Here is a 57,671-nt window from a genome sequence, read left to right on the forward strand (position 1 = left end):
GGCGTCCCCTATGACGAGTTCGCCGACCGGCCGTGGGCGCTCGCCGAGGTCACCCGGCTGTGCGAGCTGCGGATGACCGCCGTCGAACGCCGGGCCGAGACGCTGATCGACCTGGGCCGTCCCCATCTCGTGATCGGCGGGTTGGAGGCGGAGACGTTCGAGCACCCGCTGCGCGAGCGGCTGTGGAGTCTGCTGGCCCTGGCGCTGTACCGCACCGGGCGGCAGGCCGATGCGCTGGCCGTGCTGCGCCGGGCGAAGGAGCGGCTCGCCGAAGAGCTCGGGCTCGACCCCGGACCGGAGCTGCGGGCACTGGAGGAGGACATCCTCCGGCAGGTGGACTCCCTGGACCCCGTACGCGCCGCCGCGGTGCTGTCGGCGGCGGCCCCGTCCGAGCGGCGCCGGCCCGTACCCGGCCGGGAGCGGCAGCTCGCGGCCCTTCGGGAGCTGCTGGACGAGGGCGGTGTGGCCGTGGCCGCGGTGACCGGCGAGCCGGGCATCGGCAAGACCTTCCTGCTGGAGGCGTTCGGCGAGCACTGCGCCGGCCTCGGCCACCTCGTGCTGTGGGGCGACTGCCTCGATCTGCGGGGGGCGCCTCCGCTGTGGCCGTGGCTGCGGGTGCTGAACACGCTCGCCCGCCATCACCCGCCCGCCGACCGGGCAGCGCTGGCCGGTCTCCTTGACGACGAGCAGCCCGCGGGCCCGACCTCCGCCGCGCTGCTGCGCCGCAACCAGGCCGTCGCGGACTGGCTGCTGGCGGCGGCGCGTAACCAGCCGATGATCGTCGTTCTGGACGACCTGCACTGGGCCGACCCGGCCTCGCTCGAACTGCTCAAAGACCTGATCATGCTGACGAGCAGGCCGGCGGCGAAGACGCCCCTCAAGATCGTGGCGGCCTTCCGCGACCGGGACGAGTCACGGGCCGCCGGCGCCGGGCTGCCCGTGGACGAGCTGCTGACCCGCCTCGTCCGCTACGACCTGCGGCGCGTCCACCTGGACGGTCTCGACACGGACGCCGTGCGGGTCATCGCGGCGGGCATGAAGGCGACGGTGGACGAGGTCACCGCCAGGCGGCTGGCCGACCGTACCGGAGGGAACCCGTTCTTCGTCAGGGAAAGCGTCCGGTTGCTCGCCCAGGGCCGCCCGCTCGACGCGGTGCCCGACGCGGTCGCCACCGTGGTCCGCCAGCGGATCGGCGCGCTCGGGCGGCGGGCGGGCGAGGTGCTCGGCGTCGCGGCGGTACTCGGCCGTGACTTCGACCCCGCGGCGGTCGCCGAGATCTGCGGCGCACAAGCCGCTCCCCGTCGCGAGGGATCCGAGGTATCCGACGATCAGGAAATCTGCGACCTGCTGGACCAGGCGGTCCGGGCCGGGCTGGTCGTCCCGCGCGACGGCCGGATGGCCTTCGCACACGACCTGGTCCGGGACACCCTGGTGCACGACCTCCCGCCCCTGCGCAAGGCGGCGATCCACCGCGGCGTGATGGTCTCCCTGTCCTCACGGCCGAACGCCGACGTGGCCGTCATCGCGCACCACGCGGTCGAGGCCGGTCCCGCAGCCTACGGCGAGGCGGTGCGATGGGCGCGCGCGGCGGCTGAGCAGGCCGGCCTGCGCCTGGCCTACGAGGAAGCCGCGATGTGGTGGAAGCGGGCGATCACCGCGCACGGCGCCCGCGCCGGCGACCCGCTCGACCATCTGGAGCTGCTGCTCGGTCAGGTACGGGCGCTGCTGGACTCCGGGGACGCGGTCGGCGCGCGGCAGGCCAGGGCCCGGGCCATCCACGCCGCCGACAGGGCGGCGGCGGGGCCGGAGCCGACCGCCCGGGCTCTCACCGCTCTCGACGCGCCCGCGATCTGGACGCTGCGCGACCCGTACGAGGCGGTGGACCTGCGGCTCGTGCACCGGCTGGAGTCCGCGCTGCGCGACCTGCCCGCGACCGACAGCCCCACGCGGGCCCGTCTGCTCGGCGTCCTGGCCGAGGAGCTGTACGACGCGACCGACGACCCGCGCCGCGACGCCCTGGCCATCGAAGCGGTCGAGATGGCCCGCCGGCTGGGCGATCCGCGCCTGCTGGTGCGGATGCTCAACGCCCGCTACCTGTCGCTGCCCGCGCTGCCCGCCCACGCCCCCGAACCGGTGGAGATCGCCGCCGACCTGCTCGACGCGGCCGTACGGGCCGGGGAACCGGACTTCGAGCTGCTCGCGCACATGATCTTCAGTCACCACCGGCTGGAGGCGTTCGACGTGGCGGGCGCGGACGACGCCGCGGCCCGCTGCGACACGCTGCTGGAGCGGCTGCCGCTACCCTGGCCGCGCTTCCAGCACACGCTGTGGCGGGCCAACCGGCTCGTCCTGGCCGGCCGGTTCGACGACGCCGAGGCCCAGTACCGCGAGGCAGGCCGGCTGGCCGGCCGGCTGGGCGTGTGGCACGGCGAAGCGGTGGTGACCGCCGGGCGGCTCATCCTGCACTACCACCGGGGCACCCTGGCCGAGGCCGGGCCGCTCGTCGAGGCGATCGCGGGCATTCATCCCTCTGCCGACCACGACCTGCGGGTCCTGCTGCTGATCCGGCAGGGGCGGGCCGCCGAGGCGCGCCGGCTGGCGGCGGGCGGCTGGCCCGAACGGGTGCGGGACTGGTCGTGGCTCACCATGACCTGCCTCCAGGGCGCGGCGCAGGCTGCGGTCGGAGACGTCCGCGCCTGCCGGGCGACCTACGCCGAACTGCTGCCCTACAGCGGCACCATCGCGGTCAGCTCCGCCGTGGTCACGCTGGGGCCCGTCGACTTCTTCCTGGCCCGGCTGGCCGAGGCCGTGGGTGACCGCGACGCGGCCGCCCGGCATCTGGCCACGCTGGCCGGCCTTGCCGCCCGCAACGGGCTCACCTGGTGGAGCACGCGGGCGAGAGAGACGGCACTCCTGCTCGGCGAGCCGGTCGCGGTGCCGTCGGCGGCATCCCGGTAGCGGTCCTCACCTGGCCGAGGATCGGACCTGCTGCCCCGCCGTTCTGTGCTGGTAGCGCACCAGGCCGGCATAGTAGCCGCCGTACGCCATGAGCCGGTCGTGGGTGCCGGCCTCGACCAGACGGCCCCGGTCCAGCACGACGATGAGATCGGCGTCCCGGATGGTGGACAGGCGGTGGGCGATGACGATCTGCGTCTGGCCCAGGTGCAGGAGATTGCGGCGGATGCGTTCCTCCGTGACGCCGTCCAGGCTGGCGGTCGGCTCGTCGAGCAGCAGGATCCTGGGCCGGCCGGCGAGCGCGCGGGCCAGCGCGATCCGCTGACGCTGCCCGCCGGACAGACGCGCACCGCCCTCTCCGATGTCGGTGTCGTAGCCCTGCGGCAGCCGGACGATCTCGTCGTGGATCTCGGCCAGGCGGGCGGCCTCCTCGACGGCCTGCCGGCTCATCTCAGCGAAACCGGCGATATTGGCCCGGATCGTGCCGGCGAACAGGTGCGGCTGCTGGGTGACGACTCCCACTTGCCTCCGCAGCCAGCGCAGGTCGATCTCCTCCAGCGGGATCCCGTCGAACCGGATCTGCCCGGCGGCGGGCTCCACCAGCCCGACCAGCGCCCGGCCGAGCGTCGTCTTGCCGGATCCCGACGCGCCGACGATCGCGACCCGCGCGCCCGGCGGGACGTGCAGCGAGATGTCCCGCAGCACCGGGGCGCGGGAGTCGTAGCCGGAGGACAGACCGGAGACGGCCACGCCGCCGCGCAGCCCGCCCGCCGGCCGGGTCCCGCCCACGCGTTCCGGCGTCGCGCTCATCAGGTCGGCGATCCGCCCGACGTGGGCGCCGGCGAGCTGGAGCTGGTAGGTGATGCCGAGCAACGAGCTCAGCGGCGTGATCGCGGCGGCCGCCAGCGTCACCAGGGCGAGCTGGTCGCCCAGCGACGCCCCCTGCCCGGCGGTGGCGAACACGGCCACCAGCAACCCCAGGTCGAGCGCCATCCCCAGCGCGTTGCTCGCGGCCTGCACCCCGGCCACGTGCCGGTTGCGGGCCGCACTCGTGGTCAGCTCCTCGTCGTGCTGCTCACGCCAGCGGCTGACGGCGGCGGCCTCCCCACCCGTGGCCTTGATCGCCTCGATGCCCGCGAGGCTGTCCACCAGGGCGGCCTGGGTGGCGGCACTGCTGTGCACGGCGGCCAGGGCCAGATGCCGCCCGCGACGGGCCGTGCCCAGCACGACGGCGGCCTGGGCGAGAGCCGTCACCAGCGTCAGCAGCCCGAGCCAGGGCGCGGCCACGAACAGCAGCGTCAGGTACGACACCGCGGTCAGCAGGTCGAACAGGAAGGCCAGTGACTGATCGGTGAGCAGGTCGCGCAGCACCGTCACGCCGCCCAGCCGGCTCAGCAGGTCGCCTTTGGACCTGCTCTGGAAGAAGCGGTACGGCAGGGCCAGCGTGTGACCGACGAGCTCGCGCATGACCTCCGCGGCCACCGACGTCTGCAACGCGATCAGTATCCGGGCGCGTACCCATGCGATCAGCGCATGCGTGACGACGACGCAGCAGGCCGCCGCCGCGAGCGCCGTGACGTCGACAGTCAGCGGCCGGTCCACCACCAGCTTGGTGAACACCGGCACCGCCAGGCCGAGGGCCTGCGCCGCCAGCGAGGACAGCAGCACGGCGGCGACCAGTTTGCGGCTCGTCAGCACCGGGGTCAGCAGCGGGCGCAGCACGGTCCAGGGACGCGAGGGCGCGGCGGCGGGCGCGAGCCCGGCAGGGGCGTCGGCGAGCAGCACGGTGCCGGAGTAACCGGCCTCGAACCGCTGGTGCGGCAGCCGGCGCCGGCCGCGGGCCGGGTCGAGCACGGTGACGCCGCGCGCCGTCACGCGCTCGACCACGACGAAGTGGTTGTCGTTCCACAGCGCGATGAACGGCGCGGGCAGCCGCGCGACGGCGTCCAGCGGGGCGCGGCAGGCGCGCAGCCGCAGCCCGAACCGGGCGCCGGCCTGGATCATCTCCCGCAGGCTGACCCCGTCCACGCTCTCGGCGAGGTGTTCGCGCATCTCGGTGAGACCGGTGCGACGGCCCAGCGCGCTGAGCACCATGGCCAGGCAGGCCGCGCCGCACTCGCTGCGGGTCAGTTGCATCCGCAGCGGCACCCGCCGGCTCACAGCCAGAACCACCTGATGTCCGCGGAGCGCCGCCGCTCGTCCAGCCACGCCTGGTAGGCCGCGTCCCGCGCCGCGTCGAGCACCTCCGGGTCGCCGGGCGAGGGCGGGACGACCTCGTACACGACGCCGGCCAGGTAGCCGCCCTCGACCGGAACCGGCCCCACCGCCTGCCCGGCCGGCAGCTCGCGTATCGGCTGGGGCAGCCGCGGGGTGAGGGCCGTGCACGCCTCCAGGCGCACCCGTGCGGAGCGCACCGCCGCGGCGGCCCGATCCAGGAACCCGTCCACCGGGCCGTCGGCGAGCTCGCCGACCACCTCCGGCCGCACCCCGGTCACCCACGCGGCACGCCGCAGCGTGAACTCCTCGGGGTGCTCGGCCAGGTGACGCCGGGCGGGCTCGCCCGCGAAGCGATCGCGGACGCGTGCGACGTAGGCCTGCGCCCTGACGTGATGCCAGAACGCCTCCTCGGACAGGCCGGCCTCGGCCAGCCAGGTCAGTGTCCGCTCCCGGGTGTCGAGCCCGCGACGCCGGCGGAACTCATCGGCCGCCCGCTGCGTCTCGGCGTCCGTGAGCGGCCCCTCGCCGCTCCTCATCTCCCCGAGCAGGATGCAATGGTCCACCAGCCGCTCGTGGATCTGCCGGTCGCGGGCGCCGAAGGCGCGGATGGTGGACAGCGCGGCGGCGATCGACAGGTCGTGCCCGTCGACGCGGAGGACCTGCCCCGCCGCCCAGTGCGTGGAGTGGTCGACCAGCCAGGGGATGCCGTCGTCCACCTCGGTCGACAGGGCGACCGTACCGCCGGCGGGGTGCTCCAGGAGCAGGTCGTAGCCGGCTCTGGTGGACCCCGGCGGCTGATCGACCACGAGCTCGGCGCTCAGCCACGGCCGCTCCTCCGACCAGGTGCGTACGCGTCGCCGCGCCTCGTCGGGCAGGTTCTTCGGCAGCTGACGCAACAGCGCCACCGCTTCGGCGAGTTCCGTCGCGAAGGCGGCGCGGGTCTCGGAGGAGGGCGTGATCTGCTCAGTGGACATCGGTGGGTTCCTCGTAGCCGGTCGGGGTGGTGAGCCAGCCGGCGATGGCGTCAGCGATGGGCAGGCCGGTCAACGTCTCGATGAAGGCCCACTGCCCGTCGACGTTGAGCTCCAGGAAGACGTACCGGCCGTCCGGGGTCACGATGAGGTCCAGCGCGCCGAAGCTCAGGCCGAGCTCCGCGACCAGGCGGACGCACCGCTCCGCGACCTCCGCCGGGAGATCGTAGGCCGAGTAGCCCACCTTGGGATCGCCGTAGTGCCGCCAGTCGACGGTCGTCAGCCGCGAGGCCTGGGAGTCGATGCGCGCGGCGAAGACCCGCTCGCCGACGACGGTCACCCGCAGCTCGTACGCCTTGGGCACATTGGGCTGCAGCATCGACGCCGCGTAACGCAACCGGTGCCGGCCGGACAGCCGCCGGCGCGGCACCGGGGTGGTGTAGAGGTGACCGTACTCTCCGTCGAGCGTGAACGTCCGGAAGCTCAGCGCCTTGGTGATGAGCCGGCCACCGGCCCTGGTCCAGGCCGGGACGAGCTCGGCCGGGTCGTTCGTCACCACCGTGTCCACCACGGTGAAGCCGAGCTGAACGGCCCGGTACAGGTGCAGCAGCTTGTTGTCGATCGCCTGGAGGTGCGCCGGCCGGGCGGGCATCCACCGCGCTCGCGTCATCAGGTCGTACGCGCCGGCGAGGGCGTGCCCGGCCACGTGCTCGGCGAACTCGCGCTGCGACGGGTCCCGCACGGCCGGGGCCGACGGCCGGCCGGGGCGGCGATGCCAGACCGCTGTCACCCGCGACAGGTCGTGTTCCTCGCCCCGGTACGTCAGCGTCTGCCGCCAGCGGCCGTCGCGGTAGCTGGTGGTGAGGGTCGAGGCTTCCGGGTAGTCCGCCTCGTCCCACCACAGCGTCGGCACGCCGCGCTCACGCAGCTTGGACAGGACGGCGTGGACCGAGTCGTCGCCGTGGTCGCTAATGATCAGTAACACAGTCTGAAGTGCTCCTTCGTCGTCACGCGGGGAAGCCGGCGTCCGTGGACGCCGGCTTCCCCGCGACTTTCACGACGGTCAGCTCTGCTTGCAGTCCCCGCTCTTGCCGTTGCGCAACGCCGTGCAGGTGAAGCCCGTCCCCGGCTCCATGCCGGCCGTGATCACGGAGCCGTCGTCGAGCACGATGTCGATCCCCGCGACGGTGTCAAGGTCCGAGCCGGAGAGCTCGGAAACACCCGCAGGAAGGTCGTCAATCTTGAGAATGCCACGCACGGCATTTCCCCCTTCTGGTTGCACAGGCCATGCCTTATGGCCTGCCGACAGTCTCGCGGGCGCCGCTTGTGCTTCTCTTCAGCCCTTTGTCACCCCTTGCGCCCGCTTGAACGACCTGCTCCACCTGATGGTGTGAGCAGTCAGCGGCGGCCCTTGTACGTGCGCCGCAGATCCTCGACGCCAGGCTCTGCTACGCGAGCGCGCCGCCGACGACTGGTCCCTGCGCGAGGCTCGGCGCCGCGCTGCACGGGGGCCGGCCCAGGGCGAAGGCGTCGAGTTCCATGCGGACGACTGTTCAGCATCGGCTTTGCGGCTCACATGTGGCCACAGCGTCTTCTCGGCGATGAGGACATCGAGGCCGGTGGCGGTCCGCTTGTGAGTTCTTGCTTCGCGCACGCCGGTGGGGTCCCCGGTCACAAGCCGGCCACAAGCGGGCCCCCCTACCTTCGCCCCTGGCGGTCCGCGCGGCGCGGCTGCGCCCCTCCCCTCAGGGTCGACACCGGGCGCCACCCGTCATGCCCGAGATCGACCACGCCTGGTGAGCCGGAAGCACAGGAAGGCACGTATGAAGGAGAGCGCGCTCGGCCGCTGCCTGAGCGAGGGCGTCGCCAAGTTACGCCGTGACGACCCCCTGCTGTTCGATCTGCTCGAAAGCGAGCACCGCCGCCAGACGGAGTCGCTGTCCCTGGTCGCCTCCAGCGGGGGCACCGACACCAGTGTGCTGGCCGTGACGGGGTCCAGCATCGTCAACGTCACCGCCGAGGGATACCCGGGCAGGCGCTACCACGCGGGATGTCGTCACGTCGACCAGGTCGAAGAGCTGGCGATCGAGCGGGCCAAACAGGTCTTCGGCGCTCGGTACGTCAACGTCCAGCCCCATTGCGCCAGCTTCGCCAACCACAGCGTGATGCAGTCGGTGCTCCGGCCGGGCGAGACCATCCTCGGCATGTCCCTGGACCAGGGCGGCCACCTCACCCACGGGGCGGAGGTCAACCTGAGCGGCAGACTCTTCAAGGCGCACACGTACGGAGTCGACGACGAGGGCGTGATCGACTACCGGCAGCTCGGCGATCTCGCCCGCGCGCACCGGCCCCGGCTGATCGTCTGCGGCACCACCTCCTACACCCGCTTGATCGACTTCGACCGTGTCCGCGCCATCGCTGATGACGTGGGCGCCTACGTTCTGGCCGATGTCACCCACATCGCCGGACTGGTGGCCGCCGGTCTGCACCCGAGCCCCATCGACGCCGCGCACTTCACGACGACATGCACGTTCAAGCAGTTGTACGGTCCGCGCGGCGGGCTGATCATGATGGGCCGCGACGCGGACGTGCTCAGCGACGACGGCGTACGAACCCTGGCCCAGCGCGTCCAGAGCGCGGTGTTCCCGCTGCTGCAGGGCTCTCCCGAGGTGCACACCATCGCCGCGAAGGCCCGCGCGCTCGGCCGGCTGCTGGACCCGGCCTTCCGCGACCTGGCCCGGCGGATCCGCGCCAACGCCGACGCGCTCGCCCGGTCGCTGGCCGGCCGCGGGTACGAGGTGGTGGGCGGCGGGACCGACAACCACATCGTGCTGTTCCGCGTGCCGGGCGGCCTCACCGGCGCCGATGCCGAACGGGCCCTGGAGCTCTGCGACATTCTGGTCAACAAGGACAAGATTCCGGGCGACACCCGTGGGGCCACGACGACGAGCGGGGTCCGTCTGGGCAGCAACAGCGTCTCGCTCCGCGGGATGGGCCCGTCGGAGATGGAGCGCTTTGCCGAACTGATCGACACGGTGCTCGCCCACGTCGTCCTGCTGCCCGGCGGTGGGATCACCCTGCCGGACCCGGTGCGCGAGCGGGTGACCGCCTCCGTCCGGGAGCTGTGCCGCGCCTTCCCGCTGCCTAACGAGGCCGAGCCGGCGGCGTCCACGGGAACGAGGGCGGGTTGATCGACGAGTGGCCCCTTTCTTCCGCCTCTCACCACCTCCAAGCGCTACCGGAAGGACCGCAGAAATGGATGACAGCAGGGAATTGACGGCACAGTGGATGACCTGGGACGAAGCCGCGGATGGGATGCTCGCCCTGCGCAGGCGTGTGTTCATGGAGGAGATGAGCTGGCCGGAGAAGAGAATCCATCGCGACCGCGATCCGGACGGCCTCCACCTCTGCGCCGTGTCCGGCGGAGAGATCGTCGCGGCCATTTCCGCGTACGTCTACGAGCCGGGCGCCCCTGAACTGGACGCGCTGGCACTGTCCAGGGTGGAGGGGCCGAGCGTCGGAATAGGCATGCGGGTGGAACTCCCGGAATACCGGGGCCGGTTGCTCACCGCGGAGATCGGGACCTCCATGCTGCGGCAGATCAGCGAGTCACTGCTGCCGGCCCGGTTCTTCGTCTACGTGCACGCCGACTCGCTCCTGCACCTCGTCGACCGCTACGCGAGAAGGAACTTCAGCTATCACGCCCAGGTCGGCGCGGGCGCGGACACGCTCGTGGTGATGAAGGTCGAAGGCGAAGAGGAACTGGAGAGGTTCTACCTGCAACATCGGGATCTCACCAGGAAGTACTCCGCCGCCGGCGGCATTCCCGTGCCCTCCCTGGTCCGCTTTCTCGCCGAGAACAAGCGCGCGGACCTCTTGGCGGTGACCGGTCTGGGGGCGGAGAACCATTATCTGCGAGAACTACGCCTTGAGACCGAGGCGCCCCGCCTGGCCTCCCAAGGCCAGGTGATGCTCGCCGAGCAGCGACAGCGCCTGTCCATGACGCCCTTCCCGCCCGCACCCGCGTCACTGCTGGACATCGGAAGCGGGCCGGGAGACTACCTGGCCGCGGTCGCCGAGGAGGCGCCCTTTGCCGGCTATCGGGTACGCGGCGTCGAACCCGCCGCCGAGCTGCTCTCGAGGGCCCGGGAGGCATACCCGGAACTCGACTTCCGCGAAGGCAGCGCGTACGCCACCGACGAGCCGGACTCGTCACGGGACGTGATCACCGCGAGCTTCGTGTTCATCCATCTCCGCAGCCCCGACCTCGCACTTCTGGAGATGCGACGGATTCTCCGGCCCGGCGGCCTGCTGTACGTCGTGGACGCCAACGACGCCACCTTCGCCGGCCCGGAGGTCGTCCGGCGGATGATGCAGGCCTACAACCGGGCATACGCCGGCGACCGGCTGATCCTGAACGACCTGCCGAGGCGGGCCCAGGAATTCGGCTTCGAGCTCGTCCGGCAGTTCTCGACGACGGTTCGCGACGGCGGAGGCGCCCGACCGGTTTTCGGCGAGGACGAGATCCGGCTCGGAAAAGCGGACGCATGGAGTCTGCTCTCTTTCGTGCGCACACAGCCCGGCTGCGCGGAGATCTTCGAAGAGGCGCAGCAGCACTATTTCGCCACGGAGTGCCAGATCAGCCTGAATATCGAGACCCACGTCTATCGGCTGCGAACCGACACGGCTTGATCTGCGAACGACGACCCCGCCGGTCCGAGCCGGCGGGGTCGTCGTTTCCCGTCCGTGGCGGGAGTGGAGATCGGATGGCTGAGTCGCGGGCTTCCGCCTGGGTGGCGGAAGCCCGCGGGCACACTCAGCTGTGGTCGTCGCCGATCCGGATGACGCCCTTCACGGTCGGTGCCTGGCCGGAGGGCCGGCCCTCACCGCTCAGCGAGCGCCCTTGGCCTGCACGAGCACGTAGACCTTCTTGCTGGTGGCGGCTCCGTCGTCGTCGGTGACCGTCACCGTGACCGGGTGACGCCCGGGCTTGGTGAAGGTGTGCGTCCGCGTGGTGCCGCCCTCGCCCTCGCGCTCGGCCAGAGCGCCGGCGACCTTCCGGCCGTCGACGGTCCAGACGGCCGTGTGGGTGTCGGCGGTGCCCAGGTCGGTGAAGGACGCCTTCAGCGTGACCGGGGTGCCCGTCACGACCACGGTCTCGGCGGCCGGTTCCGCCAGCTTCACCACAGGCGCGGCGCCGGCGGCGGTCACCTTCAGCTGCGCGGTGCCGGTGGCGCCCGTATCGTCGGTGACCCTCACCGTGACCGTGCGCTCACCGTTGTCGGTGAACACGTGCTCCAGCTTCAGCTTCTCGCCCTCCACCGGCAGCGGCCGCGGTCCGGTGCCGTCGCCGTAGTCCACACTCGCCGTCCACGCCTTCGACCCGGGATCGGTCAGCGACCCGGTCGCCTGCCAAGTGCCGCCCTCGGTGACCTTGCCGGGCCCCGACAGCTTCACCTTGGGCGCCTGGTCCGGCGTCTCGCCGGCGACGACCGTGGCGGTGAACTTCGCCGCAGTCTGCAGGCCGCCGTTGTCGCGGACCGTCACGGTGACCGGGTAGGTCCCGGCCGTGGCCCACAGGTGCTCCAGACTGATCTGGCCGCCCTTGGGGGTCACCGCCACCGGGCCGGTGCCGTCGCCGTAGTCCACACTCGCCGTCCAGGCGTCCGAACCGGGATCGGAGAAGGTCACCGCCCGCTGGAGCTTCTCGTTCACCGTCAGCTTCACATCCCCGCCCGCGGTCGCCGCCGGGGCGATGTTGGCGGCCGGCGGGGCTTCGATGACGTAGTGGATGCCCTCCTCGCTGACGCCGTAGCCGCCCTTGTTGTCGGTCACGATCACGAGGGCCCGCCCCTCGGTCGGGGCCGTGAACGTCCCGGTCACGGTGACAGTGCCGCCACCACCACCGGCGTTCGGCGTCACCTTGACCTCGCTTCGGGGCTCCCAGTCACCCCACTCCGCGCCCCACCAGATCTCAGCGGTGTGGGTGTCGCCCGTGTCTCCGTCGGTGTAGGGCACCGTGAACGTGAACGGCTGACCCACCACCCCCGTCAACTCACCCGCCGGGGCCCCGACCACCGGATCGGCGTTGCTCTCGATCCCCCGACCGGCCAGAGTCATCACGTACGACGGGTGATCACCATCGGTGATGACGGCGAGCTTCCCACTCGCCGCCCCCAACTGCGTCGGGCTGAACGTCACCCACATCGTGCACGACTTCCCCGGCGCGAGCTTCTTGGGCGACACAGGGCAGTCGTTGGTCTGCCCGAACGGGCCATCGGTCGTGACCGCGGTGACCGGCATGTCGGCGGTGCCGTGGTTGGTCAGCTTCACCTCCAGCGGGAGGCTGGTGGCCCCTATCCGCACAGGATCATCGAAGGTGAGCTTGGTGCGGTTCAACGCGTGGCGGACCGTCGCGGTCGCCTCGGCCTTGTTGTTGCCCCTCGCGGGATCCGTCACCTCCATGGTGTACGCCGTCGCCGAGGTCTTGATCGCGACACCGTCGGCGACGTAGGAGGGGATGGTGGCGGTCACCGTGACGGTGGCGCTCCAGCCCGGCTCCAACACCTTCACCGTGTTGCGGAACCCGCTGCCGCTCTTGAACGGGGTGCACAGCCCCCGCGAGGTCTCACACACCGCCCCCTCGACCGGAGGGACGACCACATCCAGCTGGACGCCGGTCGCGGTGTCGGAGCCCTTGTTGGTCACGGTGCTCGTCCACGTGACGGTCGCACCCGGACCGAGCACGGCCGGCGAGACCTTGTGCGTGACCTCCAGGTCCGCCCGTGGAGTGGACGGAGTCAACAGGTAGGACCGATCCCCCTGCGAAGTCCCATCCTTGATGAACCCGCGGACCAGGATCTGGCCCGAGGAGTTGACGTCCGCGATCGAGGTCACGCCCATGCAGGGCATGACATTCCCGGCGCACTTCGGCAGGGGAAGCAGGTCGTCCAGGTGGTAACGCGCACCATCCACCCACACCGCCGGCCTCGCGGAGTCGTGCGCGCCGTGGTAGCCGACCACCACACCGTGATCGTTGACGGCGACCGCGCTGCCCTCACCCAGGTCGGTGCGCTGACCGTCCTTCCACGTATAGGCATGCTGGGTGTAATTACCGTCCGCCGTGCACGTGCCGTAGCCGACCAGCAGGCCGCCGGCGTTGACGTCCACGGCGGCGCCTTCGTCCGTCGTGCACTTGGGGATCTCCAGCAGCGTGCTCACACCGTTGGCGTGAACGGCCGGTTCACGATCGACGACGTTGCCACCGGGGTCCCGTTCCTTCACGACGGAACCGGCGACGACGCCCCGGTCGTTGACGGCACCGCCGAAGAAGCGCAGCGGCGTGTCGGGGATCCGCTCGAAGCCGCTCCGCTCCCAGATCCCGAAGTAGCCGTAGGTGATGTCGTGCCACCTGTCCACAGCGGTGAGCACCTGACCGTTGTCGTTCAGATCCTCTGCGAAGCTGTAGGTCGACGGCTCGTGCCCCGGATGCAGGTCGGTGACCGAACCGCCGCGGTAGACCACCGCATGCTCCCAGGACCCGTTGTTCTCCCACTTCTCGGCCCAGCCGGACACGTCGCCGGCCTCGTTGATGCCCGTGGCGCCCGAAGGACAGCGGGCCTTGCCCGAACCCTCACACGACAGGCCGCCCAGGTCGGTGAACACACCGGCCTCCCAGCGCACGGCCCGCCGGTCATCGCCACCAGAGGTTCCCACCGTGGCCGCGACCTGACCACGGTCGTTCAGCGCCACCGCCTCGGTCCGATCGGCGGTGTAGCCGGGCAGCGCGCCGATCTCGGTCACCTTGTAGGCGCCGAACCTGGCCTCCACGGTGTGCGGGCCGTCCATGGTGACCGTCAGCTCACCCGCGCCCCGCTCCTGACCGTCGATCACCCAGGCGATCGGGATGTACCCCTCCTCAGGGGTCGCGGTCACCTTCACCTTCGTCCCGACCGGGTAGGTGTCCTGCGCCGGCGACGCCGACACCGAACCACCCGGCCCGGCCGACAACTTCAGCGCGAACTCGCGGGTGTCCGGCTTGGCCACCGTCACCGGCACCAGCGTGGACCGCTCGCCCTTACCGGTCCCGGCCACGACCGTGACCGGATACGAGCCGTCGGCCAGTTCCTCGGTGACACCGCCGTACTTGCCGTCGTCGGCGGCCTCGTCCCCGCTGTTCCCGTCGTCCTTCAGCGGCACCTCCTTCCGGGTGCCGTCCCCCAGGGTCAAGACAGCCCGCACCGCGACCCCGGCCACCGGCTGGCCGCCGTCGGTCACGGCCGCCTTCACCGCGACCTTGCCGTCCTGCGACGCCTCGGCCGTGGCCGTCACCTTCACCGGGTTGTCCACGATCCAGGCACCCAGCTCGGCCTTGACCGGCTCGGCACCCGTGTTGGTGATCTCCAGCTTCCACGCCCCCGCCTGCGGCGCATCGACGCTCAGCCCCTGGACGACCTCCATGGCCTCCTCGCTGCCCGCCGCGTACTGCGCGGCCACCTTGCCCGACGGGTCCCGCAGCGCCAGCCCCACCGTCTCCGGCAGCGTTCCGACGACGCCGAACTCGGTGCCCGCCGGCACCTCCACCGGCACGCTCGCCGTCTTGCCCGGCTCCACCGTGGCCTCGAGCGAGGCGAAGATCGAGCTCTCACCACCGGCGGTGGCTTCGGCCTTCTCCTCACCGGCAGCGGCAGCCGCCCCACGCAGCCCGGGCAGGTCATCGGACAGCAACGACACGAGCCGCGGCCTGACGTAGTCGTTGAAGGCCTCCTGCGAGCCGGTCATGCTCGTGTGGGCGATCTCCATGGTCGGCGTGTCCTCGACCCCGTGTCGGGCACTCCACGCCGGCACGATCCTGTCACCGTCGTTGCGCACATCGGCATCGGGCTCGGGGACCTTGTCCCCGCCGAACCTCCACCCGCACGCGAGCGGCTTGCCCGTGCCCACCAGGTTGGAGAACAGCACACCCTTCAGATTCGTGGTCTTCGGGTTGAACTCATGCTGCATGTACTCCATGGTGTTCTCCCACGTCGCGGGATACCAAGGAATGCGCTCGTTCGCCTTCTGCATGAACTGGACCAGCTTGTCGGCACAAGGACTTCCCGCGTTCGGGGCGCCCATCGCGATCAGGCGGCGCACCACCGGCTTGCCGTCCTCGACCGGCTTCATCTCCCGGGCGATGTACTCACGGCTGATCGTCGTGCCCATCGAATGAGCGATCAGGTTCACATGGTGCGCACCCTCGGCGGTGCGTACCTCGTCGATCGTCTGGCCCAGCATCGCGGCGTTCAACGGCAGAGGATAGGTCGCCAGGTTCGGAAGGGCCTTGATGCCGGTGCTGAGAGTGCCGGCCGCCTTGCCCGTCAAGAGCGGATGCGCGGACTTCAGGAACGCCGAGTACTTGCTCCAGGTGAGGGCGCTGCTGTTCCAGCCGTGCACCATCACCACAGGCAGCGGCCGGATGACGATCGGCTTGGTCGCCTTGCTCTCATCCTCGATGTTCTTGAGGACCCGGGTGGTCACCGAGCGGTTCGAAGACGGCTGACCATCATGCCAGGCCAGACCCGTGGTATCCCAGGACACCCGCTTGGTGACCGTGTCCTTCGGTGGGATGGTCACCTCGAACCGGCCGTCACGCACCACCTTCCCGGTGCCGTCCTCGACCACCTCCAGCGTCCGGCGCACCGGAATGTCGTTGGGGTTGTGGAGCGTGACCGTGGCACGGACCAGGTTGCCCTCGACCGTCCCCCGCTCCGGCACCGGAACCCAGTTGTTGGAGGGGTAGACCACGGTGTCGAGTTCCAGCGATTCGATCCGGACCTTCTGGGATCCCAGGTCGAGCAGGAAGGCGTGGTCCACGTCCGATCCCGCGGGCCGGCCGATGCCGACGATCTGGCCGACATCGTTGATGCCGGTGGCATCCTTCAGGGTCCAGTCCGAACCCGGCGGCAGCAGGGTGTTCAGATCGGTTCCCACGCCGCCCTGGTACAGAGCGGCGTGGGCGGAGTAGCTGCCGCTGTCCTCCCTGATGTTGATCATCCCGACGCCGACGCCGGCCTCGTTGATCGCCTCTACCTGGCCGCCGTACGCATCCGGAATGTCCTGCTTGTGGGACCCTCCGTTCTTGTCCCACATGATGGGAATGTCCCACGGCTTCTCGTCCACGTAGCCGGCGGCCTCACCCTTGTCGTTGACGGCGAGGGCCCGGGTCTTGTAGGCGCCGGGAACCTCGAGCTCGTCCCGGTCGAGATCGAGAGGCTCGCCGGGCCTGCTCCGGAAGGCACGCAGAAGGGTGGGCGCACCGGGGTCCATGTCGGCCCAGCCGACGACGGACCCGGAGTTGTTCAGCGCCGAAGCCTCCACGTACTGACCCTTGAACGCTTCGAGCTTGAGTTCGGAGCCGTCGGGATCGCGTACATGATCGCCCGCGACCTGACCGCGGTCGTTGATGGCGACCGCCCATTTGCCCAGGGGAGTGATCTTGCCGGCTTTGACGAGATACACCTTCTGTCCGACGTCGTCTTTGTAGCCGTACGTGGTGACGACCACCGAGCCGTCGTCGCTGACCTCCCAGGGAGTGCTCACGTCCTTACTGGGGTCGAGGCCGAGGAGCGCATGAAGATCCGTCACAGATCCGGCGGAAGACAGCCTGGCCTGAGGACGACCGTTGTCCCAATGGGGGTCCCCGACCGCCCAGGTGATGTCACCCTTGTTGTTGACGTCGGTGACGGTACCGCCCGTGCCCACGAGGGAGCCGAGATCCGTGATCTTGGCCGGAGGGTCGGCGGACGCGGCCGCAGTGGCCGGGGACGGTGTGGGTGCGGCGCTCGCGGGCGCGGGCACGGCGAGGGTGCTGAGCATCGCGGCCAGCGCGGGAATCGCCGCCCGCCTCGCGAGGGCGCGGCTGAGTAACCACGTCAAGGAAGATTCTCCAGAGCAGGGCCGCGCACCAGGCGCGGCCGGGGGGACGTAGAGGCGAGGGCCCGCCTTTGGTGGTTCCGCAGACTGCCGGCGCTGCGTGTCGCGGTGCCGGATCCGCGGGACAGCGATCAGGGTGTCCCATCGCCCTTGTGGCTCGTTTGGCCTCCTTGTCAAAGTTCATCCCGGCTTGACCCCGGGACCGTCGGCGGTCAGCTTGGCGGTGCGTCGTCGGCGACCGTTCCGCCTTCCAGTGACCGCGTACAGGACTCGAGATTGCGCAGGCACGCCAGCCGGACCGGCTGCTCCCGCTCCACCTCGTGGTGGAGCAGGGCGACCGCCCGCCGGAGGATCGACGCGGCCGCCCGCGGCCTGCCCCGCTTCCAGACGGTCATGGCGAGGTTGTTCAGTGCCACCGCCAGTTCGGGGTGAGACCGGCCCAGCAGCGTCTCCTTGATCATGAGGACCCTGCGGTACGCCGACTCGGCCGCGTCCAGCTCTCCCCTCGCGTACTGGATGGCGGCGAGGTTGTTCAGGGCGGACGCGACCTCGTAGTGATCGGCCCCGAGTTCCCTCTCGAAGACGGCGAGGGCGTCGCGCAACAGGCGCTCGGCCTCCTCGTCCCGGCCGAGCTCGTGCAGGATCGCGGCGAGCGCCGCCTTGTCGGCGGCGACCTGCGGGTGGTCGGGGCGGCATGCCCGCTGCCGTATCTCCAGCGCCCGGCGGGCGAAGGGCTCGCCCCGCGCGTGCGTCCCGCGCGCGTGGTTCAGCCCGCCGAGGTTGTGGTTGATGTCGGCGACGAAGGGGTGCGCCACGTCGAGGTGCGCCTCGACGATCCCGAGCGCGCGCCGGTACGACCGCTCGGACTCGTCGAATCGTCCGATGTACTTGTAGAGCACGCCCAGGCTGTTGCAGACGCGCCCGACGTCCAGGGAGTCAGGGCCGAAGGCCTCCTCGGCGAAGGTCAGCGCGTTCCTGAGCGTCGTCTCGGCATCGCGGTAGCGGCCGCTTCGCCGGAGCGACTCCCCGAGCCCGGTCAGCAGGAGCAGGCGGGCGTCCGGCCCGGCCGGCTCCGTCGCGCCGTGCCGGGGGCCGTCATCCATCACGCGTCCCCTCTCCCCGTCCCACCTGGACGGCGGAGCCGGCCGGGGTCGCGGCGACAAGGTTCGCCGCGGCGGGCAGGAGGCGTTCGAGCCGGAACGCCTGCAACGCGACGAGGCCGAGCACCAGGACCATGCAGGCGAACAGAGCCGGTCCGTGACCGGCGCCGAGCACGGTCCCCGCCACCGCGGGTCCGATGACGACCCCGGCCGTCCCCGCGAGGCTGTAGGCCCCGTTGTACCGGCCGCGCGTCGCGTCCGAAGCCAGGTCGTTGACGATCGCCGGGAGGGTCGGGGACAGAAGCGTCTCCCCGACGGCGAACACGAACATCGCGACGGCGAAGCCGGCCGGCGCGGACGATCCGGCCGTTCCCGTCGCGGCCCACAGCACGATCAGCCACGCGGCGGCCATCAGCGCGGCGGAGAGCGCGAACCCCCGGGTGCGGCGTCTGCCGTCCATGAGGCGGAGGACGACGAGCTGCGCGAGGATGACCGTGACCGTGTTCACCACGAGGGTGAGTTGCAGCCCGGCCGCGTCGAGCCCGCCGGTCCGGGTGGCGAATATCGGGTACGCGCTGTAGAGCTGTGCGTACCCGAAGGCGAACACCCCCACCACCGACAACCAGATGGGCAGCAGGACCCGGTCGGTGAGTATCTCCCGGTATCCACGGGCTGCCCGGGGCTCCGGCGGGACTCGCCGGTCGCCGGCGGCGACCGGCGACGCCTGCCGGTGTCCGCGCGTCGCCAGGGAGATCACCACAGCGAGGACGAGGAACGTGACCGCGTCCAGAAGATAGATGGTGACGAAGCTCTGGGCCGAGGAGAAAGTCACCGTGAACGCGGCCAGCAGCCCCCCGGCGCCGAGCCCGACGTTGAGGGAGGCGTGCCGGACCGCGAACACCTGCGAGCGCCGGTCGGTGGGAACCGACGTGCCGACAAGCGCCTGGAAGGACGGCTCGGTGATCGCGGCGCCGAGCCCGTACAGGCCGGCCGCGAGGAATCCCTGCCAGGCCGACCTGACACCGATCATCGCCGCCGTGCCGGCTGCCGCGAGGACGAGACCGGTCACGGCGGGCCACCGCGCTCCGAAGCGATCCGTCAGCAGGCCGCCGACGGGATTTCCGATGAGTCCCATGGCCGCGACCGTCGAGAGGATCGGCCCGGCCGTGCCGAGCTCGATCCCGCGCACCTGATTCAGATAGATGAGGAAGAAGGGGAGGGTCAGCCCGGTGCCGAGCGCGGAGACGGCGTCGCCGCCGAGGATGAGCCACGCCCGCCGGGGAAGTTGTGGAATCAGGCCGCGCACCGGCACCGATCGCATCTGTCGTTCTCGCCTTCTCCTGGGTCCGAGGCGGGCGGGAGGCGTTCGCGCCGGAGCGCCGGCCCGCCCGCCTCGGACTGCTACATGCGGGTCAGGCGAGGACGGTCTCGTTGTGGTTGAGGCTCAGGCCAGGAGTGTCCGTCACGACGGTCTCGTTGTGATTCATGATCAGGCCGGGCGTTGCGTCGTCCTGGGGGCGGTCCTCCCGCAGGACGGTCTCGTTGTGGTTGAGGCTCAGTCCCGGCTCGATGAAGGGCATCGTCACTCTCCTTGTGAAACGGCTCGGCCCGGAGTGCCGAGCCGATCGGTTGAGACCCCGTCAGGCTGAGCCGCCGCGCTCACGATCCGCTTGTCGTCCTTGGGCGTCCTGGGATTCGTTTGCCGACGGCGCCGGGCGGGCTGGGCCTCCGGACTCGCCGCGCAGCAGCACCGTGACGTACCTGTGACCAGGTGCGCCCGGCCGCTGTTCAAGGTCATCTGCTTGTCCGCAAGTGCCCCAAGCCGTTTCCCTGTGCCGGCGGGCATCGTGGTCCGTGCCCGGAGGACCGCTCCAGGGGAGAGACCTCCGTCGGCGCATTGCTCGGCGGCACGACAGGCTCGCCTCGCCCCCACCCCGTGCTCTCCATGACCGCGCCGCCTTCCGGTGTGCGCCCGTGGACTCCTCAGCTTTCCGTCACCAGCAACAAAGGGGCCTCCAGGATGACTTCGATCGGCGAAGCTCAGCCCGTTTCCGAACCGATCGCCGTGATCGGCATGGCCTGCCGGCTGCCCGGCGCCCGTTCCCCGCAGGAGCTGTGGGAACTGCTCCGCCGCGGGGAGAACATGATCACCGAGGTCCCCCCGGACCGCTTCCCCGTCGAGGAGGTCTACCACCCGGTTCCCGGCACCTCGGGGAAGCTGTCGTCCCGCTACGGCGGGTTCGTCACCGGCGTCGACCAGTTCGACGCGGAGTTCTTCGGCATCTCGCCGCGGGAGGCCGCGGCCATGGATCCGCAGCACCGCATGATGATGGAGGTGGCCTGGGAGGCGTTCGAGGACGCCGGCCTCACGCTCGACCAGATGCCCGGCCTGACCGGGGCGGTCTTCACCGGCGTCATCACCAGCGACTACTGGGACCGGCAGTCGGGTGTTCCCGACAAGCTGGACGTCCACACGGTCACGGGCAGCACCCGCGGCGGCAACGCCGGTCGCATCTCCTACGCCCTGAACCTGTCGGGCATGAGCGTGGCCCTCGACGCGGCCTGCTCCTCCTCACTGGTGGCCATCCAGCTCGCCGTGCAGTCACTGCGTGCCGGATCATGCGACCTGGCCTTCGCCGGCGGGGTCAACCTCATCCTCACCCCCGACCACGCGATCGGGTTCTCGCAGGGGTCGATGATGGCGCCGGACGGCCAGTGCAAGACCTTCGACGCCCGCGCCGACGGCTACGTCCGCAGCGAGGGGGCGGGAGTCGTCGTGCTGAAGACCCTCACGCGGGCGCTGGCCGACGGCGATCGGATCCATGCCCTGGTGCGTGGCGGCGCCGCCAGCAACGACGGCCACGGGGAGAGCTTCATGGCCCCCCAGATCGCCGGGCAGTCGGCCGGGCTGAAGGCGGCCTACCGCGACGCGGGGGTGGACCCGCTGAGCGTCGCGTACGTGGAGGCGCACGGGACCGGCACCAGCGCCGGCGACCCGGTGGAGATCACCGCTCTGGACGCGGTCCTCGGCCGGGGCCGGCCGGCCGATCGGCCGCTCCTGGTCGGCTCGGTCAAGACCAACCTCGGCCACACCGAGGGCGCGGCCGGCGTGACCGGTTTGATCAAGAGCGTGCTGTGCGTCAAGCACGGCTGGCTCCCGGCCAGCCTCAACTTCACCACCCCCAATCCCGCGATCGATTGGGACCGCCTGCGGGTGCGGGTCTGCGACACGGGCCGGCCGTGGCCGGAGGGGTCCGGCCCTCGGCGGGCCGGGGTCAGCAGCTTCGGCATCACCGGCACCAACGCCCACATCGTCGTGGAGGAGCCGCCGGCCACACCTCAGGCGCCCGCCGAAGGCGACGACCGGCCGGTCCTGCTGCCGCTGTCCGCACGCCATCCGAGGGCGCTGGCCGCCCTGGCCGGACGCTACCGCGACCTGCTGCGTACCGGCTCCGCGTCGCTGGAGCAGGTCGCCGCCGCGGCCGGCGTACGGCGCACCCACCACGACTTCCGGTGCGCGGTGGTCGCGGGCACCCGGGAGGAGGCCGCCGCCAGGCTGGACGCCTTCGCCGCGGACGGCCCCTCGGACGGGACGTACAGCGGCGAGACCGAGACCGGCCGGACGGCGGAGCGGCGCCGGACCGCCTGGGTGTTCCCCGGGCAGGGGGCGCAGTGGGCCGGCATGGGCCGTGACCTGCTCGACAGTGAACCGGTCTTCGCCGAGACGATCGCCTCGTGCGAGCGCGCCATGCGGTCGTACGTCGACTGGTCACTGACCGACGAGCTCACCGCGGCTCCGCAGACCTCCCGGCTGACGAGGGCGGACGTGGCCCAGCCGGTCATCTTCGCGGTGCAGGTGGCGCTCGCCCGCCTGTGGCGCTCCTGGGGCTTCGAACCCGACGCGGTGATCGGGCACTCGATGGGCGAGGTGGCCGCCGCGCACGTGGCCGGGATCCTCGACCTCGACGACGCCGCCCGGATCATCTGCGGCCGCAGCGGGCTCGCCCGCTCCATCGCCGGGGGGCATGGCGCGATGGCCGCCGTCGAGTTGCCGTACGAGCGCGCCCGGGAGCGGGTGGCCGGGTACGGCGGCAGGGTGGTCGTGGGGGTGAGCAACAGCCCCACCTCGTGCGTGCTCGCCGGCGAGCCGCGGGAGATCGACGCCATCCTGCGCGACCTGGACGCCGAGGGCGTGTTCGGCAGGCGGGTGCAGGTGGACTTCGCCTCGCACAGCCCGCAGATGGATCCGCTGCGCGAGCCCCTCCTTGAGCTTCTCGCCCCCCTGCGCCCCCGAGAGGGCGACATCCCGCTGTGCTCCACGGTCACCGGCCGCTTCCTGCCGGGAGGGGACATGGACGCCGCCTACTGGGTCGACAACCTGCGCGAGCCGGTGCTGTTCGCCGACGCCGTCCAGCAGCTGGCCGAGGCGGGGTTCGACACCTTCGTCGAGTTCAGCCCTCATCCCCTGCTGGCCAGGGCGGTCCGGCAGAACCTGCACCACACCGGCCGGGACGGGATCGTGGTCACCGCCCTCACCCGTGACACGCCCGGCCGTACTTCCCTGCTGGAGGCCGCGGCCGAGCTGTACGTCGCCGGCCGCAAGGTGGACTTCGCCCTGATGCAGCCCTACGGCCCGCACCACGTCGCCCTGCCGGGCTACCCGTGGCAGCACCGGCGCCACTGGAGACACGCCGACCCGGCACGGGCCGCACGTGGGCCCGCCGGCCCGGACCGCACCGGCCACCCGATCACCGGCACGCCGCTGCGGCTGGCGCCCGACGACCACCTGCTGTGGGACCTCGAACTCGACCTCGATCGGCTGCCCTACCTGAACGACCACCGCGTGCACGGGATGCCGATGCTGTCCGGCACGACCTACCACGAGCTCGCTCTCGCGTCGGGCCGGGACGCCTGTCCCGACCAGCCCTTCCAGGTGGAGGACCTGCTCATGGAACGCGCGCTGTTCCTGACCGCCGGCACTCCCCGCCGCCTGCAGGCCCGCCTGGACGCGGCGGCCGAGGACGGGAGCCGCCGCTGGGCGTGCTTCGCCGCCGAACCCGGCTCCTCCCCCGGCGCGCCCGCGCAGTGGATCCGGCTCGCCGCCGCGCTGCTGCGCCCGTGCCCGCCTGACCCGCGGGACGGCGTGGCCGGCGTCCCCGATCTCACCGGTCACTCCGAGCCGGTCGACGTGGCCGCGCACTACGCGGCCCAGCATGATCGTGGCATCGAACAGACCGGGCCGTTCGCGGGCGTGGCCGCCCTCCGCCGGGCCGATGGAGCCGTCGCCGCCGAGCTCACCGTGCACGACGACATCGCGGGCGACCTGGAACGCTACGTCTTCCATCCGGCGTTGCTGGACTCGGCCCTCCAGCCGGTGATGACCCTGCTCGGCGACACCGGCGCCGCGCGGGACACCTACCTGCCGGTGCGCACCGCGCGCTGCCGCGTGCACGCCCGGCCGGAGGCGGGCCGCCGCCTGTGGTCGCGTGCCGTGCGGACGTCCGCGCCGCTCGACGACGACCTGGTCGAGTTCGACGTCCTGATCGGTGACGAGACCGGCCGGCCGCTCGCGACCGTCGAGGGCTTCCGGCTCAGGAGGCTGGTCACGGATCCGCCCGAGGTCGCCGAGCAGAAGGCGCGGCGGCTGCTGCACGGGGTGGAGTGGACGGAGCTGGAACCGCTCACCGGCCCGGCGGCGGAGCGGGCGAACTGGCTGGTCGTGGCCGACGGCTCCGCCCTCGGGGCCCGGCTGCGCGCCACTCTCGCCGCACGCGGGGATCACACCGTCCTGGTGCAGCCGGGCGACGGCTACCGGCGACTCGGCCCCGACCACTACCAGCTGGATCCCGCGTCGGAAGCCGACTGGAAGAGGCTCGTCGAGCAGCGGGAGCTCGACGGCCTCTGGCCGCCGAAGGCGTTCGTGCACCTGGCCGCCGCGGACGCCCCCGGCTGGGGAACGGGCTCCCTGGAGAGCTCTTTCGACGTGCTGTGCCTGGTCAGGGCCATGACCACCTTCGGCCTGCAGCCCGCTTCCCGCCTCTGGCTGGTCACCACCGCCGCGCAGGCCCCGAACGGGACCGGCGACGTCGACCCCGGGCAGACGGCCGTATGGGGCCTCGGCCGCGTGGTTCCCTACGAGCACCCCGAGCTGCGCTGCTCGATGGTCGACCTCTCCTCGGACCCGGGCCCCGACGAGCTTCGCGCCCTGCACGCCGAGATCAGCGCCGACGGGGCGGAGACCGAGATCGCCCTGCGGGGCGGCCGCAGGTACGCCGCGCGGCTCCGGCACCGGCCGCTGCCCGCCGCGCGTCAGGTCCCCGTCCGCTCCGACGCGACCTACCTCGTCGCCGGCGGGTTCGGCGGCGTCGGTCTGCTCACCGCCGAATGGCTCGTCCGGCACGGCGCCCGCCACCTCGTACTCGTGGGCCGGACCGGCGCGCCGGCCGAGGCCGCCGATCGGATCGCCGCGATGACCGACCACGGCGTGCGCGTCCACCTCGCCGCGACCGACATCACCTCCCGGGCTCGGCTGGCCGGCCTGCTCGACGAGATCGGCCGGACCATGCCGCCTCTGCGCGGAGTCGTCAACTCCGCCGTCGTCCTCGACGACGGAACGCTCGCGCAACTCGACCGCACCCGCTTCTTCACCCCGATGCCGCCCAAGGTGGACGGGTCGTGGAACCTGCACGAGCTCACCCGCGACCTGCCCCTCGACTTCTTCCTCCTCTATTCCTCCGCGGCCTCCCTGATCGGTTCGCCGGGCCAGGGCAACTACTCGGCCGCCAACGCCTACCTCGACGGGCTGGCATGGCATCGGCGGGCGAACAACCTGCCCGCTCTCAGCGTCAACTGGGGGCAGTGGAGCGGCACGGGACAGGTCGCCAAGGCCGGCAAGGACCTCCGCCTGGATCAGCGCGGTTTCGCCGGGTTCGATCCCGCGGACGCCCTGACGGCCCTCGAGCGCCTGCTCGCGGACCCGCCCGCCCAGGCGGGCGTCATGTCCTTCGACCCCGTCATGTGGACGCACTACTTCCCCGCCCTGCGCTCCTCCTCTCTCTTCAGCGAACTCGTGGCGGACTCCACACCGGACGCCGCCGACGCATCCCGGCTGACCCGCGGCATGCTCGCCGAGCACGACGCCGGAGCCGCGGCACGCCTCGTCACGGCCTATCTCTGCGCCCAGATCGCGGACATCGTCCAGCTTCCCCGGGAGCAGGTCGGCCCGGCGCAGCGCCTGCACCGGCTGGGCCTCGACTCCCTGATGGCGGTCCAGTTGCGCAACCGGGTCACGCTCGACCTCGACGTCACCCTGCCGACCGCGGTGTTCCTGCAGGGCCGCTCGATCGGCGACCTCGCGGCGGTGGTCCTCGACCACCTCGGGTCCTTCCCGGCCCGGCCAGAGCACCCCTGAACCGGCCGGAGGAAGCCGGGCGCCGGGTCGGCGCCCGGCTTTCCCGTCCCGGCACCACCGTAGGAACCAGCCTCCCGCGAGCGGACCGGGAGAAAGGCAGCAGCAGCATGAACGGACTCACAGGCAAGGTCGCGCTGGTCACCGGTGGATCGCGCGGCATCGGCGCGGCGACGGCCCGCACGCTCGCCGGCGACGGCGCGGACGTGGCCGTCAGCTACACGACCTCGGCCGGCAAGGCCGAGGCGGTGGTGGGCGAGCTCCAGGCCAAGGGCGTGCGCGCGGCGGCGTTCAGGGCCGACCAGGCCGACCCTCGCCAGGTGGAGACACTGATCGGCGCGGTCGTGGAGCGCTTCGGCCGGCTCGACATCCTGGTGAACAACGCCGCCGTCTTCGTGCTGGGCCCGGTCGACGGGCCCGCCGGCGACGCCGCCGCGTACGCCCACCAGGAGGCGGTCAACTACAGCGGCGTGGTCGCGACCATCCGCGCCGCGACCAGGGTGATGGAGGACGGCGGCCGGATCATCACGGTCGGCTCCGTGGTCAGCGTGCGCGCCGGATGGCCGGGCGTCGCGGACTACGCCACCACCAAGGGCGCCGCGGCGGCCTACACCAGGGGGGTGGCGCGGGACCTCGCGCCCAGGGGCATCACCGCCAACGTCGTCCAGGTCGGCTGCGCCGACACCGACATGAACCCCGCCGACGGCGTGTACGCGCCCGGGTTCCTCCCGGGCATCGCCCTCGGCCGTTACGCCCGCCCCGAGGAGATCGCGGCCCCGATCGCGTTCCTCGCCGGTCCCTCCGCCTCCTACATCACCGGGGCCGTACTCAACGTCGACGGCGGCTTTCTCGCATAGGCGAGGACGCTGCGGCGCGGCCCTCACCACATCACGAAGACCCCGGCGGGTTCGCCCGCCGGGGTCTTCGTGGTTTCCGAGAGTCGCGATGTGTCAGTTCCGGCCGCTGATCCGGATGATGCCGGTCACGGTAGGCGGCGGGCCGGTGCGCTGGTTGTCGTAGACCAGCTCGCCGTTCTTGCGCCACGCCCTGAGCCTGAGCTGGTCGGTGCGGTCGAACGGCTTGCCGGAGTCGACGGCTGTGATCTCGAACGTGACGTCCGTGGTGCCGTTGACTCTCCCGCTGCCGCGCACGATCGCCTTGCCGCCCCCGGCCGCGAGGACCGTGAAGGCGGTGTCGCGGAGATGGAACCCGGGAGCCTGGTAGCTCAGCTCGCCGGCGAGCGTGGTCGTCTTGCGCGGGTAACCGGCGGCGACGGCGAACGCCGCCGCGCCCGCCCTGTCGCAGGCGGAACTCAGCTTGCAGGAGCCGCCCGGCGAGGCCACCACCCCCGCGCCCACCAGCGAGCCGGCCGGGTCGTACACGATCACGTACGCCTTGTCGCCCCCGGCGGTGTCCACCGTGGTGGTGGCGCCGTCGTCGTCGGTGACCGTCACCGCGATCGGGTGACGCCCGGCCTTGGTGAAGGTGTGCGTACGGGTGACCGTGCCCTTGCCCTCGTGCTCGGCCACCGCCGCGTCCACCGTCTGGCCGTCGACGGTCCACGTGGCCGTGTGGGTGTCGGCGGTGCCCTGGTCGGTGAAGGACGCCTTCAGCGCGATCGGGGCGCCCACCGCGACGACGGCGCCGGTGGCCGGTTCCTCCAGTTTCACCTCGGGGGCGGCGTTGGCGGCCTTGACCTTCAGCTGCGCGGTGCCGGTGGCGCCCTTGTCGTCGGTGACCGTCACCGTGACCGTGCGCTCGCCGTCGTCGGCGAACACGTGCTTCAGCCCGAGCTGCTTGCCCTCCACGGGCAGCGCCTGGGGTCCGGTGCCGTCGCCGTGGTCGACGCTCGCGCTCCAGGCGGCCGAGTCCGGGTCGGTGACGGTCGCCTCACCGGTCCACGCTGCCCCCTCCGTGATCGTGCCGGGCCCGGACAGCTTCACCTGAGGGGCCTGGTTCGGCGTCTGCGCGGGGACGACGGTGGCGGTGAAGGCCGCCGAGGTCTGCAGACCGCCGTCGTCGCGCACCGTCACCGTGACCGGGTAGGTCCCGGCCGTGGCCCACTGGTGCTCCAGGGTGATCTCCTGCCCGTCGGGGGTCACCGGCACCGCGCCGTCGCCGTAGTCCACCGTCGCCGTCCAGGAGGTGGAATCGGGGTCGGAGAAGGACACCGTCCGGTGCAGCTTCTCGTTCATCGTCAGCTTCACGTCTCCGCCCACGGTCACCACCGGCGCGGTGTTGGCGGCCGGTTCGTCGTCGATGACGTAGTCGATGCCGCCGCTGTCGGTTCTGTCGCCCTTGCTGTCGACGACTCCGATCATCGCGATGCCCACGAACGGTTCGTCGAAGGTCCTGGTCGCGGTGACGGTGCCGCCACCACCACCGGCCTTCGGGGTCACCTGGGCCTTGACGACGGATCCGTCGCCCCACTCCACCACCGCGGTATGGGTGTCGGTGGTGTCGGCGTCGGTGAACGGCACGCTCAGGGTGAACGGCTTGCCCACCTCACCCCGCAGCGGGGTCGTGGTGTCCGGGGTCTCGACGACGGGGGCGTTGTTGGCCACGATGCCCTGGCCGGACAGGGTCACCACGTAGGCCGGCTGGCCGCCGTCGGTGGTGATGGTGAGTTTCCCGCTCGCCGCTCCCACGTGGGTCGGAGCGAACGTCACCCCCATCGTGCACTTGTGCGCCGGCTCAAGCCGCACCGGGCAGTCGTTGGTCTGCCGGAAGGGGCCCTCGGTGGCGACGGCCGTGACGGGCATGGACTCGCCGCCGCGGTTGGTCAACGTCACCTCCACCGGGTATGCGCTGGTCGCGCCCACCCGGACGGGATCGGCGAAGTTGATCCCGGAGCGGTTCAGCGCGTGCAGGACCGTGGCCGTGGCCTCGGCCTGGTTGTCACCGAGCTCGGGGTCGGTGACCGCGAGGCTGGAGGCGCGGGCCCGCGTCGCGAGTGCGGTGCCTTCGGCGGTGCCGGAGGGGATCGTGGCGGTCACCGTGACGGTGGCGCTCCAGCCCGGCTCCAGGACCTTGACCGCGTCGCGGAATCCGCCGCCGCCCTTGAGAGCGGTGCACAGGCCCCGTGAGGTCTCGCACGCCGCCGTCCCCGCGGCCGGAGGGACGAGCACGTCCAGCCGGACGTCGGTCGCGGGATCGGGCCCCTTGTTCGTCACCGTGCTGGTCCACGTGACGGTCGCACCCGGACCGGGCTCGGCCGACGAGACCGTGTGGGTCACCTTCAGATCCGCACGGGCGGTGGACGGAGTCAGCAGGAACGACCGCTCCTCCCGGCCGGACTCCCCGCTGAGGACGCCCCGCGCCAGGATCTGGCCCGAGGAGTTGACGTCCCACACCGACGTCACGGTCATGCACGGGTCGTTCAGATGGGCACACTTCGGCAGGGGAAGCAGGTCCTCCAGGTTGTAACGCCGCCCGTCCAGCCAAAGGGTCGGTATGTCGGTCTTCGGCGCACCGGTGAAGCCGGCCACCAGACCATGGTCGTTGACGGCCAGGGCTATGCCTTCGCCGAGGTCCGTGCGCTGACCGTCCTTCCAGGCATAGGCGTGCGTGGTGCTCCCCTCACGCGTGCTGCAGGTCGCCTGGCCGACCACCAGGCCCGTGGCGTTGACGTCGTGCGCGCTGCCGCTCTGGTACTCGCACTCCGGAAGCTCGAGCGGCGTGGTCACGCCGTTCTGGAAGAGGGCAGGTTGCCACCTCACGGGGATGCCGAGGCCGTCCCGTGCCGTCACGTACGCGCCCGCGACGGCGCCCTTGCCGTTGATGCGGTCGCTCCCGCCCTGGAGGGCGGAATACGCCCCGTACGGCGGCGTCGCCGGCAATTGCTTGGCGGTCCCGTTGGTCCACATCACATGGTCGGCATTCCTGTTCCACCTGTCCGTCCAGCCGAACACCTGACCACTGTCGTTCAGGTCCGCGGCTCCGCTGTTGGGCGACGAGTCGTGCCCCGGATGCAGGTCCGTGACCGAACCGCCGCGATAGACCACCGCATGCCGCCAGGACCCGTCGTTCTCCCACTGGTGAGCCCAGCCGGACACGTCGCCGGCCTCGTTGATGCCCGTGGCGCCCGACGGGCAGCGGGCCTTGCCCGAACCCTCACACGACAGGCCGCCCAGGTCGGTGAACACGCCGGCCTCCCAGCGCACAGCCCGGTCGTCCTCGTGCCCGATATAGCTCTCCACCGTGGCGGCGACCTGGCCACGGTCGTTGAGCGCGACCGCCTTGGTCTGATCGGCCTTGTAGCCGGGCAACGCGCCCAGTTCGGTCACCGCGTACGACCCGAACTTGGCCACCACCGTGTGGGCGCGGTCCATGGTGATCGTCAGCGTCCCGGGGGGCCGCTCCCTGCCGTCGACGATCCATCCCAGTGGGATGCGCCCGGCCTCGGCGGTGGCGGTCACCGTCACCACAGTCCCGGCGCGATAGGCATCCCGCGCCGGCGACGCGGTCACCGAGCCCCCCGGCTGCGCCGACAGCTCCAGCTCGAACTCGCGCGTGTCGACCTTCTGGATCTTGACGGCGTCCTGCGCGGTGCGCATGCCGGCGGGCGTGCCGGCCCGGACGCCGACGCTGTACCCGCCGTCCGGGAGCGCGTCGGTCGTGGCGCCGTAGACACCGTCGCCGGCCGCGCCGTCGTCGCTTCCTCCGTCGTCCTTCAGGATCACCTCGTGGCGGCCGGAGTCCTCGTCCATCAGGACGGCCCGCACGTCGGCCCCGGCGACCGGCTTCCCGTCATCGGTGACGGTGGCCTTCACCTGCGCGCGGCCGTCTTCCGACGACTGCCGGGACTCGACCGTCACCTTCACCGGGTTCCCCGCGACCCAGGCGGCCAGGGCCGCCTCGACCGGCCCTGCGGCCGTGTTCGTGATCTCCAGCTTCCACTGGCCCGCCGTCGGCCTGGAAACGCTCAGCCCCTGGATGGGCTGCTCGGCGTCCTCGCTGCCGGCGTCGTAGCGCGCGGCCGGCTTCCCGGACGGGTCGCGCAGCAGCAGCCCGACGGTCGGCGGCAACGCTCCGGTGACCCCGAACCCCGTGCCCGCCGGGACCTCCAGCGGCACGGTCGCCGTCGTGCCCGCCTCCACCCTGACCGAGGGCGCGGCGAACGTCGAAGCCGCACCGGCGCCGGCCTCCGTCCCGGACCGCGCGGCGACGCCCTTGCGCAGCGACTCCACGCCACCCGGATTGCCGGTGTTCACCAGCGTCGACGAGAGCCGCGGGACGACGTAGTCGTGGAAGTCCGGCCACGATTCGGTCATTTCCGTGTGAGCGGTCTGGGTGTAGGGGATGTCGGTGTAGGTGAACTGGGCGCTCGACTCCGGGACGTACCGGTCGCCGTCCTCGCCGTCCTGCCAGGGGAGGTAACAGGGCACGGGCCGGCCCACGCCCACGAGGTTGGAGGCCGTGACTCCCTTGAGGTCGTTGACCTTGCGATTGAAGATCTCGTCCACGTACGGCACGCTCACCTGCTGCGTGGCCGGCATGAAGGGGACGGGATAGTTCCACAACGCCAGATCCATGAGCCTGTCCGCACAGGGCGACCCCCTGTTGGGGGTGCCGAGCTGGATCATCCGGCTCACCACCGGCTTGCCGTCCGGCGAGTCGGGCATCTCGGTCTGGATGTACTGCCGGGTGATCAATCCGCCCATGGAGTGGGCGACGACATCGACGTGGAAAGCGCCCGTCCCCCTGCGCAGGGCCTCGATGTAGACCGCCTCCTGCACGGCGTTGTCCCTGAGGGTCCCGGTGCGTTCAAGGGGGTTCGACGCGTTACCGGTGTGAAGTTCGCCGGGAATTCTCCCGTCGCCGACCGCGTACCCCTCCAGCAGGGGACTCACTTTCTTCATGAGCGCCGGATAGGTGCCCCATGCCTTTTGCGCGTCACTCATGTAGCCGTGCACCAGGGCCACGGGTTTGGGCCGGACCGTGTAAGGTTCGGTGCGTCTGTCGTGAACGAAGCCACCGGCGACGAGCGTCGCGGTCACTCTTCGCGATGAATTCACCTGGCCCTTGTGCCAGGCGAAGCCCGCGGTGTCCCAGATCACCTCTTCCGTGACGGACTCTCGAGGATCGAGGATCTCGTCGATCTCCCCGCCGGGCAGAGTCTTTCCGGACACCTCCTCGACCAGGCGAAGCCGTGTGGACACGGGGCGGTCACCGGGGTTGAAGATCGAGACGGAGACGCGGACCCGGTTGCCGTCGATCGTCTCCGCCTCCGGCACCTCGACCCACTCCTCGGACGGGTAGATCTGCGTCGCGAAGGTGAGCGAGTGGATGACGGGGTCGGCGTCCCCGAGGTCGAGCAGGAAGGCGTGGTCGAGGCTGTCTCCCGGAGGTATCCCGACGCCGGTGATCTGGCCGAGGTCGTTGATGTCGGTGGCCCTCTTCAGGGTCCAGCCCGGCACCAGGGTGTGCAGGTAGATTCCGACATTGTTCTCGAACAGGCCGGCATGGAGCCAGCCCTGCTTGTCATACATCCTTCCCACGCCGGTGCCGGTGTTGTTGATCGCATCCACCATGCCGCCGAAGGGTGTGTCCATCGGCTGAGCCCTGCCGTTCTCGTCCCAGATGAGGGGGACGTAACCGCCGTTCTCGTCCGTCCCGTAGCCGGCGACCTGACCGCGGTCGTTGATGTCGAAGGCCACGGTGGAGTCCTTGTACTCCAAGCGGTCCCGCCTGACGTCGATGGGCTCGCCGGGCCTGGTGCGAAAGGCGCGGTACTTCTTGTCGTACTTGTCGGTGTTCGTGTCCATGCCGCCGGCAACCTGCCCGCGCTCGTTCAGCGAGGAGGCATCCACCCTCTGGTCTTTGTACGCCGAGAGTCTCAGTACGGAGCCGTCCGGGTCGCGGATCCAGTCGGGGCCGACGACCTGCCCCTTGTTGTTGACGGCCCTGGCCAGGCCCGGTTCGATGCGGGTGGCCTTGCCGTCCTTGAAGAGGAAGGACGGACGGCCGTCGAAGGTGCCGACCACGGTGCCGTCGTCGTTGACGTCCATGGCGACGCTGGAGCGCACGTCGGCGCCGAGGCTCGCGTGGACGTCGACGACGGATCCGGCGCTGTACAGGGCGGCTCTGCCGCCCCCGTTGGTGGGCTCCCAGGGAGCCGCGGCGACCTCGCCTTTGTTGTTCATCGCCGTGACGACGCCCAGGTTGCTGTTGAGGGGGCCGAGGTCGATGATCCTGGCTTTGGAGGCGGTGTGCGCCGCCTCGCTCGTGGGGGACGGTGACGGCGCGGGCGCGGCGACCGCGGACGGGGGCAGGGCGAGGGGACCGAGCAACGCGATGATCGCGGTAAGCGTTATCCGACTTGCGCGAGCACGGCTGAGCGACCAGGTCAAGGAAGACTCTCCGAAGCTGCTGCCACGCGCCGGGCGCGGCATGGGACGAGGACGGTGCGCGCATCCCTGGGGCCAGGTGGGCCACGACCGGCCGGTTCTCCAGGAGGAGGACGAGCGTGTCCCGCCCTTCTGGGACTGTTGGGGTGAGAGTGGCGCATCGCCCTTGTGGATCGCCTGATCCGCTTGGATGGCCTCGGTCCGGCTTGCCGCGCAGGTCACAGACATGTCCGAAGTCGCGGGAACCCGGGCACGACCCTGCGCGACCCGGCCCTGCTCACACAGCCGCAGCACCCTCAGGCCGCGGCGGCGCCGCCCCGGCCGGCCAGGGCGTCGCGTGCGCCGGGAAGGCCGGAAGCGACGGTACCGCGCGTCATGTCCGCCTTCGGCAGGCCGCCGGTGCTGGTGGCGCTGCCGGTACTGCTGCTGGGACGCACGGGCGGGACACGGCCTCAGCGGCCGGCCTGTGACAGTGCCGTCATGGCGTCGTGTTCGATGCGGGCGAGGTCGCGCAGGAGCGCGGCGGCCTGGTCCAGCGGGCCGGTGTCGCCGCTCTCCCCCGCCTTGGTGATCAGCGCGGCCACGTCCGTCCACAGGCCCGCAGCGGAGGCGTACAGGTCGTGCCCGGTGCGGAGGCGGGCGTCGTCGGTCAGCAGGACGCACTCGCCCAGGAAGTCGCGGTAGAGGGCGCGGAACAGCGCCCCGCCGGTGCCGGCCCCCTCCATGAGCAGGGCGGCGTGCGGAAGGTCCTGTCGCGGGTCGGCGGCGCGCCGCAGCCAGCCGGGCACCCGCTCGGCCGTCTTGGCGATGCCGCGGTGGCCCAGGTTCGCGATGGGGGCGGCGAGGAAGGCGTCCGCGCACTGCCTGACGGCGGGGAGGATCTGGTCCTGCCAGCGCGGGGGACGCGCGGGCAGGGCGAGGGTGAAGGAGCGGTTCCTCGCGGTCATCGGGCCGCGTTCGGCCCGCGCCCGCGCCAGGCTCTCCCTGCCGGTGCGCACCGCGCCCCCCTGCTGCCCGGTGTCCACCAGGTAGGCGTCGTGCTCGTCGTAGCCGTACATGGCGACGACGTGGCCGCCGAAGTGCACCTTCGTCCGGAAGTAGTCCAGGTGGTAGGAGTCGAGCTGGAGGCCGACCGGCCGGCCCGCGTCGATGACGGCCGCCGCGTTCTCCCACGCCTTGCGCGGCGAGGTCGTCTCCTTGACCTCCAGCGCCAGCCCCAGCCTGGCGGCCAGGTTTCTGGTGAGTTCGAAGGGTTTCACCCGCCCCGCGAGGAACGGGAACGGCATCCCCTTGCCGTCCCAGTAGAGGAAGGAAAGGCCGGAGCCGAGCCCGAACAGCATCGGCTCGCTCAGGTCGAGCCCTTCGTGCCGCAGCAACACCCCGAGCGTCGTCGTCTCGCAGTGGTGCGTGCCACGGGCTTCGATGTCCTGCAGGATGGTCATGTCTCTCCTTGGCGCTCAGCGGTAGCTTGGGGTCTCCCACGGGGGGAGAGTCCAACCGCGCCGCCCGGAGGAGGAGGACCCATGCGGGCCGTCACCGTACGAGATCGATCGGCTGGTCCTGCGGGGCTCCGCCTCACGGAGGAGCCCTTCCCGCACGCCGCCGAGAACGACGTCATCGTCCGCGTGCACGCCGCCGGCTTCACCCGCGGCGAGCTCGACTGGCCGGCGACGTGGCAGGACCGGGCGGGCCGCGACCGCACGCCGAGCGTGCCGGGGCACGACGTGTCCGGGGTCGTGGCCGAGCTGGGTTACGGCACGACGGGGCTGACGGTCGGCCAGCGCGTGTTCGGGCTGACCGACTGGGCGCGCAACGGGTCGCTGGCGGAGTACGTCGCCGTGGAGGCCCGCAATCTCGCGCCGCTGCCGGCGGACGTCGAGCACACCGTGGCCGCCGCGCTGCCGGTGTCGGGGCTGACCGCGTGGCAGGGGTTGTTCGAGCACGCGCGCCTGGCCGCGGGCCAGACCGTCGTCGTCCACGGCGCCGCGGGCGCGGTCGGCTGCCTCGCGGTGCAGCTCGCGCGCGAGGCGGGCGCGCGGGTGGTCGGCACCGGCAGGGCCGGCGACGGTGATCTCGTCCGCGAGCTCGGGGCGCACGCCTTCGTCGATCTGGACGGCGGCTCCCTGGAGGAGGCCGGTCCTGCCGACGTGGTGTTCGACGTGATCGGCGGCGACGTGCTGGACCGCTCGGCCGCGCTGGTCCGTCCCGGCGGCACGCTCGTCACGATCGCCCGCCCGCCCACGGTCCGGCCGGAGGACGGCCGGGCGATCTTCTTCGTCGTCGAACCCGACCGGGCGCGGCTCGCGGACCTGGCCCGGCGGGTCCGGGACGGGCGGCTCAGCCCGGTCATCGGAGCCGTACGCCCTCTGGAGGAGGCGCCCGACGCCTTCGCGCCCGGTCGGCGCGTCCACGGCAGGACGATCATCCGGGTCGTGGAGGGCTGGTAGCCGCTCCCCCTTAGGGGAAGCGGCTACCTGGCCGCTACAGGACGGCGCCCGTGCCCTCGCGCCGGCGGGTGCGCGGCGCGGGCGGCTGGGGCGGGGGCTGCTTGCTGAAGCGCTCGAACTCGATCGCGAGCGGCCCGGCCACCAGGGACGACGACGCCGTGCCGACCACGATGCCCACGATGAGCGCGATGGCGAAGTCCCGCAGCGTGTCGCCGCCGAAGAAGGCCAGCGCGGCGAGGATGAACAGCGCGCCGAGCCCGGTGTTGACGGTACGCGGCACGGTCTGCAGGATCGCCGTGTTGACGATGCCGGCGAAGCGGCCCTGCCGCTTGCCCTGCCACAGCTCGCGGACCCGGTCGAACACCACCACCTTGTCGTTGATCGAGTATCCGATGATGGTCAGCATGGCCGCCAGGAAGACCCCGTCGATGGGCTTGCCGAGCCAGGCGAACAGGCCGAGCACGGCGAGGGTGTCCACGACGAGGGCCAGCACCGCGGCGGCGCCGAACGTCCAGCGGAACCTGAAGGCCAGGTACACGAGCTGGGCCGCGAGCGCCACGGCGAGCGCGATGAACGCGTTGCGGCGCAGCTCCTCGCCCAGGCTGGGGCCGATGAGCTCGTCGCGTTGCTTGGTCACCTCGCCGAAGCGGGACTCCAGCGCCTGCTCGATCGCGACGACGTCGTCCGCGCTGACCTGGCCGGCCCGGATCGACACGGCGTCGTCGGAGACGGTGACGCTCGCTCCCGGGTGCCCGGCCCCGGCCACGGCCTGCCGCGCCGCGTCGGCGTCCACCGCCTGGGTGGTGGTGAACTCGACCATCCGGCCGCCGGTGAACTCGATGCCGAAGTTGAGCCCGTGCGCGACGAGCCCGGCCACGGCGGCGGCGACCAGGAGCGCGGCCCCCGCCAGCCAGCGCCGCCCGGCCCCCATGAGGTACGGGTTGCGGCGCGTGATCCACGTCCTGACCCGGCCCTGCGTGGTCAGCCCGGACAGCCGGGCCAGCCGCGGCCCCGACCGGGCGACGAGCAGGTGGGTCAGGACGCGGGTGATGAGCATGGCCGAGGCGAGCGAGGCGAGGACGCCGACGGCCAGCGTGACGCCGAAGCCCCGCACCGGTCCGGAGGCCAGCCAGAACAGCAGCCCGGCGGCCAGCAGCGTGGTGATGTTGGAGTCGGCGATGGCGCTCCATGCGCCCTTGAAGCCCCGGTCGAGGGCGTGCCGCAGGCCCCGGCGCGGCGCGCGGGCGTACTCCTCGCGGGCCCGTTCGAAGACGAGCACGTTGGCGTCGACCGCCATGCCGATCGCCAGGACGAACCCGGCCAGTCCCGGCAGCGTGAGCGTCGCCCCCAGGGCGAGCAGGGCGGCGTAGGACAGCAGCCCGTAGGCGGCCAGCGCCATCGTCGCCATCAGCCCCGACAGCCGGTACATGACGGCGATGAACAGCGCGGTGAGCAGCACCCCGGCGATGCCCGCCTTGGCGCTGGCCTCGATGGCCTCGGCGCCGAGGGTGGGGCCGACGGTCCGCTGCTCGATCAGGGTGAGCGGGACGGGCAGGGAGCCGCCCTTGATCAGCACGGCGAGGTCGGTGGCCTCCTGGAAGGTGAAGGAGCCGGTGATCTGGGTGCTCCCGCCCGGGATGCCGACCCGGCAGGCGAGACCGGTGTCCACCTGCGGCGAGGAGATGATCTCGTTGTCCAGGACGATGGCGACGCGCCGCCGGGGGTCGCCGGGGGCGTGGCAGGCGGCGTCGCCGGTCAGCTTCTGCCAGGCGTCGGCGTCGCGGAAGTCGACGTTCACGGACCAGGCCGGTCCCTGCTGCGGGTCGTTGCGGGCTTCGGCGTCGGTGACGCCGTCGCCGGTGATCACGGCGGGACCGAGCCGCAGGCGCTGCCCCGACTCGTCGGGCAGGGCCGGTCCGGACTCGCCGGTGTGCGGGGCGGGCTCGCCGGCCTCACCGGACACGGAGTGGAAGGCGAGCTGGGCGGTCTTGCCGATGACGGCGGCGGCCTGGCGCGGGTCGAGCACGCCGGGCAGTTCGACGATGATGCGCCGCTCGCCGGAGCGCAGCAGGGTCGGGTCGACCACGCCGAGCGCGTCGGCACGCCGGCGCAGCACGTCGAGGGCGCGGTCGGTGGACTCGCCGTCGGCCTTGACCGTGGGCGAGTCCTGGGTCTCGAAGACGAGCTGGGTGCCGCCACGCAGGTCGAGGCCGAGGCGCGGCGAGTTCATCACCGTGAGTAGTGATGCGGTGACGACGAGAACGAGCGCCGCCACCGCGCGCCAAACGGGCGCGCGTGACATGAAAGCCTCCACGGGCTGTCGAAAAAAGGGAAAAGGACGTCAGCGCGTCGTGGAGGGCGGCGCCCGTGCCGGAGCGCGGCGACCGGCCGGCCGTGGCTCCGGGGCGGGCGCGTCGGCGGGGGCGGCCATGGGCAGCGCCCGCGGGCCGGGCTGCCCGCCGGTGGGCAGCACGGCCAGCCACAGCGGCAGCACGGCCGCCGCGCCGCGCAGCGGGTGCGGGCGCAGCAGGGCGGGCACGCCGCGGGCCTGGTGCGGCCCGAGCAGCACCAGGTCCTGGTTGTCATGGGCGGCGGGGCTGCCCCACCACCACCCGGCGGAGGCCACGGCGGTCGCCGCGGACGCGGGCGGGTGGATGCCGGGCCCGGGGCCGAGGAGGAAGGCCGACAACAGGAGCAGGACGGCGGACAGTCTGCTGCGCACGTCTCCTCCTGTCCGGGCATGAAGGGGTAAGGGTAATGAGTGGGTAAGGGGTAATGCGTGGGTATTGCGGGCCACGCTACCCGCAAGCCGCCGGGACGGGAAATGTCATTTTCCTGTGGCGTGGGCTATGGTCGGGCCTGTGAGGGGACCGTGGAGAGCATCGCGAGGGTCCATCGCGCCGACCGGCGTGATGGCCCTGGTCGTGCTGTCCTTGGTCGCCCTGTCGCTGCTGCCCTCGGGCGTCCTCGGCTGGGCGGGCGGCTCGTCCGCCGCGCAGGCGGCCGCCGCTCCCGTGTGGAGCGTGGGCGGCCTCGACGCCGACCCCGAGGGCCTGCCCCCGCAGGGCAACAACGTGTGCGAGCACCACGTGCTGTCGCTGTGGCCGCCGCTGCGCGGCGCGAGCCAGGACACGCTCGCCCATCTGGCGCTGTCGCCGTCGCCGGGCTCCGACGCGGACGCCTTCCGCGATCCGCAGCAGCTCGCGCACCGCACCGCGGGCTCGCGCAGCCCGCCGGCCGTCTAGCCGACGTCTTCCCCGACGGGCTCCACGGCCACGTACGCCGCGGAGCCTGACCGCGCGTCCACACATCCGCCCGTCGCGTCCGTCCCCGTGCCTGCGCCCACCCGGTGAAGGCGGCGGGTGCCGTCGCGCGTGCCTGTGAGGCGTTCTCCGACCGTCCGTCCCCAGGGCGGCCGGCCCCTGTGCCGGACCGCCGTTCTCCACCGACTTCGCCCAGGAGCGGATCATCGTCATGCCTGTTGTCAGTTCAGCGCCCGCCGGAATGAGCGCGGTGCGGCGTTTCCTGGCGCTCGATCTCGGCACCGCGCGCACCCGGTCACTGGCCGTGGGCGGGCACGCCATCGCCGACCGGGCGTCGGCGGTCATGGGGCGGCCGTCCGGCTCCGGCTCGCCGGACGTGGTACGGCCGCTCCGGCACGGCATGGTGGCCGATCCCGGCGCGTGCCTGCGGCTGGTCCGCCTGGTGGTGCAGGACACCCGGCTCTACGACGGCCGCCCGCCGGCGCGGGTGCTGGCCGGGGTGCCGCTCGCGGCGTCGCCGAGCGACCGCCGGGCGGTGCGGGTCGCGGTGTCCGAGGCCGCCGGCTGCGAGGTGACGCTGGTGGAGGAGCCGCTGGCGGCCGCCGTCGGCGCCGGCCTGGACGTGCTCGACCCACGGCCGTGCCTGGTGCTGGACGTCGGGGCGGGCATCGTCGAGGTCGTGGCCATCAGCGAGGGCGTCGTCGTGGACGCGGCCGCCCTGCAGCTCAGCGCCACGACCGGGCTGGGGCTGGCGGCGTACGCGCTGGAGGGCGTCGTCGACATGACGGCGGGCCTGGTGCGCAGGCTGCCGGCCGTACGCGCCCGCGGCCTGCTGGTCACCGGCGGCGGCGCGCGCGAGGACCTGCTGCTGCGCCGCCTGCGCGGCACGTTGCGGCTGCCGGTCGAGGTGGCCGCGCAGCCGCAGTACGCCACCGTCCGCGGCCTGATGCGGCTGTGCCTGCAGCCGGACCTGGCGGCGGGCCTCGCCTCCGCCGCCCACTGATCTCCAACGACGAACACGTCATCGAAGAAAGGACCCACCATGATCGAGAACGTGCTCCCGGGGGCCCACCTCAGCACCGTGCAGCTCCAGTCGCTCCGCGAGGACCTGCAGGAGCAGCTCGAACAGCGCAGCCGGCAGCTCGACGCGCTGCGCGAGCAGGAGCGCGACGGCAGCGGCGCCGACGGCACCTGGCAGGAGCTGCTCGCCTCCATCACCGCCGCCGAGCGGGCCGTCGCCGAGCTGTCGCAGGCCTACGACCGGCTGGCGGACGGCACCTACGGCCGCTGCGCCCACTGCGAGCGGGGCATCCCGTTCGAGCGGCTCAAGGTCCGCCCGCTGGCCCGCACCTGCATCGACTGCCAGCGCAGGCACGAGGCCGCGTGACCTTCGGGGGCGCGGCCCCTTCCACCCATCGGAGGTGATCATGATCACGCTGGACCGCCTGGTCAACGTGCTCGGCGGGTACGGGGTCCGGCTCTGCGGCCGCCCCGAGGCCCGTTCGGCCGTGCTGCGCAGCGTCGCCATGCCGGACGCCACGGACCGGCACGTCACCGGCGACCTGCTGCTGGCCGTCGGCGCGTCCTCGCCCGCGGAGGCGGTGCGGTGGGCGGCGGCGGCGCAGGCCACGGCGGTCCTCGTACGTCCTCCCGAGGGCGGCGGCGCCGAGCAGGACGCCGCCGCTCTCGGGGACCGGCACGGCGTGGCGGTGCTGCTGGCCGACCCCGCCGTGTCGTGGAGCCAGCTCGCCGGCGTGGTGTACGGGCTGGTCCTGGAGAGCAGGGAGACCGCCTCGGGGCGGGGCCCGACGGACCTGTTCGCCCTCGCCGACAGCCTCGCCGACGTCATCGGCGGGGCGGTCACCATCGAGGACCGGCACTCGCGGGTCCTCGCCTACTCCCGCAGCCAGCAGGCGGGCGACCCCGCCCGGCTGGCGACCATACTCGGCCGGCGCGTGCCGGAAAGGCTGCGCGAGCGGTTGCAGCGGCGCGGCGTGTTCGCCCGGCTGGCGGCGACGGACGAGCCGGTGTTCGTCGCGGCCGACGACGAGCAGGGCCTGACCGGGCGGATGGCGGTCGCCGTGCGGGCCGGGCGCGAGTTGCTCGGCTCGGTGTGGGTGAGCTGCGCGGCCCCGCTGACCGGCGAGCGGCTGCGCGCCCTCGCCGACGGCGCGCGCGTGGTGGCGCTGCACCTGCTGCGCTCGCGCGCCAGCGCCGACCTGGAGCGGCAGGTGGAGTCCGACCTGGTCGGCCGGCTGCTGGAGGGCGGCGCCGACGCGGCGACGTCGGCCAGCAGGCTCGGCCTGGCGCCGCGCGCCATGCGGGTGGTCGCCGTGCGCGCGTTCACCCCCGACGACCGTCACGCCGCGCTGCTGCTCGCCTTCGAGCAGGCCACGACCGGTTTCGGCTGGTCCAGGCCGGGCCGCAGCGCGCTGCTCGGCGACACGCTCTACACGCTCCTGCCGGGCGAGGAGGCAGAGGCGGCCCGGCAGTGGGTCAGGGATTTGCAGGCGGAGCTGCCCGCGCCGGTCCGCGTCGCGGCCGGGATCGGCGCGCCCGCCGAGGTCACGGACCTGCCTGCGGGCCGTCAGGAGGCCGACGAGTGCCTGGCGCTGCACGAGGGCGCCGGGGCGGGCGGTGGGCTGGGCTCCGGCCTGGGTGCCGGCCTGGGTGCCGGCCTGGGTTCCGTGCCGCCCGCCTACGACGAGTCCTGGGACGAGATCCTGCTGCTGCGGCTGCGCGCCGCCGCGCGCGGCGGGCGGACCCCGGCGCGCGGCCCGGTGAGCACCCTGCGCCGGCACGACACGCTGCACGGCACGCGGTTCGTCGCCACGCTGCGGGCCTGGCTGGAGAGCCAGGGCGACCTCGCCTGGACCGCCGAGCGCCTCGACGTGCATCCGAACACCGTACGCAACCGGCTGCGCAAGATGAACGAGCTCACCCCGCTGGACCTGGACGACCCCCGCCAGCGCCTGGCCATGACCATCATGCTGGCCGCGTCCGGCGACGACGACCGGCCCTGAGCCGCCCGCTCCCGTTGTGCGCGCGCCACAACGGGAGCGCCGAAATTGTCGTCCGGCCACAACGCCGCAGGTCGCCGCAGGGGCCATCCTGGCTGGGACAGCGAGAGTCGTTCTACGTCGGAGGGTGGCATGGTCGGCAACTGGCCGCGTTCGGTGATCGTGGTGGGCGCGGGCATCGTGGGCCTGTCCACCGCGTGGTTCCTGCAGGAGCGCGGTGTCCAGGTCGACGTGGTCGACCGCGGCGGCCTGGCGGCCGGCGCGTCCTGGGGCAACGCGGGCTGGATCGCGCCGGGCCTGGCCATCCCGCTGAACGAGCCGGCCGTGGTGCGTTACGGCCTGCGCTCGCTGCTCGACCCGGCCGCGCCGCTGCACGTGCCCGCGACCCTCGACCCGGGGCTGTGGACGTTCCTGACCCGCTTCGCGGCCAACAGCCGCTGGCGGTCGTGGACCCGCGCGGCCCGCGCCAACCTGCCGCTCAACGACGAGTGCGTGGAGGCGTACGAGGTGCTGGCCGGCAGCGGCGTGTCCGCGCCCGTGGTCGCGGCGCCGATCACCGCCGCGTTCCGCACCCGCGCCGAGGCCGAGGGCCTGCTGCGCGAGCTGCGCAGGCTGGAGGCGATCGGGCAGCGCGTCGAGCACGCCGTGCTGGACGGCGAGCGGCTGGCCGAGCAGGTCCCGCTCGCCGGCGAGGCGCTGACCACCGGGGTGCGGATCGACGGGCAGCGCTACGTCGACCCGGGCGCGTTCGTGCACGCCCTGGGCCGGGCCGTGATGCGGCGCGGCGCGACCGTGTACGCCGTCGAGGTCGACGACGTGCGCACCGACGGCAGGAAGGCGATCGTCAGCTCGGCCAAGGGCACGGTGCTGTCCGCCGACGCGGTGGTGCTGGCCACCGGCGCGTGGCTGCCCCGCCTGGCCGGCAAGTGGGGCGTGCGCGTCCCGCTGCGCGCGGGCCGCGGCTACTCCTTCACCGTGCCGGTCGAGCGTCCCGTCCACGGGCCGGTCTACCTGCCCGGCGTGCGCGTGGCGTGCACGCCGTACCAGGGCGGGCTGCGGGTGGCGGGCACCATGGAGTTCCGTGACCCGGACGCGCCGCAGGTGCCGGCCCGGCTGGAGGCCCTCATCGCCTCCGTACGGCCGCTGCTGCGGGGCGTGCGCCTCGACGAGCGCAGCGACACGTGGGTGGGGCCGCGCCCGGTCACCGCCGACGGCCGGCCGCTGGTCGGCGCGACGACGGCCCCCACCGTGTACGTGGCGGGCGGCCACGGCATGTGGGGCATGGCGCACGGCCCGATCACCGGGCGGCTGCTGGCCGAGCAGATCACCACGGGCAAGCAGCCCGGGGCGCTGGCCGAGTTCGACCCCCTCCGCTGACCCGGCAGGGGTCAGGGCTCGACCAGGCCCGCCCGGATGGCGTGCCTGGTCAGCTCCAGCCGGTCGCGCAGGCCGAGCTTGGCCAGGATGTTCGCCCGGTGCCGTTCGACGGTCTTGACGCTGATCACCAGGATGCCGGCGATGTCCTTGGAGGAGTGGCCCTCGGCGATGAGCTTGACGATCTCCTCCTCGCGCGGGGTGAGCACGGTGTCGGGCACCGGCTCGCCCTGCCGGTGCCGCTGGAGGTAGTCGCGGATGAGCGCGGTGATCGCCCCCGGGTAGACGAACGGCTCGCCGCGCATGGCCGCACGGCACGCCTCCAGCAGGTCGCGGTCGGCCACCGACTTGAGCACGTAGCCGCTGGCGCCGGCCTTCAGCGACTCGAAGAAGTACTGCTCGTTGTCGTACATCGAGAGCATCAGCAGCCGGACGCCGGGCGCGCGGCGGGAGATCTCGCGGGCGGCCTGGATGCCGGTCATGCGCGGCATCGCGATGTCGAGGATGGCCAGGTCGATCGGGACCTGGCCGCGGGTGGCCAGCTCGACGGCCTCGGCGCCGTCGCCCGCCTCCGCGACGACGGTCAGGTCGGGCTCGGCGTCCAGGATGAGCCGCAGCCCGTGGCGTACGAGGGCGTGGTCGTCGGCGAGCAGGATCCGGGTCGGCTGCGCTTGCATGCACTCACTCTCGCGAATCGGCGGCTTCGGGAACGGGGATGGGCACCGTGAGGCGTATGCGGGTGCCCCGCGTGGGCGCACTCTCGATGGCGAGGTCGGCGCCGATGAGCATGGCCCGCTCGCGCATGCCGCGGATGCCGGCGCCCTCGCGGATCGGGCCGCCCACGCCGTCGTCGGTGATGCGCAGCACGACGGCGCCGTCCTCGGCGCGCAGCGACAGCTCCACGCGGGTGGCGCGGGCGTGCCGGGCGATGTTGGTCAGGCACTCCTGGGCGATGCGGTAGATGACGAGCTCGGTGTCGCCGCTTACCTGCGGCAGCCGCGAGTCCAGCAGCCGGGTCACCGTCGCGCCGCTCAGCGCGGAGAAGTCGGTGGCCAGGGAGTTCATGGCGCTGATGAGCCCCAGGTCCTCCAGCGGGCCGGGCCGCAGCCGGCGGGCGACCCGCCTGACCTCGTCCAGGCTGGAGCGGACCGTCTCCTGCGCCGCGCGCAGCTCGTCGCACAGCTCCGCGGGCGCGCGGTCCACGACGCGCTTCAGGGTGAGCAGGACCGCGGTGAGACTCTGCCCGATCTCGTCGTGCAGCTCCCGCGCGATGCGCTGGCGCTCGCCCTCCTGGGCGGCGAGGGCGTGGGCGGCGCTGGAGCTGCGCTCGGCCTCCAGCCGGTCCAGCATGGCGTTGAAGGTGTCGATCAGGTTGCCGAGGTCGCCGTTGCCGCTGGAGGCGATGCGGTCGCTTGAGCGCACCAGGTCGACCCGCTCCATGAGGACGGTCAGCGCGCCGAGCGGGGCCAGGCCGGTGCGCAGCACCAGCGCGTTGGCGGTGAGCATCGCCGCGAGGCCGACGGCGAGGATCGGCAGCTCGTTCAGCAGGACCGGCGAGGACACCGTGGCCGGCGACAGCGCCAGCGCGGTCAGCCCGGTGGCGAAGACGAGCCCGTTGAACAGGAACAGGCGCCGGAACAGCGCCGACGCCGGCGAACGCGGCGCACGCGGCGGCGTCCCCCGGCGCGTCTCCCGGTGTGCCTCCTGGTTTCCGCTGGTCGGCGAGCTCATGTCTCCAGCCTCACCGACGCCGCCGGGATCTGTCCAACCAGCGGCCGCTTCCGTGGCCGGCTACATGGTGGCCACCCCCGGAAATGGGTGTTGGACCCGATGGTGCCGCCGACGGCCCGCGACGACACTGGAAGCAGGGCGGATCCGCCCACGCACGCTGCCGAGGCGGCCGCACGACCATGCGACGAAAGGAGCTGTTCAACCGTGCACATCACGCACGCTACCGTCCCGGGCGTCGGAACCGTCCACCACCTCGACACCCGGGAGGGTGACCGCCTCGCCGTCATCGTCTCCCGAACCGGGCAACACTCCCTGGTCCTGTACGACCGAGCCGATCCCGACACTCCGGCCCACACCGTGGAGCTCGACCAGCAGGAGGCCGACCAGCTCGCCGACCTGCTGCACAGCCGCCCGCTCACGGACCGGCTGAGCGAGATCGAGCGGCGCCTGGCCTCCCTCGTCCCCGAGGCCCGCCCGTAAGCCGGCAACACGTCATCTGAGGATCGGAGACCGAGGATCTACCCCGAGCGACGCCTTCCTGCCCGGATTCCGCCGCCCGCCACCGCCGCACCCGCCACCGCCACCACTGCCGCACCCGCCACCGCCGCCACTGCCGCGCCCGCCGCCGCCCTCTCGTCCGCCGGAACGCCTTTCGCCGCCCTGACGGAGCCCCCATGAGCGCACCGCCCCTGCTGCTGGGCGCGCCGGGAGCGCTCCTGCTCGTCGCCGCGCACGCGCTCGCCGCCGTGGCCGCGCCCCTCGCGGTCCGCCGGCTCGGCCGGCGGGCCCTCTACCTGCTGGCGGCGGTCCCCGCCGCGTCGCTGGCGTGGGCGCTGGCCAACACCGGCCCGATCCTCGCCGGCCGCGCCGTCGCCGGAGCTTATCCGTGGGTGCCGGGGCTCGGCCTCGAACTCGCCGTCCAGGTGGGCGCGCTCGGCTGGCTGATGATCGTGCTCGTCGGCGGGGTCGGCGCGCTGGTCCTCGCCTACAGCGCCCGCTACTTCGCCGCCGGGGACGACCGGCTCGGGCGCTTCGCCGCGCTGTTCGTCGCGTTCGCCGGCGCCATGCTCGGCCTGGTCGTCAGCGACAACCTGCTCGTGCTGTACGTGTTCTGGGAGCTGACCACCGTCCTTTCGTACCTGCTGATCGGCCATGACGCGGCCCGGCGGGCGAGCCGGGCGGCCGCGACGCAGGCCCTGCTCGTCACCACGCTCGGCGGGCTGGCGATGCTGGCCGGCTTCGTCATGCTCGGGCAGCACGCCGGGACCTACCGGTGGTCGCAGCTCGCCGGGGCGCTGCCGGACGGCGCCTATCTGACGGTGGCGCTGCTGCTCGTCCTGCTCGGCGCGCTCAGCAAGTCGGCGATCTTCCCCTTCAGCTTCTGGCTGCCCGCCGCCATGGCCGCGCCCACCCCGGTGAGCGCCTACCTGCACGCGGCGGCGATGGTGAAGGCCGGGGTGTTCCTGACCGCGCTGATGACGCCCGCGTTCGGCGAGGCGACGGCGTGGCGGGCGGTGCTGCTGGTCGCCGGCACGCTCACCATGCTCGTCGGCGGGTGGACGGCGCTGCGGCAGCACGACGCGAAGCTGCTGCTCGCCCACGGGACGGTCAGCCAGCTCGGGCTGCTCATGGCGGTGTTCGGGGCGGGGAGCCGCGACGCGGCGCTCGCGGGCACGGCGATGCTGCTGGCGCACGCGCTGTTCAAGGCCACGCTCTTCCTCGTCGTCGGCGTCGTGGACCGCTCGACCGGCACCAGGGACCTGCGCGAGCTGAGCGGCCTCGGCCGGCGTGCGCCGTGGCTGGCGGCGGTCGCCGTCCTCGCGGGGGCGACGATGGCGGGGCTGCCGCCGACGGCCGGGTTCGTCGCCAAGGAGGCGATCTTCGAGGCGCTGCTGCACGGCTCGGCGGTGGAGCGGGTCGTGCTCGGCGGACTGGTGCTCGGGTCGGCGCTCACCGTGGCGTACACGTTGCGGCTGCTCCGGGGCGTCTTCGCCACCAAGCCGGCGGTGACGCCCGCCCGGCCGCGCCGGATCGGGTGGGCCTTCGCGGGGCCGGCGGCGGTGCTGGCCGTGGCCGGGCTCGCGGTGGGCGGGTTCGCGCCGGCGGTGGACCGGATGCTGGCGGTGTACGCCGACACCGTGTACGCCGGCGCCGCACAGGCCGGCGCCGTCGGCGATGGGCAGGCTGACGCCGCGCAGATCGGCGCCGCGCAGGCCGGCACAGCGCAGATCGGCGCCGCGCAGGCTGACGCCGTGCAGATCGCTGCGGCGCAGAGCGGGGACGGGCACGCGATCGTGGTGCCGTACCAGCTCGCGCTGTGGCACGGGTTCACGCCCGCGCTGGGGCTGAGCGCGCTGGCGCTCGCCGTGGGCGCCGGGCTGTTCCTGCTCGCCGCCCGCCTGCCCGGCGGGGTGCGGTCCACCGGCGCGCGGGCCTACGACCGGGTGCTGACCTGGGTGGGCCGGCTCGCGGTGGAGCTGACGGGGGCCACCCAGCGCGGCTCGCTGCCGTTCTCCCTCGGCGTCATCCTGCTCGTCATGGTCGCGCTGCCCGGCGGGGTGATGCTGGCCGGGCGGCCGTGGTCGGCGGAGGGACGCGCCTGGGACACGCCCGCGCAGGCGGTCGTCGCCGCCGGGGTGATCGTCGCGGCGGTCATCGCGGTCCGCGCGTCGCGCCGGCTCACCGCCATGATCCTGGTCGGGGTGACCGGTTACGGCACCGCCGTGCTGTTCGTCCTGCACGGCGCGCCCGACCTGGCGCTGACGCAGTTCCTGGTGGAGACCGTCACCATCGCGATGTTCGTGCTCGTGCTGCGCCGCCTGCCGCCCAGGTTCTCCCGGCGGCCCAGCCGGCGCGGGCGCGCCGCGATCGGCGTGGCCGTGGGCGTGGTCGCCGCCGGCATGGCGTACGCCGCCACGAGCGCCCGGCAGGCGGAGCCGATCTCGTCGGGGTTCGCCGACCTGGCGGTGTCGTACGGCGGGGGCGACAACGTCGTGAACGTCATCCTCGTCGACATCAGGGCCTGGGACACGATGGGCGAGATCGCGGTGCTCGTGGCGGCCGCGACCGGCGTGGCCAGCCTGATCTTCCGTGGCAGCGCGGCGCTGCGCCGGCGTACGGGCAGCCCGGGGCCGGCGTCCAGGACGCCGGTCGCGGGACGGTGGCTCGCCACCGCGCCGCGCCCGGCGACCGAGGGCACCTCGATCATCCTGCAGGTGGTGACCCGGCTGCTGTTCCACGTCATCGTGCTGCTCTCGGTCTACCTGCTCTTCTCCGGCCACAACGCCCCGGGCGGCGGGTTCGCCGCCGGGCTGGTCTGCGGGCTCGCCCTGACCGTGCGCTACCTGGCCGGCGGCCGGGCGGAGCTGAACGCGGCCGCGCCCGTCGACGCGGGCGCCGTGCTCGGCGCGGGCCTGTTCGTCTCGGTCGGCACGGGCGCGGCGGCGATGCTGCTGGGCGGGGACGTGCTGCAGAGCGCGACGCTGGACCTGAGCCTGCCGGTGCTGGGCGAGGTCCACCTCGTCACGTCGGTCTTCTTCGACATCGGCGTGTACCTCATCGTCGTCGCCCTGGTGCTGGACATCCTGCGCAGCCTCGGCGCCCCGATCGGGGCCGACGACATCTCCATGGACGACTCCTCAGTGAAGACGATGAAGGAGGAACCGGTGTGACCCCGAACCTCACCTACGTGGTCACCATCGGCGTGCTGTTCGCCGCCGGGGTGACCCTGCTGCTGGAGCGCAGCCTCACCCGGATCCTGCTGGGGGTGATCCTGCTCGGCAACGGCGTGAACCTGCTGATCCTCACGGGCGGCCAGGCCGGCGCGGCGCCCATCGCCGGCCTCGCCGGGCAGGAGGGGATGAGCGATCCGCTGCCGCAGGCGATGGTCCTCACCGCCATCGTCATCACGCTCGGCATGACCGCCTTCCTGCTCGCGATGGCCTCGCGCACCTGGCTGCTCACCGGGCACGACGAGGTGCAGGACGACGTCGAGGACCGCCGGATCGTGCGGCTCGCCGAGCAGGACGCGGACCTTCCCGACGGCATCGGCAGCCTCAACGCCGTCAACGGCGGCGATCCGCGGCGCGGCCACGTGGCGGAGCCGCCATGACGACCGCCCTCGTCCCCCTGCCGGTGGTGATGCCGCTGCTCGGCGCGGCGCTGACGCTGATGCTGGCCCGGCGCCCGAACGCGCAGCGGGCCGTCAGCCTCACCGTGCTCGGCGCGGGCCTGCTCGTCGCCGCCGCCCTGCTGGTCCTCACCTCGCTCCACGGCCCGCTCGTCGTGGAGGTGGGCGGCTGGACGGCGCCGCTCGGCATCGTCCTGGTCGCCGACCGGTTCGCCGCGCTCATGCTGGTCGTCTCGGCGGCCGTCACCCTCGCCGTGCTGGTGTACTCCATCGGCCAGGGGCTGGCCGACGGCGACGAGGAGACGCCGCTGTCGGTGTACCACCCGACGTATCTGGTGCTCACCGCGGGCGTCACGACCGCGTTCCTGTCCGGCGACCTGTTCAACCTCTATGTCGGTTTCGAGATCCTGCTGGTGTCCAGCTACGTGCTGCTCACCCTCGGCGGCACGGAGAACCGCATCCGGGCCGGCACGACGTACGTCGTGGTCAGCCTGCTCTCCTCGATCATCTTCCTGACCGCCATCGGGCTCGTCTACGCGGCCACCGGCACGCTCAACCTCGCGCAGCTCGCCGGGCGGCTCGACGTGCTGCCGGACAACCTGCGCCTGATGCTGCAGAGCACGCTGCTGCTCGCCTTCGGCGTCAAGGCGGCGATCTTCCCGCTGTCGGCGTGGCTGCCGGACAGCTATCCCACCGCTCCTGCCCCGGTGACCGCGGTCTTCGCCGGCCTGCTGACCAAGGTCGGTGTGTACGCGATCATCCGTACCGAGACGCTGCTGTTCCCCGGCGGGCGGACGGGCGGCCTGCTGCTGGCGGCGGCGCTGCTGACGATGCTGGTCGGCATCCTCGGCGCGATCGCGCAGTCCGACATCAAGCGCCTGCTGTCGTTCACGCTGGTCAGCCACATCGGTTACATGTTGTTCGGGGTCGGGCTCACCACCGTGCTCGGCCTGGCCGCGGCGATCTTCTACGTGGTGCACCATATCCTGATCCAGACGACGTTGTTCCTCGCCGTCGGCCTGGTCGAGCGGCGCGGCGGCAGCACCGTGCTGGACCGGCTCGGCGGGCTCGCGCGTGTCTCGCCGCTGCTCGGGGTGCTGTTCCTCGTCCCCGCGCTCAACCTGGCCGGCATCCCGCCGTTCTCCGGGTTCCTCGGCAAGACCGGGCTGCTGCAGGCCGGGGCCGCGCAGGGGCGCCCGATGGCCTGGGCGCTGGTGGCGGGCGGGCTGCTGACGAGCCTGCTCACCCTCTACGCCGTCGCCCGGGTGTGGAACCTGGCCTTCTGGCGCGCCCCGCGCACTGATGAGGACGGGCGGAGCTCCGTCGTGACGCTTCCCGCGCTGATGGTCACCTCCACGGCCGCGCTGGTGGTGCTCGGCGTGGGGCTCACCGCGGTCGCCGGGCCGCTGTTCGACCTCAGCGGCGCGATCGCCGGCGACCTGCTGGAGCGGGTCCCGTACGTGCGGGGCGTCTACCCGGGCGGCGCGCCATGAGCCCCGCGCCGCTGAGCCGGCGCGACCGGCTCCGCAACCGGGCCGTCGCCGTCGCCGTGCTGGTCACCGTGTGGTGCCTGCTGTGGGGCTCGTTCACCTGGGCGAACGTCCTCGGCGGCCTGGCCGTCGCGGCCGTCGTCCTCGCCGTGTTCCCGCTGCCGCCGGTGACGTTCTCCGGGCGCGTCTCCCTGCCGGGGGTGCTCCGTTTCGTCCTGCGGCTCCTCCTCGACCTGGTCGTCTCCAGCGTGCAGGTGGCGGCGCTGGCGTTCCGGGTGGGGCACCGGCCGAGCAGCGCGGTCATCGCCGTGCCGCTGAAGGTGCGCTCGGACCTCAACCTCACGTTCACGTCCGTGGCCCTGTGCCTGGTGCCCGGCAGCATCGTCATCGACGTCGACCGGGCCACCGGCACGCTGTACGTGCACGTCCTCGGCGTCCGCGACCGCGCGGAGGTCGAACGGTTCCGCCGGAGCATCTGGCGGCTGGAGGAACGCATCATCGCCGCGGTCGGATCCGCGGCCGAGAGGCGGCTCGTCGCCGCGCCCGACCCCGTCAGCCCGCAGTCGTCCGCCGACAAGAAAGGCACCCGCGTATGACCGTCGTCGCCGTCATGGCCACCGTCCTGCTCGCCTGCGCCGGGGTGCTCGCCCTGGCGCGGATCGTCCGCGGCCCGTCCGTGCTCGACCGGATCGTGGCCACCGACGTGCTGCTGGCGGTCATCGTCGCGGCCGTCGCCACCTCCGCCGCGGCCGGGCGCGACGCGACGACGCTGCCCGTGCTCCTCGTGCTGTCCATCCTGGGCTTCACCGGCTCGGTGAGCGTGGCCCGCTTCGCCGTGAGGAGCCGCCGCGATGAGTCCTGACAGCCTGCTCGACACGGCGCTCGACACGGTGCTCGACACGGCCGCCGTGGTGTGTCTCACCGGGGGCGCGCTGCTGTGCCTCGCGGCCGGGGTCGCCCTGGTCCGCTTCCCCGACCTGCTGTCGCGCATGCACGCGGCCACCAAGCCGCAGGTGCTCGGCCTGCTGCTGGTGCTGCTCGGGTGCGGGCTGCGGCTGCGTACGGGCGTGGACGTGACGACGCTGGTGCTCATCGGCGCGTTCCAGCTCGCGACCGCCCCCGTGGCCGCGCACATGGTGGGCCGGGCGGCGGTCAGGGAGCGGCGGCCTGACCCGGAGCTGCTGGTGACGGACGAGCTGCCCGCGCGCGAGGACCCATCCTGACCTGCGTCTTCGCCGCGTCCCCGGGTAGGTGAATCCGTCGGGGGGAGGTGGTCATGGGCGCCGTCGACGAGCGCGAGGACAGCGGGCTGGGGTTCGAGATGCTGGACCCGGCGCCGGTCGGCGTGGCGGTGACGCGCGGCCCGGAACACCGGCTGGTCTACACGAACGCCCGCTACCGGTCGCTGTTCGGCGGGCCCGGCGGCGCGGCCGAGATGGAGGACGTGTTCGCCGACTTCATGCGCCGCTACTACCGCCCGCAGTTCGACGAGGTCTACCGCACGGGCGAGCCCATCGTGGCCACGGCCGAGCCGGAGCTGCCGATGATCAGGCGTCCCGGCTCCGAGCAGCGGTACTTCACCTCCAGCCTGTCGCGGATCGTCTTCGGCCCCGGCGACCACGGCGTGCTGGTGGTGGTCCTGGAGGTGACGGACCAGGTCGCCGCCGACCGCGAGATGGCGCTCCTCGCCGAGCAGCGCCGCCGCGTCCTGCGCCGGTACGAGAGCCTGATGCGCATCAGCGCGGAGGTCTTCTGGGTGACCGACAGATACGGCAAAGTGAGCGAGCGGAGCCCGAGCTGGGAGCGGCTGACCGGCCAGACATGGGAGGAGTACCGCGGCGACGGCTGGCTGCGGACGCTCCACCCGGACGACCGGCCGGACACGGTGCGGTCCTGGGGGGAGGCGGTCGCCGCCCCCAGCGGTCTGTGGGAGCACGTCTACCGGCTGCGCATGCCGGGCGGCGGCTACCGGCACTTCCAGATCCGCGCCGTGCCCGTCCGCGAGGACGGTGAGGTCGTGGAATGGGTGGGGTCGAGCACCGACATCGAGGAGCAGTGGAACGAGCAGCGGCGCAAACGCCTGCGGGACCGCGCGGCGGCGGCCACGGTCCGGCTGCGGAGCCTGCAGGAGATGCTGGGGGCGCTGGCCGAGGTGATCGTGCGGGAGATCGCCGACGGGTGCGGCGTCTACCTCGTCACCGACCTCACCGGCGTGCGGCACGGCGACGCGCCGTTCGTCGTCGAGCGGATGGCCACGGCCGCGCGTCCCGGCCTGGTGCGGCTGCCGCCGTACAGCGAGGAGCGGCTAGGCGGGGGCAACGCGTTCGTGACGGCGGTGCGCCGGCGGCGGCCCCTGCTGCGGGCCTTCCCCGCCGGAGCGCCGCCGCCCGACGTGGTGCCCGGGGGCACGCTGCCGTGGCTGGTCGCGAACGACGCCAACAGCGTGCTGATCCTCCCGGTCGTGGTGGACGGGACGGTGCCCGCCGTGGTCGCCGTCGTGATGTGCGGTGACCGGCCGCCGGTGAGCCCGGACGACATCTCGCTGCTGCTGAGCATGTTCGACCATGCCCATGACGCGCTGAGCCGGGCGATCCGGTTCCAGCGGGCGCAGCAGGTGGCGCTGGCGCTGCAGTACAGCCTGCTCGCCGAGCCGCCGCACGCGGACGACCTGCGCATCGTCGCCCGCTACCGGGCGAGCCCGAGCGCGGCGGAGGTGGGCGGCGACTGGTACGACTCCTTCCTCCTGCCCGACGGCGTCCCGGTGGTGGCGATCGGCGACGTGGCCGGGCACGACCTGAGCGCCGCCGTCTCGATGAGCCAGGTCCGCAACATGCTGCGGGCGCTCGCCATGGACCGCTGCGAGCCGCCGGGCGAGATACTGTCCCGGCTCAACCTCGCGATGGACTCGCTGGTCGGCGAGGTGATGGCGACCTGCGTGTACGCCCGCGTCGAGCCTTCAGGCGACGCCTACCGGCTGCACTACGCGGTGGCCGGGCACCCGCCGCCGCTGCTGGTCACGCGCGACGGCGAGGGCCGCTTCCTGGAGGGGGGCCTCAGCCCGCTGCTCGGCTTCCCCCACGGGGAGCCGAGGCCGTCGCAGGTGGAGCCGCTGCCGCCGGGGAGCACGCTCCTGCTCTACACCGACGGCCTGGTCGAGCGGTCGGGCGAGCACCTGGACCGGGGCCTGGAACGGCTCAGGTCGGCCGCCGCGTGCGTCGCGGAGCAGCCGCCGGACAAGTTCTGCGACCATCTGCTGAGCGCGTTGCCGACGACCGGGCTCGACGACATCGCCGTCATCGCCGTGCGGACGCCGCACCCGGACGTCCGGCAGTGAACCGGCGGCCGCTAGCGCCGCCCGCCGAAGTCCCAGTCGTGGACCTCGACGTCGGCGTACCGGCCGGCGGTCAGGAGGGCGCGGGCCTCGTCCGGGCCGGCCGCCCGGACCAGGGCCGCCGTGCCGAGCCAGGAGGCGCCGTCGTCGGACAGCAGCGGCCCGTACGCGATCAGGTCGTCCTCCCCTGCGGGCGGGTCGAGGTCGGCGGGGCGGCCCGAGCCGAGGCCCAGCACGAGATAGCGGTCGCCGCTCTCCCGCCCGCCGGGGAACTCCCACATCGTGCGCCCCAGCACGTTGCGCCAGCGCCGCAGCAGCACGTCCCGGTAGACCCCGGCCTGGTAGTTGGGCTCGTCGAAGGCGAACGCGCGGGCGGCGGCGGGGTCCGGCAGCTCGACGATGTGCACGCTGCCCGTCGCCGTCTCGCCGCCGGGCGCCAGGGTCGGGCCGCGGGCGATGAGCTCCGCCTCGTACCGGTCCATGTAGGACCAGTGCTCCTCCGTCAGCTCGGCGCGCAGCGCGGCGGAGCGGGGACGATCGCGGTGGTAACAGAAGAACTCCATGGTACGAGTGCCTACCACGAGCAGGACGGAAGGTGCATTCTAGAAGAATCTATGACGAAGACTCTTTCGTGCATCCGGCTTCGGGCGTAGTCTTCGGTTGACGAAGGTTGAACCACCCCCTGCGACAGGCCGCCTCATGCCTCTTCTGAACGTGCATTGCCGGCCACTCCCGACCGGGATCCTGGTCACGGTCACGGGTGAGCTGGACGTCACCAACGCCGCCGAGCTGGAGTCACTTCTGGAAGGGGCGACGCCGCCCGGCGAGCCGATGGTCCTCGACCTCGGCGGGCTGACCTTCATGGACTGCGGCGGCCTGCACCTGCTGATGCGGCAGCAGGACCGGCTGCGCCGGCAGGCGGCGCGCCTGCACGTGGCCGCCGCCCACGGCTCACCCGCGGTCCTGCTGCGGATCACTGGCGTAGGGGACGCCCTGACCCTCCATGCCAACCTGGGGCAGGCGCTCGACGCGGTGCGCCGCGAGCGCCCGTCCCCGCTCAGGGAGTCGTGCTGACTCCGCTCTGATCGTCACGCGGGCTGGTGCCCGAGGCGGGCGGCCAGCTTGCCCAGCAGGCTCAGGGCAGCGTCGGCGATCACGGTGCCGGGCAGGAACACCTCCGCCACGCCGGCCTCGTGCAACGCCGGCACGTCGCCCGGCGGGATGACGCCGCCGACCACGATCATGATGTCCTCGCCACCGGCGGCGGCCAGCGCCTCGCGCAGCGCGGGCACCAGCGTCAGGTGCCCGGCGGCCAGCGAGGACACGCCGACCACGTGCACGTCGGCGTCCACGGCCTGACGGGCGACCTCCTCCGGCGTCTGGAACAGCGGGCCGACGTCCACGTCGAAGCCGAGGTCGGCGAAGGCCGTCGCGATCACCTTCTGGCCGCGATCGTGCCCGTCCTGGCCCATCTTGGCGACCAGGATGCGCGGCCGGCGACCCTCGTCCCTGGCGAAGGCGTCGCTCGCGGCGCGGACCGCGTCGGCGCCGGAGCCGAGCTCACTGCGGTAGACGCCCGAGATGGTGCGCACGCCGGCCTGGTGGCGGCCGAAGACCCGCTCCAGGGCGTCGGAGATCTCCCCGACGGTGGCGTGGGCGCGGGCGGCGTCCACGGCCAGCGCGAGGAGGTTGGCGTCCCCGGCGGCTCCCGCCGTGAGCGCGTCGAGGGCGCGGCGGACCACCTCGGGGTCGCGCTCGGCGCGGAGCCTGCGCAGCCGTTCGATCTGGGTGGCGCGCACCGCGGTGTTGTCGACCTTGAGCACGTCCACGGGCTGGTCGCTGGCGGGCCGGTAGGTGTTGACGCCGATGACCGGCTGCGTGCCGGAGTCGATGCGGGCCTGGGCGCGGGCCGCCGCCTCCTCGATGCGCAGCTTCGGCAGCCCGGCCTCGATGGCCCTGGCCATCCCGCCGGCCGCCTCGACCTCCTCGATGTGCTGCCAGGCCCGCGCGGCGAGCTGGGCGGTGAGCGTCTCGACGTAGTAGGAGCCGCCCCACGGGTCGATCACCTGGGTGATGCCCGACTCGTGCTGCAGGACGAGCTGGGTGTTGCGGGCGATGCGCGCGGAGAAGTCGCTCGGCAGCGCGAGAGCCTCGTCCAGGGCGTTGGTGTGCAGCGACTGCGTGTGGCCCTGGGTGGCGGCCATCGCCTCGACGCAGGTGCGCACGACGTTGTTGTAGACGTCCTGGGCGGTCAGGGACCAGCCGGAGGTCTGGCTGTGCGTACGCAGCGCCAGCGACTTGGGGTCCTTGGCGCCCATGTCCCCGACGATGCGGCTCCACAGCAGGCGGGCGGCCCGCAGCTTGGCGACCTCCATGAAGAAGTTCATGCCGATGCACCAGAAGAACGACAGTCGCGGCGCGAACGCGTCGATGTCGAGCCCCGCCGCCGTGCCCGCCCGCAGGTACTCCATGCCGTCGGCCAGCGTGTAGGCCAGCTCCAGGTCACAGGTGGCCCCGGCCTCCTGGATGTGGTAGCCGGAGATGCTGATCGAGTTGAACTTCGGCATCTTCTCGCTGGTGTAGGCGAAGATGTCGGAGATGATGCGCATCGAGGGGGCCGGCGGATAGATGTAGGTGTTGCGGACCATGAACTCCTTGAGGATGTCGTTCTGGATGGTCCCCGTGAGCTGCTCCGGCTTCACCCCCTGCTCCTCGGCCGCCACGATGTAGAGGGCGAGAATGGGCAGGACGGCGCCGTTCATGGTCATCGACACCGACATGCGGTCGAGTGGGATGCCGTCGAACAGGATGCGCATGTCGGCGATCGAGTCGATCGCCACCCCCGCCATGCCGACGTCGCCCGCCACGCGCGGGTGGTCGGAGTCGTAGCCGCGGTGGGTGGCCAGGTCGAACGCGACCGACAGGCCCTTCTGCCCTGCGGCCAGGTTGCGCCGGTAGAAGGCGTTGGAGTCCTCGGCCGTGGAGAAACCCGCGTACTGGCGGACGGTCCACGGGCGGGTGACGTACATCGTCGGGTACGGCCCGCGCACGTAGGGGGCGATGCCGGGGTAGGTGTGCGGGTCGTAGCCGTCCGCCTCCACCGACGTGTAGACCGGCTTGACGGGGATGCCCTCGGGGCTGTCCCAGGCCGGCGCGCCGGTAGAAGGCGGCGCGTGGCGCCGGGAGCCGGTCAGGCCGAGGCCGCGGAAGTCGGGGATCGTCACGCGGTCACCTCCGAAAGGGTCGTGCGGAGGACGTCGAGCACGTCGCAGCCCGCGTACAGGTGGGCGTCCACGCCGTCGTGACGGTCGCGTCCGGCCAGCCAGATCCAGCGCGCGCCCGCCCGGCGGAGCAGCGCGGCGGCGTCGGCGTACCGGCGGTCGGCGGCGCACAGGCAGGCGACCACGGCCCCGCTGGCGGCGAAGTCCGCGGGCGTGCCGGTGACCGTCTCGACGCCGCCGGCCTCGAACAGGCCGCGCGCGAACGCGAGCCGCGCGGCGTGCTCGGCCGCCGGGCCGAGCGTGGCCAGGAACACCCGCGGGCGGGCCTCGCCGGCCTGGTCGAGCAGGTCCTCGAAGTCCTGGGCGTGGCGGACCCGCGGCAACGCCTCCGCCGCCGGGCGTGGGGTGTGCGTGCGGGCGGGCGCTCTCCCCGCCGGGTCGGGGTAGCGGCTCACGCCGACGATCGGTGGCCTCAGCCGGGCGAGGTCGCGGGCGCGGCGGGCGCGGGTGGCGGCCAGCCGGTCGGCGACCAGGGTCCGGGCGGCGGTCATGCCGCCGGCCTCCTCGATCTCCTGGAACCACTCCCACGCCTTCTCGGCCAGGTCGGCGGTGCGACGCTCGACGTACCAGGAGCCGCCCGCCGGGTCGAAGGTCCGCGCCACGTGGGCCTCCTCCACCAGCAGCGTGGAGGTGTTGCGGGCGATGCGGCGGGAGAAGTCGTCCGGCAGGCCGAGCGCGTCGTCGAACGGCC

Annotated in this window: 36 protein-coding genes and 3 pseudogenes (2 of these 39 cut by a window edge); 21 read left to right on the top strand and 18 right to left on the bottom strand. The window is 72.7% G+C overall.

The window, feature by feature from the left end:
- Positions 1-2,958, top strand: partial view of an ATP-binding protein gene (locus ABD292_RS46560; RefSeq protein ID WP_344219464.1) — the 3' portion only. 414 nt of this gene lie to the left of the window's left edge; the window shows 2,958 of its 3,372 coding nt (coding positions 415-3,372); the start codon falls outside the window, past its left edge; its stop codon occupies positions 2,956-2,958.
- A 6-nt stretch (positions 2,959-2,964) separates the two neighbouring features.
- Here the strand turns inward: ABD292_RS46560 and ABD292_RS46565 are convergent, their stop codons facing one another.
- The 4 genes from ABD292_RS46565 to ABD292_RS46580 all read right to left on the bottom strand — a co-directional run bounded on the left by ABD292_RS46565 (position 2,965) and on the right by ABD292_RS46580 (position 7,401).
- Positions 2,965-5,115 (bottom strand): peptidase domain-containing ABC transporter, encoded by a 2,151-nt coding sequence (locus ABD292_RS46565; RefSeq protein ID WP_344219467.1) that lies wholly within the window; start codon positions 5,113-5,115, stop codon positions 2,965-2,967.
- Positions 5,112-6,146 (bottom strand): TIGR04500 family putative peptide maturation system protein, encoded by a 1,035-nt coding sequence (locus tag ABD292_RS46570; protein ID WP_344219470.1) that lies wholly within the window; start codon positions 6,144-6,146, stop codon positions 5,112-5,114. Before ABD292_RS46570 ends, ABD292_RS46565 begins: the two co-directional genes overlap by 4 nt.
- A complete protein-coding gene (locus ABD292_RS46575; RefSeq protein WP_344219472.1) occupies positions 6,136-7,128 on the bottom strand; it encodes an MvdC/MvdD family ATP grasp protein in 993 nt (330 codons plus the stop codon). The genes ABD292_RS46570 and ABD292_RS46575 overlap by 11 nt, the downstream gene beginning before the upstream one ends.
- Positions 7,129-7,206: 78 nt before the next feature.
- Positions 7,207-7,401, bottom strand: coding sequence for a hypothetical protein (locus ABD292_RS46580; RefSeq protein ID WP_344219474.1), 195 nt, complete (start codon positions 7,399-7,401; stop codon positions 7,207-7,209).
- 565 nt (positions 7,402-7,966) lie between these two features.
- Here ABD292_RS46580 and ABD292_RS46585 point away from each other — a divergent pair.
- Complete coding sequence (locus tag ABD292_RS46585; protein WP_344219476.1) at positions 7,967-9,334, top strand: serine hydroxymethyltransferase; 1,368 nt, start codon at positions 7,967-7,969, stop codon at positions 9,332-9,334.
- A gap of 64 nt (positions 9,335-9,398) precedes the next feature.
- The gene (locus ABD292_RS46590) at positions 9,399-10,835 is read left to right on the top strand and encodes a methyltransferase domain-containing protein (RefSeq protein WP_344219478.1); all 1,437 of its coding nucleotides are present in this window, start codon (positions 9,399-9,401) and stop codon (positions 10,833-10,835) included.
- A 198-nt stretch (positions 10,836-11,033) separates the two neighbouring features.
- On the opposite strand, the gene ABD292_RS46595 is transcribed toward ABD292_RS46590, so the two are convergent.
- The 4 genes from ABD292_RS46595 to ABD292_RS46610 form a co-directional block, all read right to left on the bottom strand.
- Complete coding sequence (locus ABD292_RS46595; protein ID WP_344219480.1) at positions 11,034-17,060, bottom strand: PKD domain-containing protein; 6,027 nt, start codon at positions 17,058-17,060, stop codon at positions 11,034-11,036.
- 209 nt (positions 17,061-17,269) lie between these two features.
- On the bottom strand, positions 17,270-18,160 hold the full coding sequence (locus ABD292_RS46600; RefSeq protein WP_344219482.1) for a tetratricopeptide repeat protein: 891 nt from the start codon (positions 18,158-18,160) through the stop codon (positions 17,270-17,272).
- Positions 18,153-19,478, bottom strand: coding sequence for an MFS transporter (locus ABD292_RS46605; protein WP_344219484.1), 1,326 nt, complete (start codon positions 19,476-19,478; stop codon positions 18,153-18,155). The genes ABD292_RS46600 and ABD292_RS46605 overlap by 8 nt, the downstream gene beginning before the upstream one ends.
- Positions 19,479-19,569: 91 nt before the next feature.
- Positions 19,570-19,737: a hypothetical protein gene (locus ABD292_RS46610; protein WP_344219486.1), complete on the bottom strand. Its 168-nt coding sequence runs from the start codon at positions 19,735-19,737 to the stop codon at positions 19,570-19,572.
- A 440-nt stretch (positions 19,738-20,177) separates the two neighbouring features.
- Here ABD292_RS46610 and ABD292_RS46615 point away from each other — a divergent pair, with 440 nt between their 5' ends.
- Complete coding sequence (locus ABD292_RS46615; RefSeq protein ID WP_344219488.1) at positions 20,178-25,568, top strand: type I polyketide synthase; 5,391 nt, start codon at positions 20,178-20,180, stop codon at positions 25,566-25,568.
- Between the two features lie 107 nt (positions 25,569-25,675).
- On the top strand, positions 25,676-26,422 hold the full coding sequence (locus ABD292_RS46620; protein ID WP_344219490.1) for an SDR family NAD(P)-dependent oxidoreductase: 747 nt from the start codon (positions 25,676-25,678) through the stop codon (positions 26,420-26,422).
- A 93-nt stretch (positions 26,423-26,515) separates the two neighbouring features.
- Here ABD292_RS46620 and ABD292_RS46625 read toward each other — a convergent pair whose 3' ends face one another.
- Positions 26,516-32,857: a PKD domain-containing protein gene (locus tag ABD292_RS46625; RefSeq protein WP_344219492.1), complete on the bottom strand. Its 6,342-nt coding sequence runs from the start codon at positions 32,855-32,857 to the stop codon at positions 26,516-26,518.
- 509 nt (positions 32,858-33,366) lie between these two features.
- Entirely contained in the window at positions 33,367-34,356 is a 990-nt protein-coding gene (locus ABD292_RS46630) for a BtrH N-terminal domain-containing protein (RefSeq protein WP_344219494.1), read from the bottom strand.
- An 81-nt stretch (positions 34,357-34,437) separates the two neighbouring features.
- Here ABD292_RS46630 and ABD292_RS46635 point away from each other — a divergent pair, with 81 nt between their 5' ends.
- A complete protein-coding gene (locus ABD292_RS46635; RefSeq protein ID WP_344219496.1) occupies positions 34,438-35,361 on the top strand; it encodes an NADP-dependent oxidoreductase in 924 nt (307 codons plus the stop codon).
- Positions 35,362-35,395: 34 nt separating this feature from the next.
- On the opposite strand, the gene secD is transcribed toward ABD292_RS46635, so the two are convergent.
- Entirely contained in the window at positions 35,396-37,663 is a 2,268-nt protein-coding gene (secD, locus tag ABD292_RS46640) for a protein translocase subunit SecD (RefSeq protein WP_344219498.1), read from the bottom strand.
- A gap of 39 nt (positions 37,664-37,702) precedes the next feature.
- On the bottom strand, positions 37,703-38,083 hold the full coding sequence (locus tag ABD292_RS46645) for a hypothetical protein (RefSeq protein ID WP_344219500.1): 381 nt from the start codon (positions 38,081-38,083) through the stop codon (positions 37,703-37,705).
- A gap of 139 nt (positions 38,084-38,222) precedes the next feature.
- On the opposite strand from ABD292_RS46645, the gene ABD292_RS46650 reads away from it, so the two are divergent.
- The 5 genes from ABD292_RS46650 (at position 38,223) to ABD292_RS46670 (ending at position 43,021) form a co-directional block, all read left to right on the top strand.
- Positions 38,223-38,606, top strand: a complete 384-nt coding sequence (locus ABD292_RS46650; RefSeq protein WP_344219502.1) for a hypothetical protein — start codon at positions 38,223-38,225, stop codon at positions 38,604-38,606.
- 268 nt (positions 38,607-38,874) lie between these two features.
- Positions 38,875-39,627, top strand: a complete 753-nt coding sequence (locus ABD292_RS46655; RefSeq protein ID WP_344219504.1) for a rod shape-determining protein — start codon at positions 38,875-38,877, stop codon at positions 39,625-39,627.
- 39 nt (positions 39,628-39,666) lie between these two features.
- Positions 39,667-40,011: a TraR/DksA family transcriptional regulator gene (locus ABD292_RS46660; protein WP_344219506.1), complete on the top strand. Its 345-nt coding sequence runs from the start codon at positions 39,667-39,669 to the stop codon at positions 40,009-40,011.
- 40 nt (positions 40,012-40,051) lie between these two features.
- Positions 40,052-41,647, top strand: a complete 1,596-nt coding sequence (locus tag ABD292_RS46665; RefSeq protein WP_344219508.1) for a helix-turn-helix domain-containing protein — start codon at positions 40,052-40,054, stop codon at positions 41,645-41,647.
- A 129-nt stretch (positions 41,648-41,776) separates the two neighbouring features.
- Complete coding sequence (locus ABD292_RS46670; protein WP_344219510.1) at positions 41,777-43,021, top strand: NAD(P)/FAD-dependent oxidoreductase; 1,245 nt, start codon at positions 41,777-41,779, stop codon at positions 43,019-43,021.
- Between the two features lie 11 nt (positions 43,022-43,032).
- Here ABD292_RS46670 and ABD292_RS46675 read toward each other — a convergent pair whose 3' ends face one another.
- Positions 43,033-43,695 (bottom strand): response regulator, encoded by a 663-nt coding sequence (locus ABD292_RS46675; protein ID WP_344219512.1) that lies wholly within the window; start codon positions 43,693-43,695, stop codon positions 43,033-43,035.
- Between the two features lie 4 nt (positions 43,696-43,699).
- A complete protein-coding gene (locus ABD292_RS46680; RefSeq protein WP_344219514.1) occupies positions 43,700-44,749 on the bottom strand; it encodes a HAMP domain-containing sensor histidine kinase in 1,050 nt (349 codons plus the stop codon).
- 204 nt (positions 44,750-44,953) lie between these two features.
- Between ABD292_RS46680 and ABD292_RS46685 the strand changes: the two genes are divergently transcribed.
- Both ABD292_RS46685 and ABD292_RS49145 read left to right on the top strand, forming a co-directional pair.
- Positions 44,954-45,229 carry a cation:proton antiporter regulatory subunit gene (locus ABD292_RS46685; RefSeq protein ID WP_344219516.1) on the top strand — a complete coding sequence of 92 codons (276 nt, stop codon included), beginning with the start codon at positions 44,954-44,956 and terminating at the stop codon, positions 45,227-45,229.
- Positions 45,230-45,423: 194 nt separating this feature from the next.
- Positions 45,424-46,662: pseudogene (locus ABD292_RS49145) on the top strand (proton-conducting transporter transmembrane domain-containing protein); the annotation flags it as partial.
- 309 nt (positions 46,663-46,971) lie between these two features.
- Here ABD292_RS49145 and ABD292_RS49150 read toward each other — a convergent pair.
- A pseudogene (locus tag ABD292_RS49150) lies at positions 46,972-47,490 on the bottom strand (hypothetical protein); the annotation flags it as partial.
- On the opposite strand from ABD292_RS49150, the pseudogene mbhE reads away from it, so the two are divergent.
- The 7 genes and pseudogenes from mbhE to ABD292_RS46720 form a co-directional block, all read left to right on the top strand.
- Positions 47,395-48,420: pseudogene (gene mbhE, locus ABD292_RS49155) on the top strand (hydrogen gas-evolving membrane-bound hydrogenase subunit E); the annotation flags it as partial. The pseudogenes ABD292_RS49150 and mbhE sit on opposite strands and share 96 nt — an antisense overlap.
- Positions 48,417-48,860 carry a Na(+)/H(+) antiporter subunit C gene (locus ABD292_RS46695; protein WP_425565252.1) on the top strand — a complete coding sequence of 148 codons (444 nt, stop codon included), beginning with the start codon at positions 48,417-48,419 and terminating at the stop codon, positions 48,858-48,860. The pseudogene mbhE and the gene ABD292_RS46695, both read left to right, overlap by 4 nt.
- Positions 48,857-50,371, top strand: a complete 1,515-nt coding sequence (locus tag ABD292_RS46700; protein ID WP_344219535.1) for a Na+/H+ antiporter subunit D — start codon at positions 48,857-48,859, stop codon at positions 50,369-50,371. Before ABD292_RS46695 ends, ABD292_RS46700 begins: the two co-directional genes overlap by 4 nt.
- On the top strand, positions 50,368-50,964 hold the full coding sequence (locus tag ABD292_RS46705) for a Na+/H+ antiporter subunit E (protein WP_344219520.1): 597 nt from the start codon (positions 50,368-50,370) through the stop codon (positions 50,962-50,964). The genes ABD292_RS46700 and ABD292_RS46705 overlap by 4 nt, the downstream gene beginning before the upstream one ends.
- Positions 50,961-51,230 (top strand): MrpF/PhaF family protein, encoded by a 270-nt coding sequence (locus ABD292_RS46710; RefSeq protein WP_344219522.1) that lies wholly within the window; start codon positions 50,961-50,963, stop codon positions 51,228-51,230. The genes ABD292_RS46705 and ABD292_RS46710 overlap by 4 nt, the downstream gene beginning before the upstream one ends.
- The gene (gene mnhG, locus ABD292_RS46715) at positions 51,220-51,591 is read left to right on the top strand and encodes a monovalent cation/H(+) antiporter subunit G (protein WP_344219524.1); all 372 of its coding nucleotides are present in this window, start codon (positions 51,220-51,222) and stop codon (positions 51,589-51,591) included. The genes ABD292_RS46710 and mnhG overlap by 11 nt, the downstream gene beginning before the upstream one ends.
- Positions 51,592-51,644: 53 nt before the next feature.
- Positions 51,645-53,702: a SpoIIE family protein phosphatase gene (locus ABD292_RS46720; protein WP_344219526.1), complete on the top strand. Its 2,058-nt coding sequence runs from the start codon at positions 51,645-51,647 to the stop codon at positions 53,700-53,702.
- A gap of 11 nt (positions 53,703-53,713) precedes the next feature.
- Here ABD292_RS46720 and ABD292_RS46725 read toward each other — a convergent pair whose 3' ends face one another.
- Entirely contained in the window at positions 53,714-54,262 is a 549-nt protein-coding gene (locus ABD292_RS46725; RefSeq protein ID WP_344219528.1) for a YciI family protein, read from the bottom strand.
- A 136-nt stretch (positions 54,263-54,398) separates the two neighbouring features.
- Between ABD292_RS46725 and ABD292_RS46730 the strand changes: the two genes are divergently transcribed.
- The gene (locus tag ABD292_RS46730; protein ID WP_344219530.1) at positions 54,399-54,773 is read left to right on the top strand and encodes an STAS domain-containing protein; all 375 of its coding nucleotides are present in this window, start codon (positions 54,399-54,401) and stop codon (positions 54,771-54,773) included.
- A gap of 14 nt (positions 54,774-54,787) precedes the next feature.
- Here ABD292_RS46730 and scpA read toward each other — a convergent pair whose 3' ends face one another.
- Together scpA and ABD292_RS46740 are read right to left on the bottom strand one after the other, a co-directional pair.
- On the bottom strand, positions 54,788-56,893 hold the full coding sequence (scpA, locus tag ABD292_RS46735) for a methylmalonyl-CoA mutase (protein WP_344219537.1): 2,106 nt from the start codon (positions 56,891-56,893) through the stop codon (positions 54,788-54,790).
- A 26-nt stretch (positions 56,894-56,919) separates the two neighbouring features.
- Positions 56,920-57,671, bottom strand: the 3' end of a protein-coding gene (locus ABD292_RS46740; protein ID WP_344219532.1) for a methylmalonyl-CoA mutase family protein. The gene runs 922 nt beyond the window's last position; only the last 752 of its 1,674 coding nucleotides appear in the window; its start codon lies beyond the right edge, outside the window; its stop codon occupies positions 56,920-56,922.

Origin of the sequence: Nonomuraea bangladeshensis, from assembly GCF_039529455.1 — a bacterium.
In the GTDB taxonomy this organism is placed as follows: domain Bacteria; phylum Actinomycetota; class Actinomycetes; order Streptosporangiales; family Streptosporangiaceae; genus Nonomuraea; species Nonomuraea bangladeshensis.

Bases quoted from the DNA above. Each gene is read 5' to 3' on its own strand.
- ABD292_RS46620 (WP_344219490.1), top strand. From the start codon at position 25,676: ATGAACGGACTCACAGGCAAGGTCGCGCTGGTCACCGGTGGATCGCGC.
- ABD292_RS46665 (WP_344219508.1), top strand. From the start codon at position 40,052: ATGATCACGCTGGACCGCCTGGTCAACGTGCTCGGCGGGTACGGGGTC.
- ABD292_RS46610 (WP_344219486.1), bottom strand. From the start codon at position 19,737: ATGCCCTTCATCGAGCCGGGACTGAGCCTCAACCACAACGAGACCGTC.
- ABD292_RS46680 (WP_344219514.1), bottom strand. From the start codon at position 44,749: ATGAGCTCGCCGACCAGCGGAAACCAGGAGGCACACCGGGAGACGCGC.
- ABD292_RS46635 (WP_344219496.1), top strand. From the start codon at position 34,438: ATGCGGGCCGTCACCGTACGAGATCGATCGGCTGGTCCTGCGGGGCTC.
- secD (WP_344219498.1), bottom strand. From the start codon at position 37,663: ATGTCACGCGCGCCCGTTTGGCGCGCGGTGGCGGCGCTCGTTCTCGTC.
- ABD292_RS46705 (WP_344219520.1), top strand. From the start codon at position 50,368: ATGAGCCCCGCGCCGCTGAGCCGGCGCGACCGGCTCCGCAACCGGGCC.
- ABD292_RS46710 (WP_344219522.1), top strand. From the start codon at position 50,961: ATGACCGTCGTCGCCGTCATGGCCACCGTCCTGCTCGCCTGCGCCGGG.
- ABD292_RS46615 (WP_344219488.1), top strand. From the start codon at position 20,178: ATGACTTCGATCGGCGAAGCTCAGCCCGTTTCCGAACCGATCGCCGTG.
- ABD292_RS46590 (WP_344219478.1), top strand. From the start codon at position 9,399: ATGGATGACAGCAGGGAATTGACGGCACAGTGGATGACCTGGGACGAA.
- ABD292_RS46700 (WP_344219535.1), top strand. From the start codon at position 48,857: ATGACGACCGCCCTCGTCCCCCTGCCGGTGGTGATGCCGCTGCTCGGC.
- ABD292_RS46630 (WP_344219494.1), bottom strand. From the start codon at position 34,356: ATGACCATCCTGCAGGACATCGAAGCCCGTGGCACGCACCACTGCGAG.
- ABD292_RS46660 (WP_344219506.1), top strand. From the start codon at position 39,667: ATGATCGAGAACGTGCTCCCGGGGGCCCACCTCAGCACCGTGCAGCTC.
- ABD292_RS46570 (WP_344219470.1), bottom strand. From the start codon at position 6,146: ATGTCCACTGAGCAGATCACGCCCTCCTCCGAGACCCGCGCCGCCTTC.
- ABD292_RS46585 (WP_344219476.1), top strand. From the start codon at position 7,967: ATGAAGGAGAGCGCGCTCGGCCGCTGCCTGAGCGAGGGCGTCGCCAAG.
- ABD292_RS46670 (WP_344219510.1), top strand. From the start codon at position 41,777: ATGGTCGGCAACTGGCCGCGTTCGGTGATCGTGGTGGGCGCGGGCATC.
- ABD292_RS46675 (WP_344219512.1), bottom strand. From the start codon at position 43,695: ATGCAAGCGCAGCCGACCCGGATCCTGCTCGCCGACGACCACGCCCTC.
- ABD292_RS46725 (WP_344219528.1), bottom strand. From the start codon at position 54,262: ATGGAGTTCTTCTGTTACCACCGCGATCGTCCCCGCTCCGCCGCGCTG.
- mnhG (WP_344219524.1), top strand. From the start codon at position 51,220: ATGAGTCCTGACAGCCTGCTCGACACGGCGCTCGACACGGTGCTCGAC.
- ABD292_RS46730 (WP_344219530.1), top strand. From the start codon at position 54,399: ATGCCTCTTCTGAACGTGCATTGCCGGCCACTCCCGACCGGGATCCTG.
- ABD292_RS46720 (WP_344219526.1), top strand. From the start codon at position 51,645: ATGGGCGCCGTCGACGAGCGCGAGGACAGCGGGCTGGGGTTCGAGATG.
- ABD292_RS46605 (WP_344219484.1), bottom strand. From the start codon at position 19,478: ATGCGATCGGTGCCGGTGCGCGGCCTGATTCCACAACTTCCCCGGCGG.
- ABD292_RS46600 (WP_344219482.1), bottom strand. From the start codon at position 18,160: ATGGATGACGGCCCCCGGCACGGCGCGACGGAGCCGGCCGGGCCGGAC.